Genomic DNA, 40,397 nt, shown 5'->3' on the forward strand with positions numbered 1-40,397 from the left:
CGCGTAGCCCGCACCGGACAGGGCAGCCGCCCAGCACGGGGCATGCGGGCGCAAGCCGACCTCCGGGGCCGTGGCGGAGTTGACGTTGAACGGCACTCCGTTGCGGTGCGGGTACAGCCCGGTCATCAGCATCCCCCGGCAGGGACTGCACACGGGGTAGTTGCTCACCGCGTCGGTGAGCACCCTGGCCCGGCCCGCCAGTTCGTCCAGAGCCGGGGTGAGCACCGGGTCCCTGCCCGTGCACCCCAACGCACCGGCGCGCCATTGGTCAGCGATGACGAACAGCAGATTCGGTGCCGCCGCCATCACTTGCCCATGCCCAGCGTGAGCCCTTCGGTCAACCGCCGGCCGAGCCACACGTACACGGCGAGCATCGGAAGGACGATGATGCACAGCCCGGCGAACAGTCCGCCCCAGTCCGCACCGCTGTAGGTCTGCTGCTGCACGAACGAGATGAGGGCCACCGGCAGGGTGTAGTTCTCCGTCGAGTGCAGCAGCGTCACGGCGAGGAGGGTTTCGTTCCAGTGCCCGATGAGCTGGAGGACGAACGCGGTCAGCATGCCGCCCTTGGCCATCGGCAGCATGACCCGCCAGAAAACCCCGGCCGGGGACGCCCCGTCCAGCGCCGCGGCCTCCTCCAACTCCGCGGGCAGCGAACGGAAGAACCCGGTCAGCAGGAAGACAGTGAACGGCATGGAGAGGCCGATGTAGACCAGGTTCAGCCCGACCAGGCTGTCGATCAGCCGCACCGAATTGAGCATAACGAACAGAGGAATCAGGATGACCTGGACCGGGACACCGAGCCCCAGCACGAAGAAGAGGGTGAGCCCCCGACTCAGCCGGGACTCCTGCCTGCTCAGCCAGTAGGCGGCGGGAGCCGCCACGGCGACCGTCAGCACCGAGGACACCAGGGTGACCCAGGTGCTGTTCCAGGTCGCGGTGGCGAAGTCGCTGACGGTCCAGGCTTCGACGAAATTCTCGACCGAGAACCCCTTCGGCAGCCCCCAGGGGGTGGCGAGGATCGAACGGGTGTCCCGGAACGCCTGCAGAGCCATCCAGCCGAGGCCGGCGACGTTCGCCAGCACGATCAGCCACATGAGCCCGACCCCCACCCGGCGCAGGGGTCCCGTCCCACTCAACGACGCCGGACCCCGCCGCCGGGCCGGCCATCGGCGGGTGGCCGGGGGCGCGATCGATGTACGCATCTCGTGCCTCTCAGAACTCGATGACGTCACGACGCATCACGCGCCGGAGCAGTACGACCAGCACGGTCACCAGGAAAAGGGACAGAACCGCCGAGGCGGTGGCCGCGCCGTAGGCCGGAATGGAGTCGCCGGAGAACGCCGTCACGTAGGTGTAGACCGCGGCCGTCCAGGTCTGGGCGGGCGGGACTCCGGTTCCGTTGCTGGCGCCGAAGATCCAGATGATCTCGAAGATCTTCACCGAGGAGATGGTCCACAACACCGCGCAGACGCCGAACACGTCCCAGGTCAGGGGCAGGATGACGTGCCTGAGTCGCTGCCATGCGTTGGCGCCCGCCAGTGCGCAGTCCTCGTAGTAATACGGTGGGATCCGGTCGACCCCCGCCATCAGGATGGTGGTGTAATAGCCGGTGGTCATCCAGACCATGGTCACCATGATGAGCGGGAACAGGTTGTCCTGGGCCAGCCACTGCGGCGGGGCGTCGACCCCGAGGGGTTTGAGTATCGAGTTGGCCAGCCCGTCCGGGTTGAAGATGAAGCCGACGAGGATGCCGTAGACCAGAGCGTTGACCAGGTGCGGGAAGAAGATGACGGAACGTACGATCTTTCGGCCCGCCATGTCCCGTAGGACCAGCGCCATCGCGAAGCTGAGCACGAAGATGGCGATTCCGACGACGAACAGCAGCTTCAACGTGTTGCCGAGGGACTGCCGGAACAGCGGATCTGCCACCAGGCCCCGGTAGTTGTCGATGCCGCTCCAGGTCATCGGCCCCGAGCCGGCCCACTTGTGGAAGCTGATCCACACCGCCCCGAAGATCGGGACGACGAACAGGACGACGTAGAGCAGCAGGGCCGGGCCCACGAACGGGACGAACAGGCGTCGTCGCTGATCGGCCAGGGATCCCCCACGGCGGGCCGGCGTCGAGCGGGTTTCGGGTGAACTCGCGCGCGGCAGGGCCGTCGTCGTCATCAGTTCTGCGTCTTCCAGTACGCGATCTGCGCGGCCTTCATCTTGCTCACGAACTGCTCCGCCGAGATCTTGCCCAGGAACAGCTCGTCGTCATTGGGCGAGAGGACCTTCTCGTTGTATCCGGGGAAGGCGACTCCGTCGAGCTGCTGGTGGTACGCCGACGCGTTGTCGAGCGTCGCCTTGACGTCGGCCAGCTCGGGTGCGGTGGTCGCGTCGCTACGGATCGGCAGCATCTTGGCCTCGGCACCGCTCGCGTCCTGGTACTTCTTGCCGAGGAAGAACGCGGCGAACTCCTGCGCCAGCTTGGCGTTCTTCGCCTTCTTCGGCACTGCGAACCCGAGGACGTCGGCGCGCTGGCTGTCCTGCGAACCAGTGGTCGGGAACGGGAAGGACCCGAATTCGAATCCGGCGGCGGCGTAGCTGGCCGACTCGGTGGGCATCCAGGAGCCCATGAACATGAGCGCGGCCCCGTTGTTCGCCCACTTCTGCTGCTGGGCGGGGAACTTGCTGGCCTGGTAGCCCTTGATGAAGTAACCGCCCTTGACCAACTGCTCGACCTTCTTGGCGGCGTCCAGCACCGCCGGGTCGTCCCACGCCGCCCCGGACTTGTCCGACGCCAGCTTCATCAGCGCTCCGGGCCCGCTTTCGCGCAGCACCATGGTGCCGAAGTAGGCGGCGTTGTAACCGGCGACATCACCGTCCGCCGCGATCGGCGTCTCGCCTGCAGCCTTGAGCCGGTCCAGCAGGGCAATGAACTCGCCCCAGGTCTTGGGCGGGTTGGTCTTCAGCTCGGGGTGCTTCGCCGCGTTGAACCAGACCGCGTCCGACTGGATCTGGTACGGCAGCATCCACGGCTGGCCGTCGGGGTACTTGATGTTGATGTTCTGCAGCAGCTTCGCCGGGATCAACTCCCCCGCGGGCTTGCCGTCGACCTGCGTCGCGTAGGCCTCCCCCAGGCCAAGCGCCTGCTTCGTCGCCGCCAACGCGGGGTACATCTTGAGGTATGGGCCGTCGACGAGGTCCGGCACGTCGTTCGTGTTGAGCGCGGGGACCAGCTTCTGCAGGTTGGTCCGGCCCTGCCACTGGACCTTGATCTTGACGTTGTGCTGCTGCTCGAAGTCGGCGATGGCGTCGGCCAGCACCTTCTGCTGTGGCTCGCCGCTCTTCCACATGGACCAGTAGGTGAACTCCTTGCCGGACTGCTCCGCAGCCGACCCGGAGCAACCGGTCAGAGCCAACGCAACGGCGGCCGCGACACCAGCCGCCAGCCGTGTGGACCATCGCGCACGACCAACTCGGGTTGCCACGAACAACACCTCCCGAAGACAGGGCAGCCAGCAAGCTGCGGGTTCACGAAATGTTCCGACCCGCCAAGAGAGGATTCAAGAAGTAATTCCCCCCAGGCTCAGCGGCCGAGCCGGCCGATCCCCCACCGGCTTGGCGCAGCGGGCCCGATCGGGAACCCCAAAAACGGGCACGAAGGCGGTAACGGGCCCTGATTGTCCAGGAATTGGCAGCGGACCCCAACCCGGGCCTGAGCGCTCGAGCGAGGAAAAACACCCCAGGAATCCTCGCGTATTACTTCTTTAATCCTGTCTTCGAGGCGGAGAGAATGGGCGAACCCAAAGGACCCGAAAAGACGGGCCCCGACCAGCGCGACCTGAGGTGAGAAGAGGACATGGTGGCCACGCAGCCAGACGCCGCTCCCCGCAGATCCCGGTCGGCCCGCGACGCCTCGACCCGAGACCTGAAGTTCCAACAGCTCGCCGGGGTGCTGCGCCGCGGGATCCTCGCCGGCGACTGGGCGGCGGGCACCAAACTGCCGACCGAGAGCCAACTGGCGAGGGAGACGGGTCTGTCCCTCACCACCGTCCGTCGCGCATACGAGGAACTCGTCGGGCAGGGGCTGGTCGTCCGCCGACAGGGCGCCGGCAGCTTCGTGACCGTGCCCAACCGCCGGGAACCACGCACCCGATGGTCCATCGGCGTACTCGTGCCCGACACCCAGCTCTACTACCCGCGCGTCCTGCAGGGCATCGAAGAGGCGTTGTCCGCGGCCGCCGCCCGCCTCCAACTGTCCACCTATCACTACGACCGCCGGGAGGAAGAACTCGACCTGCAGTTCCTGCTCGACTCCGGCGTCGACGGCCTGCTCCTGGTCCCCACCCTGCTCGGGCTGGACGACCCGGCCGGGCGGGCCGATCAGCTGATGTCCCTGCCCGTACCGGCGGTCCTGCTGGAGCGGCGGCTGGCCGACGCCGGCCCCGGTGACCGGACCGAACACGTGTGTTCCGACCACGGGGCCGGCGCGTACGACGCGGTCGCGCACCTGAACCGGCTCGGACACAACCAGATCGCCCTGCTCACGCGGGGCAACAACCCCACCGAGGCGGCGGTGAAGTCGGGGTTCGAGCGAGCCATGCAGGACCTGGGGCTGCCGGCCGACAACCAGCACTGCGCGGTCAAGGACCGGTGGGATCCCGACCTGGCAGACGAATACCTCTCGAGGCTGCTGGACTCGTCCGTCACCGCCGCCCTGGTGTTCGGCGACCGGGAGGCCGCACTCATCGAAGGCGCGGCCCGCCGCCGCGGGATCCGTATCCCCGAGCAGCTGGCGCTGGTCTCGTACGACGACGAGACCGCCGATGTCGCCGAGGTACCGCTGACCGCGGTGTCACCCCCCAAGTACCGCGTCGGCCGGATGGCCGCCGAAGTGCTGCTGCGCCGCCTGACCGAGGGCGACGCCTGTCCCCTCCACCAGATCCGCCTGCGGCCACGCATTGTCATCCGCGCCTCCTGCGGTGCTCGCCTGGCAGAGCGCTCATGAACACGATCCCGAATCAAGGAGCTCCATGCGTATCGGGCTGATCGGTGCCGGTGCCGTCGCGGACCTGCACGCGCACGCCGCCGAGTCCCTGCCACACGTACGTCTCACCGCCGTCTGTGACCTGGCCGAGGAGGCCGCCCGTCGGGTGGCCGCGCCCGTGGGGGCCGCGACCTTCACCGACTACCGGCACCTGATCGGCAGCGGTCTGGTCGACGCAGTCATCGTCAACACGCCACACGCGCTGCACCGGCAGATGGTGGTGGACGCCGCGGAGCTGGGCCTGCACGTGCTGGTCGAGAAGCCGATGGCGACCACGCTGACCGACTGCGACACGATGCGGGCCGCGTGCGAGGCATCCGGCGTCACCATGGTCGTGGGCCACATCCAGCACTTCCTGCCCGAGAAGGTGGCGGCAGAGGCGGTGCTGCGGCAGGGCGAGTACGGCGCTCCGGTCATGGTGCACGACTACCGCAGCACCGACTACCGGCCAGGCACCCGCTCCGCGTGGTTCTTCTCCACGGAAATCGCCGGCGGAGGTGCGCTGATGAACATCGGCACCCACTGTCTGGACCGGTCGGTCTGGCTCGGCGGGGCAACCGCGGTCAGCGTCACCGCTGCCACCGCACAGCGCTTCGGCGTCGCGGTGGAGACCGACGGGGTCATCCAGCTCGAGTTGGCGAATGACGTCTCGGCGTCCATCTCGGTGGTCTCCGACACCCCGCGCAGGATCGACGAGCTGATGGTCGTCTGCGAGCGAGGCGTGATCACCATCGATCCCCGGCGCGGCACCTTCGTCCGTCAGGACGGTCACACCCGGGTCATCCTGGAACCCAGCAGCTCGGACATCCCGAACGCTTTCCGGGCCCAGCTGGCCGACTTCGTGGCCGCCGTAGCGGGCGAGCCGCCCCGGGTCAGTCTCCGCCACGGTCGACACGTGGTCGAGCTGGTCCTAGCTGCCTACGAGTCCGCCGCCCTCGGCAAATCGGTCACGGTCGGCGCGCTGCCCTCCTCGGCCTCCCTCGCCTGATGGCCGCCGTGCTTCCACCCCTCGACCCGGCACGCTCGGCCCACACCGGCTGGACCCGCGCACACTGGGAGGCATTCGCCGACCATCTCCTGCAAGGCGCGCGGGCACACTCCTCGCCGTCGCATGCCCGGGTACGGTTCCCATCCGACGCGCGAGAGCTGGACGCCACCGACGAGCTGGAAGGCTTCGCCCGTGCGTTCCTGCTCGCGGCGCTACGCATCGCCGGTGCACGCGGAATCGACGACGGGCTATGCGAGTGGTACGCCGACGCACTGGCGGCCGGTTCCGACCCGGGCCATCCCGAGGCCTGGCCCGCGATCGGGCACCACGGTCAGCCCCTGGTCGAGGCGACCGCAATCGCGGTCGCCCTGCACTGGACCCGGCCGTGGCTGTGGGACCGGCTTCCCGAGCCCGTCCGGCAACGAGTGGTCTCCTGGCTGTCGGGATCAATCGGCGCCTGGAGCGCCGACAACAACCACGTGATGTTCGGCGCTACCGTCCAGGCATTCCTGGCGTCGGTCGGGGCCGACCACGACATGCTCGAGATCGACGGCGCGTTGGCGCGCATCGAGGACTGGTACGCCGGGGACGGCTGGTACACCGACGGGCGCGGCCGGCGCTTCGACCACTACAACGCCTGGACCTTCCACCTCTACCCATTCTTCATCACCGACATGCTGGGCGAGGCCCGGCGTCCGCACGTCACGCAGACCTACCGCACCCGGCTGCGGATGTTCCTCAACGACTACCAGCACCTGTTCGACGGCACCGGCAGCCCGCTGCTGCAGGGACGGTCCCTGATCTACCGCTGGGGTGTGGTGGCGCCCTTCTGGATGGGTGCCCTGCAGGACGCGACCCCGCTGTCACCCGGCCGGACCCGCCGGCTCGCCAGCGGTGTACTGCGGCACTTCGTCGACCACGGCGTCGGCGCGGACGGCACGCTCGGGCTGGGTTGGCACCATGACACCGACAGCCTGCTGCAGCCGTACAACGCACCCGGATCGCCACACTGGGCCAGCAAGGGATTCCTCGGTCTGCTGCTGCCCGCGGACCACCCGGTCTGGACCGCTGCCGAGGAACCGCTGGAACTGGAGGAGCGTGACGTGCTGCGCCCGCTGCCCGGACCCGGCTGGCTCGTACACGGCACGCGGGACGACGGGATCGTGCGGGTGCTCAACCACGGCAGCGACGGACACCCACGCAAGGACGACCCGCTGTACCGCAGACTCGCGTTCAGCACCCGCACCGCGCCGGTGGACACCCCGGTGCGGGACAACCGGATCGACGTCGCGCTGGCCGGCACCGGCGCCTCGCGGCACCGGGGCCTGCGGGCTGGCACCGCCAGGCCCGACAGCGCGTCGTCCTGCTACCACCTGGACGGCCAGGGCCGGGACGTCCTCGTCGACGTCGCGACGACCGTCTTCGGGCCCGCCGAGCTGCGGCTGGTCCGGGTACGCGGCGCGGTCGCCCTGCCGTTGCGCATCAGCGGGTACGCCGTCTCGGCGCACTCGCCCCTATCCGTCACCGCCGACCACGGGTGGGTCCGCGCGAGCCGCGACGATGGACTCTCGACGCTGCTCGCCCTGGTCGGCGGCGGGACCGGCGACGGCGGCGTGCAGATCGAGGCCACCCTCGATGCGCAGGACGCGGCATTCGGCCCGCATGTCGGCGTGCCGTGGCTCGCGTTCACGCCCAGCGCCGACTTCGAGGTGCGGGTCGCCTGTCTGGTCGCCCTCACCGGCCAGCCATGGGATCCTGCTGGGCTGCTCGCGTCGTTGTCCGTGCGGTGGATGCCCAACGGCGCACGGGTCAACCGGGGCGCCGAGGTCCGGCACGTGCCCTGGGTGGGCGAGGCCCGGTGGGCAGCCGATGCGATCAACCAGGGCGTGTTCCGCGTCAGCGGCTGAACCCTCACCGACACACCATTTCCTCGTCGGATGGCAGCCCGTATGTCAGGAGCGTGATCATGGCCAGCCGAGACCCACAGCGGCCGAACATCCTCTTCATCCTCAGCGACGACCAGGGCCCCTGGGCCATGGGCTGCGCCGGCAACGAGGAGATTCAAACTCCACGGCTGGATTCCCTCGCGGCGTCCGGGACCCGGCTGGACAACTTCTTCTGCACCTCCCCGGTGTGCTCGCCCGCCAGGGCGAGCCTGTTCACCGGCCAGATACCGTCCCGGCACGGTGTCCATGACTACCTCGACGGGGTGCACGTCGGGCCGGGCGCGGTGGACTACCTCGCCGGGCAACGGCTGTTCACCGACGAGTTGGCGGAGGCCGGCTATCGGCTGGGGCTGACTGGCAAATGGCACCTGGGCGCCAACGACCGACCGCGGCCCGGCTTCGTCCACTGGTACGCGCACGAGAGCGGCGGCAGTCCGTATTATGGGGCGTCGATGTATCGGGGCGGCCGGCCGGAGACGGTGCACGGCTACCTCACCGATGTCCTGGCCGAAGACGCGGGCACCTTCCTGCGCGCCGAGGTCGGGCGGCCCGAACCGTTCTACCTGTCGCTGCACTTCACCGCTCCGCACAAGCCGTGGCGGGGGCAGCACCCACCCGAGGTCGAGAGCGTCTATCGCGACTGCGCGTTCGCGTCGTGCCCCCAGGAACCCTGGCATCCCTGGCTTCCGCTCGTAGCTGGCGTACCGATCGGGGGTGAGGCGGACACCCGCGCCGCGCTCGTGGGCTACTTCGCCGCGGTCACCGCGATGGACAGCGCCATCGGTCGGCTGCTCGATCGCCTCGACGAACTGGGGCTGATCGACAGCACCTTGGTGATGTTCAGCAGCGACAACGGGTTCAACGCCGGTCACCACGGTATCTGGGGCAAGGGCAACGGAACCTATCCCCAAAACATGTACGACACCTCGGTCAAGGTCCCGGCCATCGTCGCCCAGCCCGGCCGGATCGTGGCCGGCCAGGTACGGCACGAACTGCTGTCGGCCTATGACGTCGGCGCTACGCTGCTGGAGTTGGCCGGGTTGGACGCGCGCCGGTTCGAGCAGGGCCCGGGCCGGTCGTTCGCCGGGCTGCTCACCGGGCCCAACAATGAGGGCGACGTCGCGGACCGCCCGATCGTGGTCTACGACGAGTACGGTCCGGTGCGGATGATCCGTACCGCCGAATGGAAGTACGTACACCGCTACCCCGATGGCCCGCACGAGCTGTACGACCTTGTGCGCGACCCGGATGAACGGGTCAATCGGGTTGATGAGCCCGACATCCGGGACATCGTCCGCGGCATGCGGGCCGACCTCGACGGATGGTTCACCGAGCACGCGGATCCCTCTCTGGACGGCCGCCGGCTACCGGTTGTCGGGGCAGGCCAGGTCGGCCCGGTGGGGCTGGACCCGTACGGCGCCTTCCAGCCACCGGGTTGGGACATGCCCACCGGCCCCTGAGAGATCGCCGAATCGAGACGTATGCCGGTAACGGGGCAACTGACGGAGCGATTTGATCGTTCAGCCCTATGCGATCGCCGAACGCGGGAGAGTCGGCGTAGAGCCGCGCGTACCAGAGGAGGATTCGTGCGAGCAACGCACCGCCGCCTGCTGGCGCTGCTCGGGATCACCGCGGCGGTTCCGCTGGCCGAGTCCCTCGCGCTGGTGCTGCTCGGGTTCATCCCGGCAGAAGGGCTGGCACCGCAGGTCACGGCGGTCTGGCCGTACGACTCCTACCACGACATGCGCTGGCTGCTCGTCTACCACAACACCTGGCTGTTGTTCGGCGCCGGCCTGCTGACCCTGATCGCGCTGCGCGGGGTGCTGACCGCGGCGATCGTCAACCTGGCCTGGCCGACGCACACGCCACGGCCGCCGTACCGAGATCTTCTCCTCCGCAACGTCGGGGTAGCGGCGTTCGGGGCCGTCCTCGTCCTGCCGTACGCCGCGTACTCGATCGGCGCCTCGGTGGTCTCGCTGTCCTGGTTCCTGTTCGCCGCACTGGGTCCGATGATTGTGCTCGCCCCCTTCCTGCAGCGGATGTCGGTGGGTCGGGCGTGGTGGCGTGGATTGCCGTCGGCCGAACTGGTCGGCTGGTCGCTGCTCGACTTCGCGGTGATCACGGTTCTCGGCGGGCTGGTGTGGCGCACTCCGGACGTGTGGACGCCACTCGTCACCGCGGCCGCCGGCGCGCTCAACGGCCTGCTGTGGCGGCAGACGGTACGCGCGGCCGTCCTGCAGAGGCGGGTGCGCTGGCGGCAGGTGCCGGTCGTGCCGATCGTCGTGGTGCTCGCCCTGGCCGTCCCGCTGGCGTCGCAGGCGCTCTCCCAGCCCGGCAAACAGGCCAACACCTTCACGCCGCCGATCTTCACCCGGCCGCTGCCACCGCGGGTGCCCTACGCGGTCATCCTGCTGGCCGGGCACGACTCCGCGTACGACGGCCGCCCCGCGGCGGATCCGAACGTGGAGCTGTTCTCATACGTCGGCCTGGACTCGGATGCTCGGCCGCTGCCATACCGGCCGGAGGCCACCCACCGGTCGTTGGACTCCAGCGCACAGTTGCTCGCCGCGCAGGTCGAGGCGGTCCACCGGCGGACCGGCCGACAGATCGCCCTGGTCGGACAGAGCGAGGGGGTGATGGTGGCCCGCACCTACCTGCGGGACCGGCCCAACTCTCCGGTGCGGGCGCTGGCGATGTTCAGCCCGCTGGTCCGCGCCGGCCGGACGTACTATCCCCCGCCGGAGGCCAATACCGGTTGGGGGCTGGCCGCCGGGTGGCTGCTGCGGGTGATGTTCAAGGTGACGACCATCGGCAACCGGGCCGCCAGCACGCCCGACGAGCCGTTCATCCGCTCACTGCTGGATGGCGCGCCCTTCTACCGCTACCAGACGCTGTGCCCGATCCCCGGCGTACGCGTCATCGCCTTCCTACCCACGGTGAGCGCAGCCGAGGCCCCACCCGGCCAGACGTTCAAGATCCCGGTGGTCGAAGTGCCGACCTTCCACGCGAGGGTCATCGGCCGGGTAGGCGCCAACGACGTGCTGATCGACTTCCTCGCCGGGGCAACCATCAATCGCCCTCGCCGCGAGTTCCGCCCGCTCCAGCAACTGGCGGATGCCTGGCACGCACCGTCCCTGGCGATCCAGCTCAATCCGGTATGGCGGCCCACCGCGCCTCCCGGCCCGCCCTTCTCACAGGCCCGGTTCTGCTCAAACCCGTGACCGGCTCCAACCTCGCGGCGGCCTCCCGCACGAGTACCAACACACCGCGCGACCCGCGCGGACGGCCGACCATGCTCAGCCCCGAGCAGGTGCGCTCCAACAACGACAACGATCCCTGCACATAAGCGAACGCAAGCCGCCGTGGCTCCGCCCGCTTGCAGTACTAATCGAACCTCTTCAGATGCGCCGCGATGGCGCGAAGGATTTCCTCCTCGCGAGCCGGAATGCGGCCGTCGGGTTGCGGCCCCACGTTGAGCAGCAGGTTGCAGCCGGCCGCCCAGGCCCGCTTCAGAACGGCGAGCAGATCATCCGTGGATCTGTAGGCATCGTCCTCGGGCTGGTAACCCCAGCTCTTGTTCATGGTCAGGCAGGTTTCCTTGGGGCCGTCCAGAACCGTGCCGGTGTTGAACCCTGCGGTGTTCTCGCCCGGCAGGTCGTTTTCGAAACCCTGTACGTCCTCGCCCGGCGGCAGCGGGACGTCCTTGCGGTTGTTCAGCACGACGGCATCCGGCTGCAGCCGGTGGACCAGGTCGTAGAGCGCCGGGTAGTTGTAGTCGCCGCCCGGGGCGAACCAGTCGGGGTGCGCACGCCACCACTTCGAGCGGGGCCAGTCCCCGTCGAACCAGACCTGGCCGATCTCGCCGTACCTGGTACACAGTTCCTCGACCTGGCCGTGCAGAAACCCGAGGTAGTCGTCCCAGGCGAGGCCGGACTCGCGCCGGAACCGGAAGGCCGGGTGGTGCCAGTCGATCAGCGACACGTAGCAGCCGAGCTTGATCCCGCGCTTTGCGCAGGCCTCGGCGAGCTCGGCAATCGGGTCGCGGCCGAACGGGGTATTGGTGACCTTGAAGTCGGACAGGGCGGTGTCGTACATCGAGAATCCGTCATGGTGCCGGGAGGTGATGGTGATGTAGCGCTGTCCGGCGTCCTGCGCCAGGTCGGCCCACCGCTCGGCGTCGAACTGGTCAGCTTCCAGCCGGCGCATGAGTTGCTCGTATTCCGCGACGGGAGTGCGGGACTCGAACATGTCCCATTCGCCCTTGCCGCGAAGGGCGTACAGGCCCCAGTGGACGAACATCCCAAACTTCGCCTCCCGATACCAGGCGAGGCCCCTGGGCGAAGCTTGTCGTGCTGCCATTGATATCCCTTTCCTGACCAATCGTGCTCTCGGTCAGTCGACTCACCGGGGTACCCGACCACGGAAAGGTTGTCCGGTTCCCGCTCCTGTCGGCGTTCAGCAAGACCCCCGAGGGCATCCGTGGCGTGATAGAGCGGTACTCAACTACAGCTCCAACGAAGGAATCAATGAGCACTTCGGGGCAGCAAGCCCTGGGACTGAACCCATCGCCGTACACCCGCTGCCAACGTGGCCAGCGGCGGTTCGGAAGGGTGCCAAGCCCGCTCGTACTCCCAAGAAATCCATCCGTCATAGCCACGGTCCCGAACCGCAGCGGCGACCTCAGCGAGTGGTAACGCGCCCGCGGCGGGGGGCCTGGGCGTCAGGTCCGCACGACTGACCACGTCCTTGATCTGCACATACGCCAGTCGGCCGGAGAGCAGATCGAGCGAGTCGGACGGATCCTCCGCGCCGAGCCACGTGTGCAGAACGTCCCAGACGACGGTGGCTTCGGCGCACCCGGGCTGGTCGATGATCCGCCGTACATCAGCAGCGCGGTGGTGGCTGTCATGTGTCTCGAGAGCCACCGAGACGCCAAGTCCTTGACAACCCTCGATGATCCTCGCCAGTCGCCGCGCCCCACGCTGGTCGTCCGCGTTGGTGGCCGGACGCGGGCGCCGTCCGCCGGGAAACACCCGCAGGTACCTGGCGCCGATGTCGTAGGCCAGCCGCGCGTGGCCGAGCCCGGCCGAGACGACCACGTCGTCGTCGACGTCCGGGTCACAGATTCGCACATAGCTCGCGACGCTGAGGGCCGTGATGCTCGCCGCGCCCAGTTGGCGGGAGACAACCTGCCGCTGCGCGCCGTCCAAGCCGGTGTGCACCGGCTCGTCCGGCCCGGCACGCAACTCGAGGCCGTGGTAGCCCTGATCCATAGCGATTTCGACGACGCTCGACAGCTTCATGCCTGGGCAGCCGAGGGTGGAGAAGGCCAGTGGCATGTCCGAGGTTCTCCTACCAATCCTTCTTGAATCGTCCTTTTCCGAGCGGCTCTGATTCCTCCTACCTTTCACTCAAGGAGGAAGCCATGCCAGCGCAACCTTCTGGTCTGACGCGACGCAACGTCCTGTCTGCCGCCGCGGCGGGTGCCGCCATTGTCGGCCTGCCGTCGGTTGCCCGGGCCAGCGCGCAAACTGCCCAGGCGCCCGCTGCCGTCAGCGCCGACCCGTCGGCTCTCGAGTTGCAGGCTCTCGCGCTTGAGCCCCCGGTGTTTCTCTTCGAGACACACGTACCCGACCAGGTACGTGCCGTTGGCGGCTCGCGCCTGAGCATAAGCGACGACGTAGCGCGGGCCGGGCAGCACTCTCTGCGCTGGGACTACCAGCCGGGCGGAGCCGTCGAGGTGCGCGCGCCGCTGCACTATCAGCCCAGCGCCTACCAACGCGGCGGCGACCAGGGGTTCATGGGTACGGTTGACACGTTCTCCGTGTGGCTCTATAACGATCAACCGATCGACGAACTCCTGCGGGTCGAGTTCGGCCGGGGCTCGGTCGTGGACGCCTGGTGTGAGATCCACCTTGGCTTCCGGGGTTGGCGTACCGCGTGGATCCGCTACGGCTACGACCTGTCGGGGCAACCGCGTCAGGGCATGAACACGGTGCGGTTCATCGCACCACCGCAGGTGCCGGCGGGGACTCTGTACCTGGACCTGCTGATCCTCAACAGTGAACTGCGTCCCGATCACCCCACGCCGGATCGTCAGGTCCCCTTTGTCAATGCCGAGTCGGCGCAGTCCGACAATGACCACTGGCTCGGCCTGCTGCGGTTCTCCCAGCTCATGGCCGACGCGCCGCCCGCTCCCGAACCCACCGCGGACGAGCTCGCCTCCCTCGCCCTGATGCACTCCGCCTACTACGCCGCGGTACGCAGGGTCACCAAGGTCACCGACGCGTCGGTCGCCGCCCTCGCCTCCTCGGTCGACGCGATGGGCGTGCCTGCGGAGAGTGACAGCGGACAAGGACGTCCGATCATCGGGTACCAGGCGGCCGTCTATCCCGCGCCGATCACCGCTGAGCTGGCCACCTTTGTCAATGGGGTGGGGCTGCAGAAATACACCGACCTCATGTATCAGGTGGCTACCGCCTACGACGCGGCGACGGTGGCCGATCACCGGGTCAACCTGGCCACGCTGTACCTGCGGATGCTCGTCCACCTGCGCGACCAGGGCTGGACCAACGGCAGCGCACAGGGCACGATCCACCACCTCGGCTACCAGGCCCGCGGGCTCTACAACTCGGTGTACCTGGTGCGGGACATGCTCGCCGAGCGGGGGATGCTCGATGCCGCGCGGGCCGACCTGGCATGGCTGACCGGATTCGGGCGGCTGCGCGACAACTGGAGCGACGGCCACCCTTACGGTGGGGTGCTCGACATCGTCAACACGACGATTCAGGGGCTGTTGGGCACAGCGCTGCTCGCGCCCACGCCGGCGACGCAGGTCGCCAATCTCAAGCTGCTCAAGGACTGGCTCGACCACGCACTCACCCCGTCGCCCGGCATCGAAGACGGATTCAAGGTCGACGGGACCATGTTCCACCACGTCGGCTTCTACCCCGACTACGACCGGGACGGCCTGTCCGGTGGCTCGCCGACCCTCGTCATACTCAGCGGCACCGTGTTCGCCATCTCCCCGGCCGCGCACGAGCGGTGGAAGGAGGCGTTACTGCGGATGCGCGTGTACGCCAACAAGACCCAGTGGCCGTTGTCCATCGCCATGCGGCATCCCACCGGCCTCACCGGGCTCAACATCAACCCGTTCCGAGCAATGATCGAGGCCGGCTCGCCGGATAGCTCGGCCGCCCTCGACCCCGAACTCGGAGCGGCGTTCCTGCGCCTGCTACCGGCGAATCCGAGCTCCGCGCAGCTGGCAATGGCCAAGCGGCTGACCGACGCCGGAGTGACGGCGGAGGCGGACCCGGAGGGCAACTGGGCGATGAACTACGCGACCCTGGCGTTGCAGCGCCGGGAGGACTGGTCGGTCGCCGTGCGAGGGCACAACCGGTACCTGTGGAGCACCGAGATCTACGAGACCGACAATCTCTACGGCCGCTATGTCACGTACGGCCAGATCCAGGTGATGAGCGGCGGCAACCCGGTGGACAACCGCGGCAGTGGTTTCGTGCAGCCGGGCTGGAACTGGAACCGTTGGCCCGGCACCACCGCCAAGAACCTGCCCTTCGACCAGCTCAGGGCTGACCTGGCCGGCACGATCGAGGAAATGCTCCTCACTGATTCCCGGTTCGCCGGGGCTGGTTCGATCGACGGCCGGAACGGGGTGTTCGGCATGGACCTGCACGAGCACCCCAAGTACGACGAGTCACACCGCGCCCGAAAGTCGGTCTTCCTGTTCGACAACCGGGTGATCGCGATCGGCACCGACATCAGCAACGCCGACGAACAGCACCGCACCGAGACCACCCTGTTCCAGGCCCTGCTCCCCCAGAGCACGAGCCCGCAGTACGACTCCGAGCTGGGCCAGATCAGCTCGATGCCATACCAGGAGACCCGCGAACTGGACCGGCCGGTGTGGATGCTCGACCCGCAGGGCATCGGCTACTACGTGCCCGCCGGCCAGCGGCTCGCCCTCACCCGGGATACCCAGACCGGTCCCGAGCAGGGTGGCGTCAGCCAGGGGTCTGCCGACTTCGCCACGGCGTGGCTCGACCACGGCAGCGCCCCCACCGGCGCCTCGTACGAGTACGCGATGGTCGTCCGCGCGAACCAGGAAACGATGACCGACTTCTCGGCCCGAATGGCCGACCCGCGCCAGGCCCCGTACGTCGTTCACCGCGCGGACAACAGCGCGCATATCGTGTGGGACCGCGCTACCGGGATCACCGGCTATGTCGTGTTCGAGCCCCAGGAACGGCTCGCCGAGGGGCGGCTGGCGGCCGTGGACACGCCGTCGTTGCTGCTGACCTACGACGACGGCGGCGACGTCGTGCTGTCGGTCACCGACCCCGACCTGCGCCTCTACGAGGGCGAGGACCCGGACCAGTACAACTCGGACGGCCGGTTCGTGGGCCGGGTCACCTCGTACTCGCGCCCGTGGCGCCGCTCGCAGAGCGCATCGCACCGGTTGCGGCTCACCCTGCACGGCCGCTGGCACCTGGCCGACGAGCACCCGCGGGTGACCGTCGAGTCCGTCTCCGCGACGACGGTCGTCGGGGTGCTGTGCCAACACGGCGAAGGGGTGCAGTTCCGGTTGCGGCCCGCCTGAGCGACCTGGCCAGCCATCGGTCAGCACCCGTCACCTGGGCGTTCCCCTCCAGCGCCGGAGGCTTGCCGCAGATCGCACAAGATATAGGATGTTGCGATTGCCGTCGGCTGTCGTTCAACATCAGGCACCTGGGCGTTCCGCCGCCGGACTTGTTCCCCCCGCACCCTTCCTGCGCATGAAACCAATCCGCGCAGCAGCCAGAGCCGGTCTCGTGCTGCTGTTCTTCGTACTGGGTCTCGGCGCGCAGCCCGCATCCGCGCATGTGTCGCCACAGCACGCCGAACTCGTGGTCTCCACAAAGGAAAACGTCACGAGCGGGAGACTGATCGTCCACCGCGAGGTGGTGTCGCCCGAGGAGGCGGGTGCTTGGGCGTCACGCCTGCTGGCCGCATCCTGCCCGGCCAGCGGAGCCGGCGTGGCCGGCGACAGCGGCGGAGTTCCCGGTGGGGTGGTCGTCGAGCTGGCGTGGAGCTGCCACGTCGACAAGCTCGACCTGACGTCGATGCTGAAGGAGGGCGGACTGACCCAGGCCATCGTCGAGTTCGACGGCAACACGGTCGATGCGACCACGGCCGCACCGGTCGTCGACGCGGCTGGCGCTCACGCGGCACCCGCGAGCTCGGCCTTCCCGTGGCGGTTTGTGGGGCTCGGTACGGCCCTCGCCGTCGCTGCGCTCCTGGTACTCCGGCGGCGCCTGCGGCCCCAGCCGCCGTACCGGGGGCGGCCGCAGGCGCACAGCCGCCGTAAATGGCTGGTCGCAGCGGGTGCCGCCGTGATCGCGGCTGTCGTGCCGTCCGGCACATCGTTCGCCGCCGACGCGGCAACGACCGGTGAGTGGGTGTCCGTCCAGGGCACGGTCTTCGAGGACACCAATGCCAATGGTGTACGGGACCGCGGCGAGGCCCCGATGCCGGGCGTCGATGTCACCGACGGCGCTGCCTGGACGACGACCGGCGCCGACGGCTCGTACACCCTGCAGGTGGATCTGACCCGCCGGGAGACCGACCTCGTCAGCATTGTCTCCCCGAACGGTTACACCCCCGCCCTGCGGGAGGACTACGTTCCGCAGTACTTCCACCGGGTGCCCGCAGGTGGACCGCGCGCCGGTATCGACTTCGCGCTCGTGCCGGATGCGAACGCGGCCAATCCCACCGAGAAGTGGTTGATGGTCTCCGACACGGAGGTGTCCAACACCTCGGACGGTGCCGCGCGGGGCACTCTGCCGCAGTGGACCGGCCAGGTGGAGGCGATGGCCGAGGTGGACAAGGCGTCGATGGTTATCACGACCGGCGACCTCACGGTCACCGACTACGCCTCCGAGCCCCGCCGCCAGGGTGGCTACAACATCCTGCGCAAGGGCCTGACCGACGGCAAGCTCGGCATGCCGTTCTACCCGGTGATGGGCAACCACGACTTCGGTGGCGCCGCCAACTCCACGGGCTATGGCGGCAGCATGGAGTACTGGCGCCGAAACATCGGCCCGGAGTGGTACAGCTTCGACCGCAACGGCCGTCACATCGTGGTCCTCGAGGACAACTACGACTCCAGTGGCCTGAAGCCGCAGCTGGAGTGGCTGCGTGAGGACCTCAGGCGCCACGCCGTGGGCAAGCAGGTGCTCGTCTTCGCCCACCGGTCTCTGTTCACCGTCTGGGGACCCGGCGCCGGCATGCAGCCGACCATCGACGAGCTGGCAAAGTATGACGTGCGGATGTTCGCCGCCGGCCACAACCAGCAGGCCGAGTACCGCCGTGGTGCCTTCCAGCGCTCGGTCGAGGTCAACAACCAGGGCACGTACGGCATCGACGGCTCCCGCCCTGACTACAAGATCCTCGACTTCTCCGCCATCACCGACGACCCGCGTACCAAGCGGAACGAGGACACCGGCTATGTGATGGGCACGCACCGGCAGTTCACCGTCGACGACGATGCCGCCCTGGTCAGCCCCGCACAGGGCAGCGTCCACCCCGCCAGCGCCAAGATCCCGCTCGAGCTGTACGCCGAGGACGACGGCCGGACCCCGGACACGGCGACCCTCACCATCCGCAACAGCCGCGGCCGTACGGTCCGGCAGGAGAGCGGGCTGAAATTCGGCTCCGGCAAGGACCGGACGGGCATCGAGAACTGCTACACGGCACCCGGCGGCACGCCGGAGCCCTGCCCCGAGGCCCGGATCTCCTGGACCCGGGTCAGTGACCGCATCGAGGGCCTGGCCCCGGGCACGTACACGGCGGAGATGACCGCCGTCGACACCAAGGGCAAGGCCTGGCCCACCATCGAGAACACCTTCCAAGTGGTGCCCGACAGCCAGCTGGCCAAGCCCACGAGCGGCCAGGACTGGACCCGTCAGGGCCGTGACGAGGCGGGACGCTCCGCGAGCACGGACAACCCCGGCGCCGAGCTCGACCTGCGCTGGGCCGCCAACACCGGTGAGCAGTTCAACCTCAACGGGTCAGTGATCGCCGGCGACAAGATGATCGTCTCCTCGCGGGCGTTCGACTCCCCGTACAGCATGATGCTCGCCTACGACATCACGTCCGGCCGCGAGATCTGGCGCACGTATCTGGATGGCGACGCCGAGTCGACGCCCACCCTCCACGACGGCAAGGTCTACCTGACCACCGCCGTCGGCCGGATCTACGCCCTCGACGCCGAGGACGGCCACGTCGCCTGGCAGACGATCGAGGACGAGCAGCAGCACGGCGACACCGTGCGCCGCTACGGCCGGGCCGGCGGTCCGGTCAGTGTCTTCGACCTGGCGGGCGAGGACCGCACCGTCGCGGTCTACCAGAACTGGAGCAAGATCCGGTGCCGTGACGCCAAGAGCGGCGAGCTGCTCGGCGGCTTCAACGGAGCGACCAGCTGGGGCCAGTTCCACAGCACGGCGATCCGCCAGCCCGGCTCCAACACCGCCTACCTGCACACGGATTCCAGCAACACGCTGGTCGCCATGGACCTCGCAACCTGCAAGCAACTGTGGACCCAGAACACCGGCGGCGGCATCGACAGCCACTCCTCCCCGGCCCTCACCGACCCGGCCACCGGAGACCCGCAGCTGGTCACGGTGACCACGAGCGGTGCCCGCGGGCACGACCTCAAGACCGGCAAGGTCCTGTGGAAGTCCACGGACAACGACCCCTGGACCTGCGAGCCCGGCAAAGCTCCGCTGACGAGCCCCGCCGTCTGGGGCGACATCGCCTACGTCGCGGGCCGTGACGGTGCCATCCGCGCCTACGACACCAGCGCGGCCGACCCGGCCAAGCCGCTCTGGGAGACCCGCGTCGGCTACCTGCCCGGGGAGAGCCCCATGGACGACAAGTGGCGGGTCGCCGCCGGTTGCGCCGAGGGGCCCGGATCCCCCGCGATGCACGCCCTGGTGACCGAGGATCTGGTGTACGCGGGCACCTGGGACGGGCGGCTGGTCGTCCTGGACCGCGCGACCGGCAAGCGGCTGACCGAGTACAACCTCGGCGGTGGAGTCGCTTCGGCCCTGTCCGTCAGCGGTGACTGGGTGATCGCCCTTACCGACGACGGGTCGATCCACGCCCTGGCGGCCCGTCAGCCCCGCCACGGCTGACCGGACCCCGAGTACCACCCCTTTCCGGTCCTGCGGGCTGCCTCCCCTGGCCAGAGGAGGCAGCCCGCAGGGCACTCCTGATCGGAGCACCCCGTTGCACACCCTCAGCCACGCCTGCTCCAGGGCGGCTCGCATCCTTCTCGTCAGCGCGCTCACGACGCTGGCGCTGCTCGGCCTCCCAGGAACGGCGGACGCACACCCCTTCGGTTCGCCTCCGGTCGCCAGGATCACCGCCGACGGGACGGCGGTCGAGGTCATCTGGTCGGCCACGGAGGACGACCTGGCCGTGCTCCGTACGGAGTCCGGCACAGCCGGGACGACCGAGGCGCAATACCTCGCCTCACACATCCGGCTGAGCCAGGACAGCCGGCCCTGCCCGCTTGACCACGCGGACACCACGCGCCTCGGCCAGGACGGCGCCCACCTGCGCTACCACTGCCCGAATCCGGTGACCGCGGTCGCCGTGACCATCACCGCGCTGACCGACGTGGACCCGAGATACCGCACCATCTCCGTTATGGAGTCGGGCGGCGGCGGCCTGCACACCGCCAGCGAGCCGACCCGCACGCTCACGCTCGACCCATCCGCTCGTGGCAACTCGGGCGCCCCGGACGGGCCGAAGGGGCAATTCAGCATCTGGACCACCGACCTCTCCGCGCTACTGGAACACCGCGTCGTCTTGCCACTGGCGCTGCTCGTCGCGGCCCTGGTAGGCGCCTTTCACGCGTGCGCCCCCGGCCACGGGAAGACCCTCGCGGCTGGATTCCTCGTGGCGGGCCGGGGAAGGGTACGGGACGCGGTGTGGCTGGGCGTCATCGTCGCCGTGATGCACACCGCGTCTGTCGCCGCGCTCGCCGTCGGATGGTGGCTTGCCGCGGAGAACGCCCCGGACATCGCGGCACTTACCGGCTGGCTGCAGTTGATCGCCGCCCTGGTCGTGCTCGGCGTCGGGGTGGGTCTGCTATGGCGGCAACTGGGCAAGCGAGGCCACGGGCACGGCCACCGCCACGTTCACGAACGCAGCCACGGGCATAGGCATGGCCACCACCACTCCTTGCCCGGTGAATCCCTGCTCAGCTGGCGCGGTCTGATCCTGCTCGGCACATCCGGTGGCCTGCTCCCCTCGCCGTCGGCATTCCTGGTCCTGCTCAGTGGCCTACTGACCGGCCGGATCTGGGCTGCCGTCCTAATGGTTGCGGCGTTCGGATGCGGCATGGCGGTGACCCTGACTGGGGTCGGCCTGATCGTGCTCAGGGGACGCGACGCGCTGCTGACCCGCGCCGCCGACTCGGCCAAGCTGCGTACGTGGATCCGGCGGGCGCCGGTCCTCGCCTCCTCGGCGGTGGTGCTCGGCGGCGGCCTGGCCGCCGTAGTGGCCGCAGGACGCGTGCTGGCGCCCTGACCGGCGCCCTCTCGTGCTTTGGGTCCTCGGCCTGTGAGGGCGGTCGTGGTCACGCGGTAGGAGCGGGAGTGTCTGGCGGGCCGGCCGAGGAAAAGGTCGTAGATGTCAATGGCGTCACGCTGGGGCAGGCACGGGCGCCGGTCACCGCACGAGAAGGATTATCGGTGACCGACTCGCCCGTGTCTGCTTGTTACCCCGACCGGCTATGCGCCCGGCTCATTCATCTGAGCTGTCGGCGAACCGCGGGATGACCTCGTTGATCTGCGGGGCGGGTGAGCCGTCCGCCCAGACCAACCGGACCGCATCGGCCCGCACCCCTGCCGCGGCGAGTTTCGTGTACCCGCCGGACAGGTCACCGATCGTGGTCCAGTCGCCCTCGGCCGAGTGCACCTGCACCGCCGCCATCGCTCCGCTCGACTGGAGGACCACCACCTGGTCCACCGGGCGGACCTGCGCGAACGTGACCTGAAGCGACTCACCGGGCTGGGGTGCCCGGCTTGCCACGTACGCCGTACCAGCATCGCCGTCGACCGCACGGGCCAGGCTGGATCCGGCGGCCGCCGGCGGTGTGCCGCTCGGCGTGAGGCGGCCGGCCGCGGCGACCTGGAACTCCCGGACCACCACCCAGTAGTCCTGACTCGCCGTCGCGCGCATCCGCACATACCGTGCGGCGGTCCCGGCGGGGACAGTGGCGTGGATCTCCGGCTGGTTGGCGTAGCTGCCGATGGGAGTCCACGCTGATCCGTTCACGGAGAACTCCAACACCCCCTGCCGGATGTAGTCGTTCGGGCTGGTCGGCTTGCTCATGGACAGGTCGATCGTGCGGATCTGCTGGACCGAGCCGAGGTCGACGCCGACGTGGTCGCCGGGCTTCGCCGCCCGGTCGCTCCAGAAGAACGTTCCGGGGTCGCCATCGACCATGTTGGCCGGCGCGTTGGCCTGGTACTGCCCCATCGAGGACGTGCCCCGCGGCCTGGCCCCGGTCATGCCGAACCAGCGGTCGCTGGTCGATGCGGCCCGGTCAAGAAACGGAGGTAGCACGCCCGGGGCGACCGTCCGGCCGATCGCGTTGGCTCTCGCGCGTGCGGCGTCGAATGCCTGGCGCTCCTGCCACGCCGCGTCGCCGTCACCCGCGCGCTGCGCCAGGAGCATCCGTACCGCGTGCTGCCCCGCCTGGCCGTAGAAGCCAAGCTTGTCGAGCCAGAGCTCAACCTCGTCGAGGAACGCCTGGTTGGGCAGCCCGGACCGCAACGCCGCCGGCGCGTCCGCCATCTGGCCGAAGTAGTTGGTAAGGCTCGTGGCGGCCGACTCGATCCCGTCGCCTCCCTCGTACGCCGACCAGAACGCGTCGATCAGCGGCTTGAGCGTCGGCGACTCGACCGCGTCGATTCTCGATGAGTAGTTGTTCTCGGCGAAGACCTGCAGGGCCGGCCAGGCGGCGCCACCGAGGTCTCGCAGCGCCGCGTCCCACGCCGCCGCTGGGTCATACGCCTTCGGATTCCAGAAGAAAGCACTTGAGGTGAATTCGGCGAGCTTCGACGCCTCGGCCTGGTTCATCGGGTTGGCGGTCACGCCTACGAGGTGCTGTTCGACGCCGGCTTCCCGCCCGACATACGGGCCGAGCAGCAGTCGGTCGGTGACGTAGTCGTTGACCGGGTAGTTGTCCCACACCAGGATCTCGTGGCCGAAAACCTCACGCGCGCTCTTGGCCTGGGCGGCGGTGATGACTGGGGCGATCACCCCCACACCGGTCCACTCGACGAGGACCTCCGGGTCCAGCTTCGTCCGGAGGGCGGTCTTGTAGGGCGAGTCGCCGAGGTCGTGGTACTCCGTCGGCACCATCTGCAGCCGCTCGGCACCCGGGTGGGTGGCGATGAACTCCCGCTGCACGCGGTTGAGCAGGAACGCCTGCGCCGCACCCGCCGCGCCACCGCCGGAGCCGAACGTGGTCGCGTCCTGCGGGCAGTTCCACCTCGTGTAACTGATGTCGTCCAACGGGATCGCAAAGGAACGCACCCCGATATCCCACAGCGACTGAAACTTGTCAATCAGGGCCTGCTTGTCGCTGTCGGAGCTGTAGCAGACGGACAGCCCCGGCGAGAGCGCGTAGGTAAATTCCACGTGGTTGCTGGTCGCATGCGTCACGAGGTCCTGGATCGGGGCGAGCTTGTCCGACGGGTACGGCAGGCGCCACTGAGTCCGCAGGTAGGGGTCATCCTTCGGCGAGTAGACGTAGATGTTCTGCTTGGTACGGCCGTAGAACTCCAGTTGGCTCAGCCGGTCCGGCTGCGACCACGGGCGGCCGTAGAAACCCTCGATCGCGCCGCGAAGCGGCATCGCCGGCCAGTCCCGGACGGCCACGGCGGGAAAGACGTCCCGGCCCGGGTGCGGTACGAGAAGCTGGCGCAGCGTCTGTGCGGCGTAGAAGGTGCCGGTGGGGTCGACGCCGTCGAGGACGGCGCGGGCCTTGCCGTCGCCGCCCTTGCCGATGCCCAACACATAACCCTCATCCGGCAGGCCGGTGGCGTCGGCCGCGATGCCGATCTCGTCGAGCGCCCGGTCGGATGCGGAATTCTCGCTCGGCCCGCCGATGTAGACGACCAGACCGGCGTCCGGCTCCGGGTCGGCGTCGGAGACGACCCGGGGCTGCGTCACGCGCGCCCGGGCCAGAACCTCTTCGACGACCTCGACGGCCGAGCGATCTGTCTTCGGCCCAACCACCAGCGCGACACTCGGTGTGACCGGGACGATGTCGTTCCGGTCCTGCACCGCTTGCGGCGTCGGCCAGATCGCCGGCAGGGGCACCGGCGCGGCGGCCGCCGGAGCCGGGAACGGCATCGGGCTGGCGACGGCGAGGGCGGCCGCACCGGCGAGGCCGACCAAGCGTCTTCCTACGGTTCGTCTGCTCTGCATGCATCTCCCCTTCGATAGATCGGAGGTAGCCACAACGAGCTGGCAAGCGCGACGCGGGCGTCATCTGGTCGAATCCGCAGCTGACCCGGTACGAATGAGGGTTGCTCCCGCGCTCGCCACCGAAGTCGACAGAGTAAGACATTGGATGTTTCGGTCTCGTCGCCACGCTAGATCCTGTCCAAGCCATCGGGCAATACCACTCCCATGACGCACCCGGCTCAGCGAGAGCGCTCGGATCTTTGCCAAGGAGCGGTGATGGCTTCGAACCGCAGATACCAACGCACCGCGACCACGATCACTGCCGGCCATGGATCAAGCCGTCACGCCGTCAGCCATGCCCCATGGGGCACTTCAGCTAGCGGGCGGAGACCGCCTCGGTAGGACTGGAGGGCGTTCCGTAGAGCCAGAGCTCCCACAGCGAGTAGCCGTACTGGGTCTTGCGGCCCAGCCCCTGCACGCGGACGAACGTCACCGGCCCCGGTGCGTCGAGCGCGACGGTCTCGATTCCACAGTTGCTGGGGCTCACCGACGCTGCCGTGTGCCAGTCGGTGCCGTTAGCCGAAACCTGGATCTCGTACGCGCTCGCGCAGGCGCTCTCCCAGATGAGGCCCGCGGCCGTGACGTACGAGGGCTCGGCGAACTCCACCTGCAGCCACTGATCGTCGGTGCGCGCGGAGGACCAGCGGGTCCGCATGTCGCCGTCGATGGCGTTGTGTGGGCTGAACTGCGGGAGGTTCGACTCGGTGCTGGACGCTGTGGCGGTCGCGGTCAGCGACAGATTCTGCGCACCGGACTCGAACAGATCCCACAGCTGGATCCGCCGCGCCGCTTCGTCGAGGAACGCGTCAAGCACCCCGTCGCCGATCTTGACAACGCCGTCATAGCGGTTCTCTCCCTTAGGTGCGCGGATCAGGCCGGCCTCCGTGCGCAGCGTGCGGGCCTCGTTCACCAGGGCGTCGGCGGCCGCGGTGTTGCCGTCGTGGCGGGCGGCCAGTGCGTTGACGCTGGCGACGAGCGCGCGACCCCACAGGTCGGTGGCGTCGAGCCAGTTGTTGACGTCGTCGAGGAACGCGGGGTCCACGATCGCGTCGCGCAGGATGCGCGGTGCCTCGGCGATCCGGGCGGCGTAGGCGGACATCGACGACAGCCCGTCCTCGCGGTCGCCTGCTTCCCAGTCGCGCCAGAACTGCGTCGTGCGGCGCCGGAGCTCGGGTGCCTGCCGCAGCCATGGCTGGGATCCGGGCCAGGTGAATGTTGCGTAGTTGAGGTCGGCGAAGTCGAGCACGGCCTGGGCGGCGACGTCGTTCCCGCCGGTCAGGTAGCGTGCGGCGGCTCGCCACGACCGGTCCATGTCGTAGGCGTGGTCGTTCCAGCTGAAGTCGGCGATGGTGAACAGGGCGATCTTGCCGGCGGCGGCCTGGTTCATCGGGTTGGAGACGATGCCCGTCAGGTGTTGGGATATGCCGGGCTCGCGGGTCTGGTACGGCGCGAGCAGCAGCCGCCCGGCGGCGTCGCGCAGGTCGTTGACCGGGTAGTTCTCCCACAGGAACGTGTTGCGTCCGAAGAGCTGGGCGGCGCGTGCGACGTCGTCCACCGTGATCTGGGTGGGGATTGTGAGCACGCCGGTCCACATCACCTCGATGTCGGCGTCGAGGTTCTCCCGGATCTCCCGGCGGTACGCGGAGTCGGTGAGCGTCCGGTACTCCGTGGGCACCATCTGCAGCGGCTGCATGTCCTCGCACATCGCGATGAACTCCCGGTTAAGGCGGTTGAGCAGCTCCACCTGGGCGCGACCGGCTGTGGCCGCGCTGGGTACGCCATAGGCGGCTTGGTCGGCGGCACAGTTCCACCGTGTGTAGGAGATGTCGTCGAGCGGGATGGAGAACACCCGGACGCCGAGGTCGTACATGGCCTGCAGCTTGGCGACCAGCGCGGCATAGTCGCTCTGGTCGGCGTAGCAGATGGAGACGCCCGGCGAGAGCGCGAAGGTGAATTCGACGTGGTGCCGGCGGGCCTGGTCGACCAACTCGGCCAGCTCGGCCAGCTTGTCCGCCGGGTAGGGGTCACGCCAGCGCGCCCGGTGGTAGGGATCGTCCTTGGGCGCGTAGACGTAGGTGTTCATCTTGACGTCGCCGTAGAACGCCAGCTGGTCAAGGCGCTCGGCGTGCGTCCACGGCGATCCGTAGAAGCCTTCGATCGACCCGCGCAGCGGCATGGCCGGGTAGTCCTGGATCGCCACCGCCGGCAGCTTCGCACGCACCGTGTCGGGCTGCACGAGCTGGCGCAGGGTCTGTGCGGCGTAGTAGAGCCCGTCGGCGTCTGCGCCCGCGAGCGCGACCGTGCGCTGGTCGCCCACCTCGCCGACAGCCAGCGCGTAGCCCTCGGCGGGTAACTCGGGGACGGGGGATCCGGTGATCGCTGCCACCTCGGCGCCGGCGGGCCCGTCGATCGCACCGAGGGAGATCAGCACGCCGGCGCCTCGGGGTTCCTGGCCGCGTGGGACGACACGGACGTGGGTGACACCGGCGTTGTCCAAGAGCGAGGTGACGAGGTCGAGCGCCGGCTTATCGACGCCGAGGTCGTGGACGATCGCTACCGAGGCGGGCAGCTGGACGTCGGGCCCGATCCGCTCGATCGACTGGGGCACGGGGCTCACGGCGGGGATGTCCGCGCCGCGCGTTCCCGTGGCCTGGGTGGTGCCAGGCCGGGCCTGCGCTGGCGCGGCAGCCGCCATCAGGCTGACGAGTGAAATGACTGCGATGCAGCGGGTTCGTACGCTCACGGCCCCTCCTTCGCGCCCAGATTCATCTAGACGGATTTGAGGCACGCTGTCACGAGCGATGCCAGGGATCAATCGGCGTCTTACGATGTGAGCGAATGCGATCGGGTTCAGGCCAATTCTGCCAAGAACGAGCATGGCCGACTGGACGGCCCAGGCCGCGCTCGGTGAGCTCACGGGGCGACAGCTGATCGCCGTAGCTGCGCCGCCCACCCCGCCACGACGGACGCTTCACCTCCACACCGTGTGCACGCAGGGTGTGCATGACGCGCACGGCGTCGCCACGGGCACCGAGGGCGGACAGCCCCTCGAAGGCCTCCGCAAGGACGGGGAGCGCGGCGTCCGACCGGTCCGCGCGCAGCAGGCAGGCGGCCTGTCGCTCCCGGCTGAGCAGCGCGTCGTACGGCCGTGGAAGGCTCTGCCACGCCTCGGCCGCCCGGGCGAACAGGGCGGCGGCGCCGAGGAGATCACCTCGGTGGCGAAATCGTCGGAGACGCGTTCCCCGCTGAGCATCGAGGACACCATCTCGGCCGTCCCGAGGATGTCCAACGGCTCCAGCGACAGCCGCAGCCGCGACGTCCCCGCCGGTTGCCGGGACGACAATCGCAGCAGCAGAGAGTCCGCCGTGATCTCCCCTGGCCGGTAGCTCACCAGCAGGCTGACCTGTTGCCGCGGACGTGAGGCCAGGAACAGCAGAAACTCCAGGGTTGCCTCATCGGCCCAATGCAGGTCCTCGACCACGAGCAACCCGACGTCCAGCCGCTCGAGAATCTCCTCGAGGGCCCGGAACAGCCGGTGTCGCGCCGCCGCTGCGTCTTCGGCCGGCTCGGGCGCCGGCGGCAGCGCCGACGCCCACTCGGGGAACAGCGGCCGAAGCGCACCCGCCAACCCACTCAGGCCGAGCCCGGCGACATCCTCAGCCGCCGGTCGGATCGCATCCACCAGCGGCCCGAGCGTGAAAGGCTGCCGATACGCCGGGCAGGTCGCCAGCAGCACCCGCCGGACCGGAGTACCCGTCGCGAGCATCTCCTGGACCAGCCGGCTCTTGCCGATCCCGGCCTCGCCCTCGACCAGCACGATCACCGGCGGACCCGACAGCACCACTCTCAGGGCGGCGAGTTCGCGCTCGCGTCCGACCATGCCGGGCGACACGATCGCCGAGATGCTACCTGTGTCAGACCCGCTAGTGTTCATTGCTCCATCCGTGCACAGGGGCGACCGCCGCTTCGATGGTCGGGGAGCAACATAGGCAGAGGTTACAAGGCAGAGTCGCGGGTGTGGAGTGCCCTTACGAGGCCATGCAGCGCCCGCCGTCGGGCAGCTCGACGGCGGTATCGGATCGGTGCCGTGTCGTCTCCGGCCAGCGCAGCGCGTGCGGTGGTCGCGTTCGCCCAGGGCCGCCCCGCCGCCCCGCCGTGCGGGATGGCGGGGCGGCGGTCGGCATCAGGCGCCGCTGCCGGCGGGAAGCAGCGGCTGCGCCGCGTAGACGGTGACCGTCAGCGATCCCTCCGCTGGTGCCCGGCCGGCGGCCCGGACCGACAGCGTCGCGGTGTGGCTCCCTGGCCTGGTGAAGGTACGGCCGGACGTCGCGGTGAACGCGTCGTTGATCCACATACCGGGGATGCTCCCCTCCCGGGCAGTCGTCACAGGCACCTGCTCCTGCACCCCGTCGCTCCAGGTGATGGTCGCCGAAAGGTCGGCGGAGGCGAGCCCCGGGGCGGTGATGGTCCAGGTCGCTGCGGTCGGCTCGCCGGCCCGCACGGTGCTCGAGGCGCCGAGCACGCGCATCCGCCAGGGCACGTTCACGGTGGGGAAGAAGTTCGTTCCTTCGACCGTCAACCGGCCGCCCACTTCGGACAGGCGTGTGGTGAAGTCGGCGTAGTCGCGCTGCGCCTGCGGGGTCCAGCCCACCTCGGCGTTGGCGATGAGCCGCGGGAAGCTGTAGTACTGCGCCTGCTCGACGTGCCGGATGAACTCGCCCCACAGGGCCGTCTCGACGCCCAGTACCCGCGATTCGTCGATGTTGGGGATGTACGTGCCCGGGTTCCAGTTGTAGTGGCGGTCCAGCCCGCACACCCCGCCGCAGGCCCAGGTGCCGCCTTGCGGCTGGCGGGGGTCCTGTTTCTGCGGCAGGTACGTGTTGCTGGCCGGGGAGAGGATGACCTTTGCGCCCCGGTTGTTCACCGCGTCAGCCGTGGCGGTCCGGTTTCCGTTCCAGAACTGCACCACGGCGTTGTCCTGCGGCAGGTCGGTTGTGGCGTACTCGTTCCAGCCGACGACGGTCTTGCCGAGCCCGGCGACCGTGCGGGTGAACGCGTTGACCATCGTGAGGTAGTCGGCGCGGCTGGTCACGTGCGCCTCGTCGCCGCCGATGTGCAGGTACGGCCCGGGGGTCATCTTCGCGATCTCGGCGAGCACGTGCGTGACGAACTCGTACGTCACCGCGCTGTTGGCGTCCAGCGACGAGTAGCCGACGGCGCCGGTGCCGTTGTGGGGCACGGTCGGCTGCCCGGGTTGCAGCTTCGGCCAGGCGCCGGGGGTGTTGAGCTGCGGGATCGCGTGCAGCGCGGCGTTGGTGTGGCCGGGCAGGTCGATCTCGGGGATCACCGTCATGCCGCGCTCGCCCGCGTAACGGATGATCTCCGCGTAGTCGGCCTTCGTGTAGTAGCCGGTCACGCCGAGCTCGGTGCCCATCAGCTGCCCGTTGCCGTTGTACGTCATCGCGGTCGCGCCGCTGACCCCGGTGAGCAGCCCGTAGTCGATGCCGGACGGGTTGTCCGCCGGGTTGTCGATCGCGATCCGCCACCCCTGGTCGTCGGACAGGTGCAGGTGCAGACGGTTGATCTTGAACTGGGCCGCGCCGTCGATGTAGGCCTTGACCTCATCCATCGGGTAGAAGCTGCGCGCGACATCGAGCATCATGCCGCGGTGGGCGAAGCGCGGGTAGTCGGTGATGCTCACCGCCGGCACCGTCCACTCTGCCTCGACGACGGTGTCGGACTCCACCCACTGCGGGAACAGCTGGCGCAGCGTCTGCACTCCGTTGAGCGCACCGTTGGGCGTGTCGGCGGCGATCCGGATGCGCTCGGCATCGACGCTGAGGGTGTAGCCCTCGGCCTCATGGCCGTTGGGTGCGTGGCCCGGCCCGACCTCGATGATGATCGGCGCCGGACCCCACCCCTCGTTGACGACCGGTAGGGCGTACCCGGTCGAGGGGCGAAGGATGCCGGCCAGGTACTGCGCCGGCGCGGCAGCATCGTCCCCGATCGCGAGGACGCGCGTGTTGCGGTGCAGCGTGAACGGCGGCGCGTCGTGTTGCTCGACCGCCACCGGCTTCGGCACCAGGGCCAGGTTGGCCGGGGCCGCCGCGGCGATGTCCACCGACATCGCGGTGTACGGGGTGGGCAACTGCACACCGGCGGCTGGTGATGCCAGCAGCGCCACCGCGAGCGCGGCTGGCAGGGCGGTCAGGGCCAAGCGATTTCTCGGCCGTGTCATGGAACGGGGTTGAGCGTTCAACGTGGCTCCTTCGCGAACGTCGGCCCCACTGCATGCCGCGCGGGCAGCGTGTACGGGGGTTGTCGCCAGAGTGTGCGGCGAGCCCCCTCTTTACGTCAATAGCCTGAACATAAATCGTGTGTCAGGGTTGGTGCGGGTGGTGATACACCCGAACCGGCTCAGCCCCAATCCGTCGCCGCCGATTCCTCGGCCGAACAGGGGCGTCGCCGGCTCGCTCCCCCACGACCGGGCAGTGCTCCGGCGAGGGCGCCTGCCATGCACTTCGCGTCGGCCTCGGCGGCGTCGCCAAGGCCTGAGCACTCCCCTAATCGGCCTTAAGGTCGTGGAGCGAGGCGTGCTCGTCGAGCGCCACCAGCGCCGCCCCGACGGCGGCTGCGCCGTGGGCGATCCGGGCGGTGTCGAGTTCCAGGCGCCGGTCGCGGATGGACAGCTTCTGCCGGGCCAGGGCCGCGCGCGCCGGCCCGAGCAGGTGCTCGCCCAGATCGGCGAGCTCGCCACCGATGACGATCCGTCGCGGGTCGAGCAGGGTCACCACCATCCCGAGTGCCCGGCCGAGCAGTTCCGCGCTCCAGTTCACGACCGCGGTGACGGCGGGCTCACCCCGGTCCAACGCCGCGACGAGGCTGCCCACGTCGACCACGTCCGGCGCGACAGCGCGGACGCGGGCCAGCAGCGCATCGACGGTGAGGTACTGCTCGAGGCAGCCGCGGCCGCCACACCAGCACGGCGGACCGGTCGGATCGACGCTCACGTGTCCGATCTCGCCGGCGGTACCCGAGGCGCCGCGGGCGAGCGCGCCGTTGATCACCACGCCGCCGCCGACACCGTGGGACAGGGCGACGTACACCAGATCGGCACGGGCTGGCAGCTCGACCGCCCGCCGCTCCGCAACGGCGGCGAGCCGAATGTTGTGGTCCCAGGTCACGGGAACGCCGAGCGCCACCCGCAGACGATCCACGAGACCGGCGACAACCGGATCACCGGCCGGGTCCCCGGCGTCGATCTCCGGATCGGGGTGGTGCCCCCAAAGCCCGAGCCCCGCCGCCACAAGCCCGTCGAGTTCCAGCTTGTGCGCGACTGTGACGCTCCAGAGCAGCGCGAGAGCGGTGTCCATCCGCGTCGGCAGGCCATGGTCGGCCGCGACCGGTTCGGTGACATGGACGAGCACGGCACGCCCGATGTCGGCCACCGCGACGCTGACGTGACCACGACCCAGCTCAACCCCGACCGCCGACGCGGCACGCGGGTTGAGCCGGATGAGCGTGGTCGGCCGTCCCCGACTCGACGCCGGTCGCTGCGCGTCGTCGACCACGGCACGACGCCGGACAAGATCGGCGACGATGGCCGACATCGTGGTCCGGGACAGCCCGGTGGCGTTCTCCAGCTCTCGCCGGGAGCAGGGGCCTCGCTCCACCAGGATGGTCAGCACCCGCAGTTCGTGCTCCCGCCGCAGTTTGCGGAGCACCCCGTCGCTGCTCACCGATCCGATCCCCCGTTTCCAGGCTGACCTGGTCAGTCGGCCGCCCGCGGGCAGGGGAAGCCGAGCCTGCGCCTGGACACGACTTATGCCAGGGCTCTTGGCGAGATTACTCGGCGTCTCGCCGCAGGTCGGGAAGCGGGTGGTGAGGGCGCGAGGGTAGCGATCCGGGCGTCACAAGCCGCCGGCGCGAATCGTGGCGGCGGGCAGGCTGGCCAGTCCTGGCAGCGGCCCCGCGGCGCCGGCCTGCAACACGGCAGCCACCCCACCCAACGCAGCCCCTTCATCGCCGAACTTGGCGGCCATCACCTGGACCGAGCGGGGATGGCGGGGAATGGCCAGCCGGTCGATCTCGGCCCGCACGGGATCCAGCACGAGGATGCCGAGTTCTGCCAGAGCACCGCCGATGACAACGGTGGTGGGGTCGAATTCGACCACCAGCCCGGACAGCACCTGGCCGAGCAGGGTCGCCGCCTCGCGCACCACGGCGCGAACGGTCGGGTCACCGGCAAGCGCCCGGGCAACCAGGTCCTGCGTGTCGTGCGGCGTGACGCCGCGCTCTGTGCAGTGGCGGACGAGGGCCTTGGCCCCGATCTGCAGCTCCAGGCATCCCTGCCCGCCGCAAGGGCACCGCGGTCCATCCGGCTCGACGCTGACGTGCCCCAGCTCGCCCGCGGCGCCGTGCGCGCCACGCACCAGGCGTCCGTCGAGAATGAGGGCACCCCCGACGCCTTCGGTCCACCGCACGTAGATGACACCGTGCGCATCGCGGGCCGCCCCCCAGGTGGCTTCGGCCAGCGCGGCGAGGCGCGAATTGTTGTCCGGCAGGACCGGGGCGTCGAAGCGCCGACGGAAGTGGCCCGCGACATCCCGAGCGGTCCGGAGCAACGCCTTGCTGCCGGGAGGACGGCCCGGGTCGCCGACCAGCCCAGCGAGGCCGAGTCCGATTCCTTCCACAGCGTCGAGGTCGATCGCGTGCTCACGTGCAAGGTCTTCGATGAGCGTGACCGCTGCCGCAGCGCGTCGCGTCGCACCGGCGGCAACGTCAACCGGCCGGCTGGCCTCGGCCACGATGTCGTGACTCACGTTGGCGATCGCGACACCGATGCGCGCTCTCCCGAGATCGACGCCGATGATCCGCCCGGCGCCCGGATTGAGGCTGATCTTCGCGGACGGCCGGCCACGGCGCCGCTGCCCGTCGGCGACCGGCCCTCGTTCCACGAGGACGCCACGATCGACGAGGTCGCCGATTATGTCGAACAGGGTGGTCCGGGACAGGCCGGTGCGCTGGACCAACTCGGCGCGGCTGAGGGGACCGGCGCGACGCAACTGATCAAGGAGAACCTGGGTGTGGCCGAGGCGCACCCGCTGCATGGCGTCGACCCGCTCCGCCACCATCTCAACTTCACCGATGGACATCCGACCGGTGCGCCCCCTCCACACGTTGGTCCACCCCGCTGCGTGCGTCACGCCTGGGCTGATCTTCTACGCACACGGCCCGGCGACGATCGCCGTGTTCAATGCCGTACCCGGTGACGCATCCCCTGTGCGCGGGTGACAGTCCCGACGACCGCATCGTCGCAGGCGCCACCCAATATTGTCAACCTTTCGGATTATTCTCCTGCGGAATTATTCCGGAGGGTTGACAGGATTACGACCAGGATCACAGACTCCCGTACGTCGAGGTGGCCCACGGCGCGGCAAGCCGGCCTCGGCCTGACGGAAGGCTTCAGGTGACTTCGGTAGAAAAAGCACTGCCCCGGGTGGGCAGATCTGGCACAGCGACCCGGTCGCCGGCCAGACCGGGCTGGCGGATGGCCCTGTTGAACGTACTCGCCGTCGTGCTCGGCATCGCCGGCTGGGCGGCCCTGGCCGCAGCCGGTGTCTCCGGGCTGCCCGGCCCACAGGCCGTCGCCGTACGGGCCGGGGAGCTGCTGGCCGACGGCACTCTGCTGACCGACGCAGCGGCGAGCCTGCGGCGGGTGCTGATCGGCTTCACGCTGGGCAGCGCGCTCGCGGTGCCGGTCGGCTTCCTGATGGGGTGGTACGCGACGGCGCGCGGGCTGATCGAACCGTACATCCAGTTTTTCCGGACGATCCCCCCGCTGGCCATCATCCCGCTCGCGATCGTGCTCCTGGGCATCGAGGAGACCCCGAAGATCTTCGTGATCTTCCTGGCCGCCTTCCTCTCCTGCGTGGTCGCCACCTTCCAGGGCGTGGTCAGCGTGGACAACACCCTGATCAACGCGGCCCGGGTGCTCGGCGCCGGCGACGCAGTCGTGTTCCGCCGCGTCGTAGTGCCGGCGTCGACGCCGTTCATCCTCGTCGGCATGCGCGTCGGCCTGGGGGCCGCGTGGGCGACCCTGGTCGCCGCCGAACTGATCGCGGCCCAGGAGGGCCTCGGCTACCGCATGCAACAGGCCCAGATCTACTACGACCTCGCCACCATCTTCGTCGGTCTGATCACCATCGGCGTGCTTGGCCTGATCATGGACCGACTGCTGCTGATGGCCGAGAGGCGCCTCACCGGATGGCAGGAGCGGCGATGACCACCAAGATCTCATTCCGCTCGGTCAGCCGCACCTTTCAGGTCGGGGACAACGAGTTCCAGGCCCTGGACCGCGTCGACCTCGACATCGCCGACCGCGAGTTCGTGACCGTCGTCGGGCCCTCCGGCTGCGGCAAGTCGACCCTGCTCAACATCGCCGCTGGACTGATCGAACCGACCGACGGCGAGGTACGGGTCGACGACCGCCCGGTCGCCGGACCCGGCCCCGACCGCGGCGTGATCTTCCAGCAGTACGCCCTCTTCCCCTGGCTCACCGTGCAGCAGAACGTCGAGTTCGGGCTCAAGGTCGCGAAGGTCGCCCGCGCCGAGCGACGGCAACGGGCCCGGCACTTCATCGACCTGGTCGGCCTGAGCGACTTCGCCGACGCCCTGCCCAAGACGCTGTCCGGCGGTATGCGGCAACGGTGTGCGATCGCCCGGGCGTACGCGGTCAACCCCAACATCCTGCTCATGGACGAGCCGTTCGGCGCGCTGGATGCGCTGACCCGCGTACAGCTGCAGGATCAACTGCTCGCCACCTGGACCGCCGAGCAGCGCACCGTCATGTTCATCACCCACGACGTCGACGAGGCCGTCTACCTGGCCAACCGGGTCATCGTCATGGCCGCCCGCCCCGGGCGGCTCCACGAGGTCATCGACGTCGACCTACCCCATCCCCGCACCGAGGCCATCCGGTTGTCCGAGCGGTTCACCGCCATCCGCAACCGGGTGTGGCACGCCGTCTACCACCAGACCCCCTTGGAAGGAACACCAAGATGAGCAGCATGTCGCGCCGCACGGTACTGACCGGGTTCGCGGGCATCGGCGCCGCACTCACCCTGGGCGCATGTGGCAAGGACGAAGCCTCCGGTGGCGCCGGTGCTGGCGGATCGGCGGTGAAGGTCGGCTACATCGCCGACTTCACCGGCGCCAGCCTGATGGCCATCGCCGAGGAGAAGGGGCTGTGGTCCAAGCACGGCCTGAAGCCGCAGCTGAAGGTCTTCACCAACGGGCCGCTTCAGGTGCAGGCCCTCGGCGCCGGCGACCTGGACTTCGGATACATCGGTCCCGGCGCGATGTGGCTGCCGGCCAGCGGCAAGGCGCGCGTCGTCGCGATCAACTCCCTCGGATTCGCCGACCGGATCATCGCCCAACCGGGCATTTCCACCATCGCCTCGCTGACGGGCAAGCGGGTGGGCGTGCCCGAGGGCACGTCCGGCGACATGATCCTGCGCCTGGCACTGCGGCGCGAGGGGCTGACCATCGACGACGTCAAGAAGGTGGCGATGGACCCGAGCACCGTCGTGACCGCCTTCGCCGCGAAGCAGATCGACGCCGCCGGCATCTGGTACCCACTGATCGGCACCATCAAGCAGCGGGTGCCGGACCTGGTCGAGATCGCCAAGAACGAGGACTTCTACCCGCAGCTGAGCTTCCCGTCGGCCTACATCGGGCGCAACGAGGTCGTCACCGGCAGCCCCGAGGTAGTCAAGAAGGTGGTCGCGCTGCTGCGGGAGGCCAACGACGCGCGGGTGGCCGACCTCGACAAGGCCGTCGAGCTCACCGCGGCGTTCCTCAAGGCCCCGGCCGACCAGCTGCGCTCCGAGGCACGCAACGCGCGCTTCCTCAGCTCGGCGGAGCTTGCCGCGAAGTCCAAGGACGGAACGGTCACCGGCTGGCTCAACGGGCTCAACGGGCTGTTCAAGGAGCTCGGCAAGCTCACCAGTGAGGTCGACCCCGCCAGCTACTACGACGCCGCCACGTACACCGCCTGAACCCAGCGTTCGGCGACGGTGCGGTCGCCGAACCGTCGTTCCACAAGCTCAGGAAAGAGGGGCCAGTGGGTCCGAACATCGTCTTCATCATGGCCGACGACCATGCGGCGCACGCGATCAGCGCGTACGGCAGCAAGCTCAACAAGACGCCGCACATCGACCGGATCGCGGCCGGCGGGATGCTGCTGGAGAACTGCTTCTGCACCAACTCGCTGTGCGCGCCGAGCCGCGCGACGATCCTCACCGGCACCTACAACCATGTGAACGGGGTGCGCACCCTGGCCACCGAGTTCGACAACCAGCAGCTGGTCTTCCCGCAGTTGCTAGGTCGCGCGGGATATCAGACCGCGCTGGTGGGCAAGTGGCATCTCGGGCACGGACCCGCGCACGACCCACGCGGGTTCGACTACTGGGAGGTGGTGCCGGGTCAGGGCCGCTACCGTGACCCGGTCTTCATCGGGATGGACGGCGTCGAACGGATCCGGCCCGGGTACTGCACGAACATCATCACCGATCTCGCCATCCGCTGGCTGGACGAGCGCGACCGGGACCGGCCGTTCTGCCTGCTGGTGCACCACAAGGCGCCGCACCGCAACTGGGAACCCGACGACAAGCACCGGGACATGTACCTCGAGGACCTTCCGGTGCCGGCCACGTTCGCCGACGACCACGCCGGGCACGCGGCCGCTGCCCGGGCCGCCCGGATGCGCGTCGACCGGGACCTGACCCTCAACGACGTGAAGGAGCTGCTGCCGCCGCACCTGGACGCGGACGAGGCGGCGCTGTGGCACTACCAGCGCTACATCAAGGACTACCTGCGCTGCGTGGCCAGCGTCGACGACAACGTCGGCCGGCTGCTGGACTACCTCGACGAGCACGGCCTCACCGACGACACGATCGTGGTCTACACCTCCGATCAGGGGTTCTTCCTCGGCGACCACGGCTGGTACGACAAGCGGTTCATGTACGAGGAGTCCCTGCGGATGCCGTTCCTCATCCGCTACCCGGCGGAGATCCCGGCCGGCACCACCTGCGACGCCCTCGCGATGAACGTCGACTTCGCCCAGACGTTCCTCGACTACGCCGGCGTGCCGGCCGACGAACGCATGCAGGGGCGCTCGCTACGCCCCCTGCTACGCGGGGACGAGGTGTCCGACTGGCGTGAGTCGGTCTACTACCGCTACTGGGAGCACGACGACGCGGAGCACCACGTCTGGGCCCACTACGGCGTACGCACCCACGATCACAAGCTCGTCTACTACTACGCCGACGGGCTCGGCATCCCCGGCACCTCCGACAACCCGCAGGAGCCGGAGTGGGAACTGTTCGACCTACGCACCGACCCGTGGGAGCTGCACAGCGTGTACGACGACCCGGCGTACGCCCGCGTGCGCGCCGAACTGACCACGGAGCTCGCCCGGGTCCAGGCGGAGTGCGGCGACACACCATGGACGCCAATTGAATCGGAAGGGAGTGCGCCGCGATGAGTGACCGCAATTGGCTCATGGCGACGATCGCGGTCCTGGCCGCATCGGCCGCCGGGCTCGCGTCCACGCCGAACTCCGCCGCCGCCGAGCCACCGGAGCCGGACGCGGTCTTCGTCGACTGCTCGCAGTCCGGATCGGAGGGCTCCGGTTCGCGGCTCGACCCGTTCAGCTCGCTGACACAGGTCAACGCCCTGACCCTCGCCCCGGGGACCAGCGTGCGACTCAAGCGGGGCAGCACGTGCACCGGCACGCTGGCACCACACGGCTCCGGCACAGCGCAGCAGCCGATCACCATCGCCTCCTACGGTGAACCCGCGGCGCCGAAGGCGCGGATCGACGCCGGCGGCGCCACCGAGGCCGTGCTGCTCCGCAACGTCGCGCACATCGAGGTCCGCGACCTGGAACTCACCGCCCGGGGTGACAACACCAGCACCCGACGGGGCGTGTACGTCATCGCCGAGGACGCCGGCACCGTCACCGGGATCGTGCTGCGCCGGCTCGACGTGCACGACGTACAGGGCATCGTCAACGGTCCCCGGACCGCGAACGGCAAGTTCGGCAACGCCTCTGGCGGCATCGTCGTGGAGGCCGCCGGATCAACCGTGCCCACCTCGTTCAGCGGTCTGCGGATCCTCGACAACAGGATCTGGCACGTCGACCGCGAAGGCATCTACACCTGGTCGAACTGGTGCAATCGCCCCGAGCTCGGCGGCTTCTGGGCCGGGCTGTGCACGGCGCCGTGGCACCCCTCCACCGGCATGCTGGTCCGCGGCAACATCCTCACCGACATCGGCGGCGACGGCATCGCGGTCAAGATGAACACCGACGCCCTGGTGGAGCGCAACAGCCTGGACGGCTACAACATGCGCTCCGGCACCTACAACGCCGGCATGTGGACGGCGAACTCCGAGCGCGTCACCTTCCAGCACAACGTCGCAGCGCACGGCCGCACCACCCTCGACGGCATGGCCTGGGACATCGACCACGCCACCCGCGACATCGTGTTCCAGTACAACCTCAGCCACGACAACGAAGGCGGCTGGCTGCTGCTGTGCCCGACCAGCACCGGCATCCGCGACTTTGTCGTCCGCTACAACATCAGCGTCAACGACCACCATCGCGGCGTGGAGAACTGCAGCGGCCACGTCGAGTCGGGCCTGGTCCACAACAACACGATCTACCTCGGCGACGGCGTGACCCAGGTCGTCGTCAACGAGAACAACACCCAACCACGTAACGTCCGGTTCGCCGACAACCTCGTCGTCCGCACCGGCACCGGCCGCGCGTCATACCGCCTGATGAGCGGCCGGGTCACTTTCGACCACAATCTCTTCGACGGCCTGCCCGCACCCGCCAACGCAACAGACACGGTCACCGAGGACCCGCAGCTGCGCGCTCCCGGCGGCGTCGACCCGGCCGGCTACCGGCTGCGCGACGACTCCCCCGCGGTCGGAGCCGGCGCGGTCATCCCCGACAACGGCGGCCACGACTACTTCGGCAACGTGGTTCCAGTCACCCAGCCACCCGCAATCGGTGCCCACCAGCCCGACTGCGGGTCGGACCTGTGTCACGACACGCATGGCGGCTCATCGTGACGCCGTGGCATCCGAGCGTTGCGTACGAAGGTGACGTGGAGCCCGATCCGCGCTTCACCCTCGCCAATGAGCGCACGCTGCTCGCGTGGCTTCGAACCTCCCTCGGACTGGTCGTCGCCGGGCTGGCGATCACCGCGGCGACCGACCTCCTCGCCAACAAGGTGCTGACCGGAAGCCTGGCAACGGCGTGCTGCAGCCTCGGCCTGGTCGTGTGTGTTCTGGCGTACCGACGATGGATGGAAATCGAGCGCGCCCTACGCCGTCGCCGGCCCATTCCGGCCCCGACCGCGGCGCCGCTGCTCGCCGGAACGCTGTGTGTCGTCGCGGTGACCGCGGCCGTCGCCGCCGCGCTGGTCGTGCTGTGACCGACGACCACGGGCTCGCGTACGAGCGCACCATGCTGGCCTGGCGCCGCTTCACGCTCAGCTTGGCTGCGGCCGGGCTGGGGGCCGCGAAACTGGCCTCGGCCGAAATTTCCGCAACCGTGGCGGTGAGCACCGCGGTCGGGGTGTCGGGCTGCGCTGGCATCGCCATCGCACTGACCTGCCTGAGCTTGTCGAGGCCCGCCCGGAGGCGATCCTTGACCGTCTTCACGAGCACGGTCGGCACCGCCGCCCTCGCGGTGGTGGGCCTCGTCGCCGTCCTGTTACGGCTCTGAACCATCGGTCCCACGGCCCGCCGTCACCGTCGGTATCAGACTCGGCGACGGGCACGCCGGGTGCCCGGAATGCGCGCCGGC

Annotated in this window: 27 protein-coding genes; 15 read left to right on the forward strand and 12 right to left on the reverse strand. The window is 69.2% G+C overall.

Features of this window, described 5'->3' with window-relative positions:
- From FXF52_RS29080 to FXF52_RS29095, 4 genes are all read right to left on the reverse strand, one after another.
- On the reverse strand, nucleotides 1–306 hold a 306-nt coding region (locus FXF52_RS29080; protein WP_148801528.1), incomplete at its 3' end, for a sulfatase-like hydrolase/transferase.
- Nucleotides 306–1,112, reverse strand: coding sequence for a carbohydrate ABC transporter permease (locus tag FXF52_RS29085; protein WP_222870733.1), 807 nt, complete (start codon nucleotides 1,110–1,112; stop codon nucleotides 306–308). The genes FXF52_RS29080 and FXF52_RS29085, both read right to left, overlap by 1 nt.
- Nucleotides 1,113–1,215: 103 nt before the next feature.
- Nucleotides 1,216–2,172: a carbohydrate ABC transporter permease gene (locus FXF52_RS29090; RefSeq protein WP_148801530.1), complete on the reverse strand. Its 957-nt coding sequence runs from the start codon at nucleotides 2,170–2,172 to the stop codon at nucleotides 1,216–1,218.
- Nucleotides 2,172–3,410, reverse strand: coding sequence for an extracellular solute-binding protein (locus FXF52_RS29095; RefSeq protein WP_222870734.1), 1,239 nt, complete (start codon nucleotides 3,408–3,410; stop codon nucleotides 2,172–2,174). The genes FXF52_RS29090 and FXF52_RS29095 overlap by 1 nt, the downstream gene beginning before the upstream one ends.
- A gap of 440 nt (nucleotides 3,411–3,850) precedes the next feature.
- Here FXF52_RS29095 and FXF52_RS29100 point away from each other — a divergent pair, with 440 nt between their 5' ends.
- The 5 genes from FXF52_RS29100 to FXF52_RS29120 all read left to right on the forward strand — a co-directional run bounded on the left by FXF52_RS29100 (nucleotide 3,851) and on the right by FXF52_RS29120 (nucleotide 11,193).
- Nucleotides 3,851–4,999 carry a substrate-binding domain-containing protein gene (locus FXF52_RS29100; RefSeq protein ID WP_148801532.1) on the forward strand — a complete coding sequence of 383 codons (1,149 nt, stop codon included), beginning with the start codon at nucleotides 3,851–3,853 and terminating at the stop codon, nucleotides 4,997–4,999.
- 25 nt (nucleotides 5,000–5,024) lie between these two features.
- The gene (locus FXF52_RS29105) at nucleotides 5,025–6,026 is read left to right on the forward strand and encodes a Gfo/Idh/MocA family protein (protein WP_148801533.1); all 1,002 of its coding nucleotides are present in this window, start codon (nucleotides 5,025–5,027) and stop codon (nucleotides 6,024–6,026) included.
- Nucleotides 6,026–7,933: a DUF2264 domain-containing protein gene (locus FXF52_RS29110; protein WP_148801534.1), complete on the forward strand. Its 1,908-nt coding sequence runs from the start codon at nucleotides 6,026–6,028 to the stop codon at nucleotides 7,931–7,933. The genes FXF52_RS29105 and FXF52_RS29110 overlap by 1 nt, the downstream gene beginning before the upstream one ends.
- A gap of 59 nt (nucleotides 7,934–7,992) precedes the next feature.
- Complete coding sequence (locus FXF52_RS29115; protein ID WP_148801535.1) at nucleotides 7,993–9,432, forward strand: sulfatase-like hydrolase/transferase; 1,440 nt, start codon at nucleotides 7,993–7,995, stop codon at nucleotides 9,430–9,432.
- A 126-nt stretch (nucleotides 9,433–9,558) separates the two neighbouring features.
- Nucleotides 9,559–11,193, forward strand: coding sequence for a hypothetical protein (locus tag FXF52_RS29120; RefSeq protein WP_255472451.1), 1,635 nt, complete (start codon nucleotides 9,559–9,561; stop codon nucleotides 11,191–11,193).
- 163 nt (nucleotides 11,194–11,356) lie between these two features.
- On the opposite strand, the gene FXF52_RS29125 is transcribed toward FXF52_RS29120, so the two are convergent.
- Together FXF52_RS29125 and FXF52_RS29130 are read right to left on the reverse strand one after the other, a co-directional pair.
- Nucleotides 11,357–12,331 carry an alpha-L-fucosidase gene (locus FXF52_RS29125; protein WP_148801536.1) on the reverse strand — a complete coding sequence of 325 codons (975 nt, stop codon included), beginning with the start codon at nucleotides 12,329–12,331 and terminating at the stop codon, nucleotides 11,357–11,359.
- Between the two features lie 164 nt (nucleotides 12,332–12,495).
- A complete protein-coding gene (locus FXF52_RS29130; RefSeq protein WP_148801537.1) occupies nucleotides 12,496–13,311 on the reverse strand; it encodes a sugar phosphate isomerase/epimerase in 816 nt (271 codons plus the stop codon).
- A gap of 86 nt (nucleotides 13,312–13,397) precedes the next feature.
- Here FXF52_RS29130 and FXF52_RS29135 point away from each other — a divergent pair, with 86 nt between their 5' ends.
- From FXF52_RS29135 to FXF52_RS29145, 3 genes are all read left to right on the forward strand, one after another.
- Nucleotides 13,398–16,589, forward strand: a complete 3,192-nt coding sequence (locus FXF52_RS29135; protein ID WP_148801538.1) for a chondroitinase family polysaccharide lyase — start codon at nucleotides 13,398–13,400, stop codon at nucleotides 16,587–16,589.
- A gap of 175 nt (nucleotides 16,590–16,764) precedes the next feature.
- Nucleotides 16,765–20,163 carry a PQQ-binding-like beta-propeller repeat protein gene (locus tag FXF52_RS29140; protein ID WP_222870736.1) on the forward strand — a complete coding sequence of 1,133 codons (3,399 nt, stop codon included), beginning with the start codon at nucleotides 16,765–16,767 and terminating at the stop codon, nucleotides 20,161–20,163.
- A gap of 94 nt (nucleotides 20,164–20,257) precedes the next feature.
- A complete protein-coding gene (locus FXF52_RS29145) occupies nucleotides 20,258–21,565 on the forward strand; it encodes a nickel/cobalt transporter (protein ID WP_255472453.1) in 1,308 nt (435 codons plus the stop codon).
- Between the two features lie 216 nt (nucleotides 21,566–21,781).
- On the opposite strand, the gene FXF52_RS29150 is transcribed toward FXF52_RS29145, so the two are convergent.
- The 6 genes from FXF52_RS29150 to FXF52_RS29175 form a co-directional block, all read right to left on the reverse strand.
- Complete coding sequence (locus tag FXF52_RS29150) at nucleotides 21,782–24,478, reverse strand: beta-N-acetylglucosaminidase domain-containing protein (RefSeq protein WP_187413770.1); 2,697 nt, start codon at nucleotides 24,476–24,478, stop codon at nucleotides 21,782–21,784.
- Nucleotides 24,479–24,833: 355 nt separating this feature from the next.
- Complete coding sequence (locus FXF52_RS29155; RefSeq protein ID WP_222870737.1) at nucleotides 24,834–27,260, reverse strand: beta-N-acetylglucosaminidase domain-containing protein; 2,427 nt, start codon at nucleotides 27,258–27,260, stop codon at nucleotides 24,834–24,836.
- Nucleotides 27,261–27,488: 228 nt separating this feature from the next.
- Nucleotides 27,489–28,409 carry an AAA family ATPase gene (locus tag FXF52_RS29160; protein ID WP_187413771.1) on the reverse strand — a complete coding sequence of 307 codons (921 nt, stop codon included), beginning with the start codon at nucleotides 28,407–28,409 and terminating at the stop codon, nucleotides 27,489–27,491.
- Nucleotides 28,410–28,700: 291 nt separating this feature from the next.
- Nucleotides 28,701–30,734, reverse strand: a complete 2,034-nt coding sequence (locus FXF52_RS29165; protein ID WP_222870738.1) for a beta-N-acetylhexosaminidase — start codon at nucleotides 30,732–30,734, stop codon at nucleotides 28,701–28,703.
- Between the two features lie 346 nt (nucleotides 30,735–31,080).
- Nucleotides 31,081–32,256, reverse strand: a complete 1,176-nt coding sequence (locus FXF52_RS29170) for an ROK family transcriptional regulator (RefSeq protein WP_148801541.1) — start codon at nucleotides 32,254–32,256, stop codon at nucleotides 31,081–31,083.
- Between the two features lie 171 nt (nucleotides 32,257–32,427).
- Nucleotides 32,428–33,672, reverse strand: coding sequence for an ROK family transcriptional regulator (locus FXF52_RS29175; RefSeq protein WP_148801542.1), 1,245 nt, complete (start codon nucleotides 33,670–33,672; stop codon nucleotides 32,428–32,430).
- A 395-nt stretch (nucleotides 33,673–34,067) separates the two neighbouring features.
- Here FXF52_RS29175 and FXF52_RS29180 point away from each other — a divergent pair, with 395 nt between their 5' ends.
- The 7 genes from FXF52_RS29180 to FXF52_RS29205 all read left to right on the forward strand — a co-directional run bounded on the left by FXF52_RS29180 (nucleotide 34,068) and on the right by FXF52_RS29205 (nucleotide 40,316).
- Nucleotides 34,068–34,802 (forward strand): ABC transporter permease, encoded by a 735-nt coding sequence (locus FXF52_RS29180; protein ID WP_148801543.1) that lies wholly within the window; start codon nucleotides 34,068–34,070, stop codon nucleotides 34,800–34,802.
- The gene (locus tag FXF52_RS29185; RefSeq protein ID WP_148801544.1) at nucleotides 34,799–35,581 is read left to right on the forward strand and encodes an ABC transporter ATP-binding protein; all 783 of its coding nucleotides are present in this window, start codon (nucleotides 34,799–34,801) and stop codon (nucleotides 35,579–35,581) included. The genes FXF52_RS29180 and FXF52_RS29185 overlap by 4 nt, the downstream gene beginning before the upstream one ends.
- Nucleotides 35,578–36,576 carry an aliphatic sulfonate ABC transporter substrate-binding protein gene (locus FXF52_RS29190; RefSeq protein WP_222870739.1) on the forward strand — a complete coding sequence of 333 codons (999 nt, stop codon included), beginning with the start codon at nucleotides 35,578–35,580 and terminating at the stop codon, nucleotides 36,574–36,576. The genes FXF52_RS29185 and FXF52_RS29190 overlap by 4 nt, the downstream gene beginning before the upstream one ends.
- Before the next feature lie 65 nt (nucleotides 36,577–36,641).
- Nucleotides 36,642–38,063 (forward strand): sulfatase, encoded by a 1,422-nt coding sequence (locus FXF52_RS29195; protein WP_255472455.1) that lies wholly within the window; start codon nucleotides 36,642–36,644, stop codon nucleotides 38,061–38,063.
- Nucleotides 38,060–39,658, forward strand: a complete 1,599-nt coding sequence (locus FXF52_RS41910) for a right-handed parallel beta-helix repeat-containing protein (RefSeq protein WP_187413772.1) — start codon at nucleotides 38,060–38,062, stop codon at nucleotides 39,656–39,658. Before FXF52_RS29195 ends, FXF52_RS41910 begins: the two co-directional genes overlap by 4 nt.
- 35 nt (nucleotides 39,659–39,693) lie before the next feature.
- Nucleotides 39,694–40,023 carry a YidH family protein gene (locus FXF52_RS41915; RefSeq protein WP_187413773.1) on the forward strand — a complete coding sequence of 110 codons (330 nt, stop codon included), beginning with the start codon at nucleotides 39,694–39,696 and terminating at the stop codon, nucleotides 40,021–40,023.
- Nucleotides 40,020–40,316, forward strand: a complete 297-nt coding sequence (locus FXF52_RS29205) for a DUF202 domain-containing protein (protein ID WP_187413774.1) — start codon at nucleotides 40,020–40,022, stop codon at nucleotides 40,314–40,316. Before FXF52_RS41915 ends, FXF52_RS29205 begins: the two co-directional genes overlap by 4 nt.
- Nucleotides 40,317–40,397 lie beyond the last annotated feature (81 nt).

Source organism: Micromonospora sp. MP36 (assembly GCF_008119785.1).
In the GTDB taxonomy this organism is placed as follows: Bacteria; Actinomycetota; Actinomycetes; order Mycobacteriales; family Micromonosporaceae; genus Micromonospora.

Coding starts and splice junctions, on each gene's coding strand:
- FXF52_RS29100 (WP_148801532.1), top strand. CDS start 3,851: ATGGTGGCCACGCAGCCAGACGCCGCTCCCCGCAGATCCCGGTCGGCC.
- FXF52_RS29185 (WP_148801544.1), top strand. CDS start 34,799: ATGACCACCAAGATCTCATTCCGCTCGGTCAGCCGCACCTTTCAGGTC.
- FXF52_RS29130 (WP_148801537.1), bottom strand. CDS start 13,311: ATGCCACTGGCCTTCTCCACCCTCGGCTGCCCAGGCATGAAGCTGTCG.
- FXF52_RS29180 (WP_148801543.1), top strand. CDS start 34,068: ATGGCCCTGTTGAACGTACTCGCCGTCGTGCTCGGCATCGCCGGCTGG.
- FXF52_RS29115 (WP_148801535.1), top strand. CDS start 7,993: ATGGCCAGCCGAGACCCACAGCGGCCGAACATCCTCTTCATCCTCAGC.
- FXF52_RS29090 (WP_148801530.1), bottom strand. CDS start 2,172: ATGACGACGACGGCCCTGCCGCGCGCGAGTTCACCCGAAACCCGCTCG.
- FXF52_RS29105 (WP_148801533.1), top strand. CDS start 5,025: ATGCGTATCGGGCTGATCGGTGCCGGTGCCGTCGCGGACCTGCACGCG.
- FXF52_RS29175 (WP_148801542.1), bottom strand. CDS start 33,672: ATGTCCATCGGTGAAGTTGAGATGGTGGCGGAGCGGGTCGACGCCATG.
- FXF52_RS41910 (WP_187413772.1), top strand. CDS start 38,060: ATGAGTGACCGCAATTGGCTCATGGCGACGATCGCGGTCCTGGCCGCA.
- FXF52_RS29110 (WP_148801534.1), top strand. CDS start 6,026: ATGGCCGCCGTGCTTCCACCCCTCGACCCGGCACGCTCGGCCCACACC.
- FXF52_RS29190 (WP_222870739.1), top strand. CDS start 35,578: ATGAGCAGCATGTCGCGCCGCACGGTACTGACCGGGTTCGCGGGCATC.
- FXF52_RS29150 (WP_187413770.1), bottom strand. CDS start 24,478: ATGCAGAGCAGACGAACCGTAGGAAGACGCTTGGTCGGCCTCGCCGGT.
- FXF52_RS29140 (WP_222870736.1), top strand. CDS start 16,765: ATGAAACCAATCCGCGCAGCAGCCAGAGCCGGTCTCGTGCTGCTGTTC.
- FXF52_RS29125 (WP_148801536.1), bottom strand. CDS start 12,331: ATGGCAGCACGACAAGCTTCGCCCAGGGGCCTCGCCTGGTATCGGGAG.
- FXF52_RS29135 (WP_148801538.1), top strand. CDS start 13,398: ATGCCAGCGCAACCTTCTGGTCTGACGCGACGCAACGTCCTGTCTGCC.